49 protein-coding genes, 2 tRNA genes and 1 riboswitch (1 of these 52 running past the window's edge) are annotated in these 57,671 nt (G+C 38.5%); of the genes, 21 read left to right on the top strand and 30 right to left on the bottom strand.

Annotated features, from left to right (window positions below; genetic code table 11):
• Together I6F47_RS18975 and I6F47_RS18970 are read right to left on the bottom strand one after the other, a co-directional pair.
• Window positions 1-92: the start of an ATP-binding protein gene (locus I6F47_RS18975; RefSeq protein WP_197184367.1), read on the bottom strand. It extends 2,629 nt beyond the left edge of the window; only the first 92 of its 2,721 coding nucleotides appear in the window; its start codon is at window positions 90-92; its stop codon lies beyond the left edge, outside the window.
• A 72-nt stretch (window positions 93-164) separates the two neighbouring features.
• Window positions 165-620 carry an Lrp/AsnC family transcriptional regulator gene (locus tag I6F47_RS18970; protein ID WP_039488718.1) on the bottom strand — a complete coding sequence of 152 codons (456 nt, stop codon included), beginning with the start codon at window positions 618-620 and terminating at the stop codon, window positions 165-167.
• A gap of 136 nt (window positions 621-756) precedes the next feature.
• Between I6F47_RS18970 and I6F47_RS18965 the strand changes: the two genes are divergently transcribed.
• Together I6F47_RS18965 and I6F47_RS18960 are read left to right on the top strand one after the other, a co-directional pair.
• Window positions 757-1,926 carry a PrnB family protein gene (locus I6F47_RS18965; RefSeq protein ID WP_197184366.1) on the top strand — a complete coding sequence of 390 codons (1,170 nt, stop codon included), beginning with the start codon at window positions 757-759 and terminating at the stop codon, window positions 1,924-1,926.
• Window position 1,927: 1 nt separating this feature from the next.
• Window positions 1,928-3,052, top strand: a complete 1,125-nt coding sequence (locus I6F47_RS18960; protein ID WP_169061305.1) for an aminotransferase class V-fold PLP-dependent enzyme — start codon at window positions 1,928-1,930, stop codon at window positions 3,050-3,052.
• Here I6F47_RS18960 and I6F47_RS18955 read toward each other — a convergent pair.
• The 4 genes from I6F47_RS18955 to I6F47_RS18940 form a co-directional block, all read right to left on the bottom strand.
• Entirely contained in the window at window positions 3,036-3,524 is a 489-nt protein-coding gene (locus tag I6F47_RS18955) for a DUF4124 domain-containing protein (protein WP_007579794.1), read from the bottom strand. The genes I6F47_RS18960 and I6F47_RS18955 overlap by 17 nt on opposite strands.
• Before the next feature lie 307 nt (window positions 3,525-3,831).
• Window positions 3,832-3,924 (bottom strand) — tRNA-Ser (locus tag I6F47_RS18950).
• 51 nt (window positions 3,925-3,975) lie between these two features.
• Window positions 3,976-4,066, bottom strand: a tRNA-Ser gene (locus I6F47_RS18945).
• Between the two features lie 218 nt (window positions 4,067-4,284).
• The gene (locus I6F47_RS18940; protein WP_010554841.1) at window positions 4,285-4,425 is read right to left on the bottom strand and encodes a hypothetical protein; all 141 of its coding nucleotides are present in this window, start codon (window positions 4,423-4,425) and stop codon (window positions 4,285-4,287) included.
• Between the two features lie 326 nt (window positions 4,426-4,751).
• Here I6F47_RS18940 and I6F47_RS18935 point away from each other — a divergent pair, with 326 nt between their 5' ends.
• Window positions 4,752-5,621, top strand: coding sequence for a diacylglycerol/lipid kinase family protein (locus I6F47_RS18935; protein ID WP_197184365.1), 870 nt, complete (start codon window positions 4,752-4,754; stop codon window positions 5,619-5,621).
• A 37-nt stretch (window positions 5,622-5,658) separates the two neighbouring features.
• Here the strand turns inward: I6F47_RS18935 and I6F47_RS18930 are convergent, their stop codons facing one another.
• Window positions 5,659-6,588: a DMT family transporter gene (locus tag I6F47_RS18930; RefSeq protein ID WP_165722821.1), complete on the bottom strand. Its 930-nt coding sequence runs from the start codon at window positions 6,586-6,588 to the stop codon at window positions 5,659-5,661.
• Window positions 6,589-6,690: 102 nt separating this feature from the next.
• Here I6F47_RS18930 and I6F47_RS18925 point away from each other — a divergent pair, with 102 nt between their 5' ends.
• Window positions 6,691-8,133: an aminotransferase-like domain-containing protein gene (locus I6F47_RS18925; RefSeq protein WP_197184364.1), complete on the top strand. Its 1,443-nt coding sequence runs from the start codon at window positions 6,691-6,693 to the stop codon at window positions 8,131-8,133.
• A gap of 238 nt (window positions 8,134-8,371) precedes the next feature.
• Here I6F47_RS18925 and I6F47_RS18920 read toward each other — a convergent pair whose 3' ends face one another.
• On the bottom strand, window positions 8,372-9,166 hold the full coding sequence (locus I6F47_RS18920; protein ID WP_165736359.1) for a YggN family protein: 795 nt from the start codon (window positions 9,164-9,166) through the stop codon (window positions 8,372-8,374).
• A gap of 388 nt (window positions 9,167-9,554) precedes the next feature.
• Here I6F47_RS18920 and I6F47_RS18915 point away from each other — a divergent pair, with 388 nt between their 5' ends.
• Entirely contained in the window at window positions 9,555-9,740 is a 186-nt protein-coding gene (locus I6F47_RS18915; RefSeq protein WP_007579801.1) for a PA3496 family putative envelope integrity protein, read from the top strand.
• 118 nt (window positions 9,741-9,858) lie between these two features.
• On the opposite strand, the gene I6F47_RS18910 is transcribed toward I6F47_RS18915, so the two are convergent.
• From I6F47_RS18910 to I6F47_RS18900, 3 genes are all read right to left on the bottom strand, one after another.
• Window positions 9,859-10,356: a glutathione peroxidase gene (locus I6F47_RS18910; RefSeq protein ID WP_165722824.1), complete on the bottom strand. Its 498-nt coding sequence runs from the start codon at window positions 10,354-10,356 to the stop codon at window positions 9,859-9,861.
• A 72-nt stretch (window positions 10,357-10,428) separates the two neighbouring features.
• Window positions 10,429-10,728, bottom strand: coding sequence for an AzlD domain-containing protein (locus I6F47_RS18905; protein WP_004335020.1), 300 nt, complete (start codon window positions 10,726-10,728; stop codon window positions 10,429-10,431).
• The gene (locus I6F47_RS18900) at window positions 10,725-11,429 is read right to left on the bottom strand and encodes an AzlC family ABC transporter permease (protein WP_024589490.1); all 705 of its coding nucleotides are present in this window, start codon (window positions 11,427-11,429) and stop codon (window positions 10,725-10,727) included. Before I6F47_RS18900 ends, I6F47_RS18905 begins: the two co-directional genes overlap by 4 nt.
• 107 nt (window positions 11,430-11,536) lie before the next feature.
• Here I6F47_RS18900 and I6F47_RS18895 point away from each other — a divergent pair, with 107 nt between their 5' ends.
• The 4 genes from I6F47_RS18895 (at window position 11,537) to I6F47_RS18880 (ending at window position 15,707) form a co-directional block, all read left to right on the top strand.
• Window positions 11,537-12,193, top strand: coding sequence for a cytochrome b/b6 domain-containing protein (locus I6F47_RS18895; protein WP_007579804.1), 657 nt, complete (start codon window positions 11,537-11,539; stop codon window positions 12,191-12,193).
• Between the two features lie 88 nt (window positions 12,194-12,281).
• Window positions 12,282-12,370: riboswitch (cyclic di-GMP riboswitch) on the top strand.
• 96 nt (window positions 12,371-12,466) lie between these two features.
• Entirely contained in the window at window positions 12,467-13,030 is a 564-nt protein-coding gene (locus I6F47_RS18890) for a hypothetical protein (RefSeq protein WP_010554848.1), read from the top strand.
• A gap of 142 nt (window positions 13,031-13,172) precedes the next feature.
• Window positions 13,173-15,248: a S9 family peptidase gene (locus I6F47_RS18885; protein ID WP_165729131.1), complete on the top strand. Its 2,076-nt coding sequence runs from the start codon at window positions 13,173-13,175 to the stop codon at window positions 15,246-15,248.
• Between the two features lie 60 nt (window positions 15,249-15,308).
• A complete protein-coding gene (locus I6F47_RS18880) occupies window positions 15,309-15,707 on the top strand; it encodes a hypothetical protein (protein WP_007579808.1) in 399 nt (132 codons plus the stop codon).
• Window positions 15,708-15,729: 22 nt separating this feature from the next.
• Here I6F47_RS18880 and I6F47_RS18875 read toward each other — a convergent pair whose 3' ends face one another.
• Entirely contained in the window at window positions 15,730-16,482 is a 753-nt protein-coding gene (locus I6F47_RS18875) for a LytR/AlgR family response regulator transcription factor (protein WP_007579810.1), read from the bottom strand.
• 238 nt (window positions 16,483-16,720) lie between these two features.
• On the opposite strand from I6F47_RS18875, the gene I6F47_RS18870 reads away from it, so the two are divergent.
• Window positions 16,721-19,663 carry a TonB-dependent receptor domain-containing protein gene (locus I6F47_RS18870; protein ID WP_007579812.1) on the top strand — a complete coding sequence of 981 codons (2,943 nt, stop codon included), beginning with the start codon at window positions 16,721-16,723 and terminating at the stop codon, window positions 19,661-19,663.
• A gap of 284 nt (window positions 19,664-19,947) precedes the next feature.
• Here I6F47_RS18870 and I6F47_RS18865 read toward each other — a convergent pair whose 3' ends face one another.
• The gene (locus I6F47_RS18865) at window positions 19,948-20,421 is read right to left on the bottom strand and encodes a Dps family protein (protein WP_004334993.1); all 474 of its coding nucleotides are present in this window, start codon (window positions 20,419-20,421) and stop codon (window positions 19,948-19,950) included.
• Window positions 20,422-20,755: 334 nt separating this feature from the next.
• On the opposite strand from I6F47_RS18865, the gene I6F47_RS18860 reads away from it, so the two are divergent.
• Window positions 20,756-20,965, top strand: coding sequence for a hypothetical protein (locus I6F47_RS18860; protein ID WP_007579816.1), 210 nt, complete (start codon window positions 20,756-20,758; stop codon window positions 20,963-20,965).
• On the opposite strand, the gene I6F47_RS18855 is transcribed toward I6F47_RS18860, so the two are convergent.
• Entirely contained in the window at window positions 20,962-21,567 is a 606-nt protein-coding gene (locus tag I6F47_RS18855; protein WP_197184363.1) for an alpha/beta fold hydrolase, read from the bottom strand. The two genes, I6F47_RS18860 and I6F47_RS18855, sit on opposite strands and share 4 nt — an antisense overlap.
• Window positions 21,568-21,750: 183 nt before the next feature.
• Entirely contained in the window at window positions 21,751-22,287 is a 537-nt protein-coding gene (locus I6F47_RS18850) for a YaeQ family protein (protein WP_024593828.1), read from the bottom strand.
• A gap of 91 nt (window positions 22,288-22,378) precedes the next feature.
• On the opposite strand from I6F47_RS18850, the gene ylqF reads away from it, so the two are divergent.
• A complete protein-coding gene (ylqF, locus tag I6F47_RS18845) occupies window positions 22,379-23,323 on the top strand; it encodes a ribosome biogenesis GTPase YlqF (RefSeq protein WP_024589485.1) in 945 nt (314 codons plus the stop codon).
• Between the two features lie 657 nt (window positions 23,324-23,980).
• On the opposite strand, the gene I6F47_RS18840 is transcribed toward ylqF, so the two are convergent.
• Window positions 23,981-26,959 carry a DUF3857 domain-containing transglutaminase family protein gene (locus I6F47_RS18840; RefSeq protein ID WP_197184362.1) on the bottom strand — a complete coding sequence of 993 codons (2,979 nt, stop codon included), beginning with the start codon at window positions 26,957-26,959 and terminating at the stop codon, window positions 23,981-23,983.
• A 499-nt stretch (window positions 26,960-27,458) separates the two neighbouring features.
• Here I6F47_RS18840 and I6F47_RS18835 point away from each other — a divergent pair, with 499 nt between their 5' ends.
• From I6F47_RS18835 to fusA, 7 genes are all read left to right on the top strand, one after another.
• A complete protein-coding gene (locus I6F47_RS18835; protein WP_197184361.1) occupies window positions 27,459-28,700 on the top strand; it encodes an OprO/OprP family phosphate-selective porin in 1,242 nt (413 codons plus the stop codon).
• A gap of 11 nt (window positions 28,701-28,711) precedes the next feature.
• Window positions 28,712-29,683 (top strand): Bug family tripartite tricarboxylate transporter substrate binding protein, encoded by a 972-nt coding sequence (locus tag I6F47_RS18830; protein ID WP_024589481.1) that lies wholly within the window; start codon window positions 28,712-28,714, stop codon window positions 29,681-29,683.
• Between the two features lie 13 nt (window positions 29,684-29,696).
• Entirely contained in the window at window positions 29,697-30,164 is a 468-nt protein-coding gene (locus I6F47_RS18825; protein ID WP_008136528.1) for a tripartite tricarboxylate transporter TctB family protein, read from the top strand.
• Between the two features lie 3 nt (window positions 30,165-30,167).
• A complete protein-coding gene (locus I6F47_RS18820) occupies window positions 30,168-31,688 on the top strand; it encodes a tripartite tricarboxylate transporter permease (RefSeq protein WP_008136529.1) in 1,521 nt (506 codons plus the stop codon).
• An 11-nt stretch (window positions 31,689-31,699) separates the two neighbouring features.
• Entirely contained in the window at window positions 31,700-33,322 is a 1,623-nt protein-coding gene (locus I6F47_RS18815) for an ATP-binding protein (protein WP_165722831.1), read from the top strand.
• Between the two features lie 14 nt (window positions 33,323-33,336).
• Complete coding sequence (locus I6F47_RS18810; RefSeq protein ID WP_024589479.1) at window positions 33,337-34,062, top strand: response regulator; 726 nt, start codon at window positions 33,337-33,339, stop codon at window positions 34,060-34,062.
• A 206-nt stretch (window positions 34,063-34,268) separates the two neighbouring features.
• Window positions 34,269-36,353: an elongation factor G gene (fusA, locus tag I6F47_RS18805; protein ID WP_010554859.1), complete on the top strand. Its 2,085-nt coding sequence runs from the start codon at window positions 34,269-34,271 to the stop codon at window positions 36,351-36,353.
• A gap of 854 nt (window positions 36,354-37,207) precedes the next feature.
• On the opposite strand, the gene mdoH is transcribed toward fusA, so the two are convergent.
• The 14 genes from mdoH to I6F47_RS18735 form a co-directional block, all read right to left on the bottom strand.
• On the bottom strand, window positions 37,208-39,169 hold the full coding sequence (gene mdoH, locus I6F47_RS18800) for a glucans biosynthesis glucosyltransferase MdoH (protein ID WP_024593824.1): 1,962 nt from the start codon (window positions 39,167-39,169) through the stop codon (window positions 37,208-37,210).
• Window positions 39,141-40,760: a glucan biosynthesis protein gene (locus I6F47_RS18795; RefSeq protein ID WP_165722832.1), complete on the bottom strand. Its 1,620-nt coding sequence runs from the start codon at window positions 40,758-40,760 to the stop codon at window positions 39,141-39,143. Before I6F47_RS18795 ends, mdoH begins: the two co-directional genes overlap by 29 nt.
• A 329-nt stretch (window positions 40,761-41,089) precedes the next feature.
• The gene (locus I6F47_RS18790; protein ID WP_197184360.1) at window positions 41,090-43,822 is read right to left on the bottom strand and encodes an ExeM/NucH family extracellular endonuclease; all 2,733 of its coding nucleotides are present in this window, start codon (window positions 43,820-43,822) and stop codon (window positions 41,090-41,092) included.
• Window positions 43,823-43,950: 128 nt separating this feature from the next.
• Window positions 43,951-44,961, bottom strand: coding sequence for a porphobilinogen synthase (hemB, locus tag I6F47_RS18785; protein ID WP_197184359.1), 1,011 nt, complete (start codon window positions 44,959-44,961; stop codon window positions 43,951-43,953).
• A gap of 12 nt (window positions 44,962-44,973) precedes the next feature.
• The gene (locus tag I6F47_RS18780; protein WP_197184358.1) at window positions 44,974-46,827 is read right to left on the bottom strand and encodes a sensor domain-containing diguanylate cyclase; all 1,854 of its coding nucleotides are present in this window, start codon (window positions 46,825-46,827) and stop codon (window positions 44,974-44,976) included.
• Window positions 46,827-47,612, bottom strand: a complete 786-nt coding sequence (locus tag I6F47_RS18775) for a TatD family hydrolase (protein ID WP_197184357.1) — start codon at window positions 47,610-47,612, stop codon at window positions 46,827-46,829. Before I6F47_RS18775 ends, I6F47_RS18780 begins: the two co-directional genes overlap by 1 nt.
• The gene (locus I6F47_RS18770) at window positions 47,612-48,127 is read right to left on the bottom strand and encodes a hypothetical protein (RefSeq protein ID WP_165722835.1); all 516 of its coding nucleotides are present in this window, start codon (window positions 48,125-48,127) and stop codon (window positions 47,612-47,614) included. The genes I6F47_RS18775 and I6F47_RS18770 overlap by 1 nt, the downstream gene beginning before the upstream one ends.
• Before the next feature lies 1 nt (window position 48,128).
• Window positions 48,129-48,869, bottom strand: a complete 741-nt coding sequence (tatC, locus tag I6F47_RS18765) for a twin-arginine translocase subunit TatC (protein WP_024593819.1) — start codon at window positions 48,867-48,869, stop codon at window positions 48,129-48,131.
• 48 nt (window positions 48,870-48,917) lie between these two features.
• Window positions 48,918-49,250 (bottom strand): Sec-independent protein translocase protein TatB, encoded by a 333-nt coding sequence (gene tatB / locus I6F47_RS18760; protein WP_024609389.1) that lies wholly within the window; start codon window positions 49,248-49,250, stop codon window positions 48,918-48,920.
• A 5-nt stretch (window positions 49,251-49,255) separates the two neighbouring features.
• On the bottom strand, window positions 49,256-49,504 hold the full coding sequence (gene tatA, locus I6F47_RS18755) for a Sec-independent protein translocase subunit TatA (RefSeq protein ID WP_007579853.1): 249 nt from the start codon (window positions 49,502-49,504) through the stop codon (window positions 49,256-49,258).
• Window positions 49,505-49,584: 80 nt separating this feature from the next.
• Complete coding sequence (ubiB, locus tag I6F47_RS18750; RefSeq protein ID WP_197184356.1) at window positions 49,585-51,189, bottom strand: ubiquinone biosynthesis regulatory protein kinase UbiB; 1,605 nt, start codon at window positions 51,187-51,189, stop codon at window positions 49,585-49,587.
• Window positions 51,190-51,198: 9 nt separating this feature from the next.
• Window positions 51,199-51,882, bottom strand: a complete 684-nt coding sequence (locus I6F47_RS18745; RefSeq protein WP_197184355.1) for a ubiquinone biosynthesis accessory factor UbiJ — start codon at window positions 51,880-51,882, stop codon at window positions 51,199-51,201.
• A gap of 11 nt (window positions 51,883-51,893) precedes the next feature.
• A complete protein-coding gene (ubiE, locus tag I6F47_RS18740) occupies window positions 51,894-52,649 on the bottom strand; it encodes a bifunctional demethylmenaquinone methyltransferase/2-methoxy-6-polyprenyl-1,4-benzoquinol methylase UbiE (protein WP_197184354.1) in 756 nt (251 codons plus the stop codon).
• 83 nt (window positions 52,650-52,732) lie between these two features.
• Window positions 52,733-53,719 carry a GGDEF domain-containing protein gene (locus I6F47_RS18735; RefSeq protein WP_024589467.1) on the bottom strand — a complete coding sequence of 329 codons (987 nt, stop codon included), beginning with the start codon at window positions 53,717-53,719 and terminating at the stop codon, window positions 52,733-52,735.
• Window positions 53,720-54,077: 358 nt separating this feature from the next.
• On the opposite strand from I6F47_RS18735, the gene I6F47_RS18730 reads away from it, so the two are divergent.
• Both I6F47_RS18730 and I6F47_RS18725 read left to right on the top strand, forming a co-directional pair.
• Entirely contained in the window at window positions 54,078-55,859 is a 1,782-nt protein-coding gene (locus tag I6F47_RS18730) for a DUF885 domain-containing protein (RefSeq protein ID WP_197184353.1), read from the top strand.
• A 180-nt stretch (window positions 55,860-56,039) separates the two neighbouring features.
• On the top strand, window positions 56,040-57,521 hold the full coding sequence (locus tag I6F47_RS18725; protein ID WP_024589465.1) for an FMN-binding glutamate synthase family protein: 1,482 nt from the start codon (window positions 56,040-56,042) through the stop codon (window positions 57,519-57,521).
• Window positions 57,522-57,671: the final 150 nt, after the last annotated feature.

The following is a 57,671-nucleotide window of genomic DNA, read 5'->3' as shown; positions in this document are numbered from 1 at the left end:
AGTTTAGTGAGTGCTATGCCGACTAAAAAATATGCTAAAGCAAACATGATGTAAAAAATAATGGAATGATTTTTAGAGTTAAAATTTTTCACATAAGGTCCAAGCAATTATTATTGTCGTTTTGAAATATCAGTATAGCTAACAGTAAGTTATTTTGGTTATTTTTATAAAGGTAACTGTTTTTTGCTAAATGATTGTTTAAGCACAACTGTTGATTCTATATTTGCGATACAGCTTAAGCCACCTAGTTGATGTTTCACAAACGTTTCGTAGCTCTCAAGATCATGTGCAATGATTTTTAATAAATAATCATAGCTTCCTGATATTACACAGCACTCTAATACATGTGGTAATTTTTCTACATGTTGCTCAAATTGCTCTGCAGCACTTACCGAGTTTTGGCTTAATCGTACAAACGCATATACCAGCACATTAAGGTTAAGTGCTTTAGGATTTATGGCGGCGTGGTAGCCGGTAATAATGTTTTCTTGCTCTAACTTTTTTATACGCCTTAAACAAGGTGTATCCGATAGGTTAATACTGCTGGCCAAATCTGAAACAGACATACGAGCTTGGCTTTGCAGTGCAATGAGTAATTGCTGGTCTTTTTTATCTAACATAGTTGTCGGCTTTTATTAATTATTTTTATATTTGTAGTGATTATTGCTAAGTATTGCAATTTTTACTAATTTTTTTGGCGTTTTACCCTCATTGAACTCTGTTAGCATTTAACTATAAAAATAATAGAGCACAACAATGAACACACATACCGCTATTTTTGATCACTGGATACGAACAGAGTTTGTCACTTTAAATAGTGAATTAGAGCAGCTTTATTGGCAGCAAACCGATAAAGCAAATGTAGAAGGAATAGGTGAGGCCTTAAAGCAACAATTAGAAAAAAAAGGCAACGCATTAATTAGCAATTTATTAGCCGAGGGAAACACAGATCAAGGCTTTGATAGCGCTTTTGACTTACTCGGTAACGTAGGATTATTTATGGCAGCGTGTAGGCGCCATGAAATTACCGAACCAAGCAGAGAAACCAGCTCCCCACTAATAGATGCTTCAGCGCTTGCTATGCATATTGGCGCATCGATTGGCGTAACTCCTCGTTTTGCTACCGCCCACTTAACTACTCATAACAAAGCACTTAACGGTATTTATAAACGATTTACCAATTTACCTGATGAAAAGCTATTTCTTGATTACAACACCCAAGGTATTTTGGCCTATAAACGTGCAAGTGATGCTTTATTAAAAATATTGCCGTTAGGTATCTCACACCCCCTGTGTGGTGAGTTATTAAAAGTAGCCAAACAAGCGCTTATAGATGTAATTGAGTCAAATAATGCACTTTATTCTGAGCTCGATGCAGATCGCTTTTTTAACTGCGTTCGCCCTTATTATAAACCGTACCGTGTAGGTAAAGAGGTTTACAGAGGTGCAAATGCTGGTGACTTTGCAGGTATTAACGTGATTGATATGTTACTAGGGCTTTGTAGCGCAAATGAGCCTAGTTACTCGCAAATGCTGGTGGATAAGTTTTTATATATGATGCCAGAGGATCAACAAATCCTACGAGAAGCCATGCGTATGCAAAGCTTTATGGATGACTTTTTACAAGCCAAACCATATAAAAATACAGATTGGTTTAAAAGCCACGCAACGTTATTTATTCAAGTGTGTAAATTACATGGCGACACCGCAGTCGGTCATCATAATCAACTGGTTGAAAAGTTTATTGCTCAGCCCTCAAAAAATATGCAACAGCAGCATATGAGCAAGGTAACAGCAAGTGGTCCGCCGCTTAATGTGTTACTTGATTCGCTCGAAAAATTAAGAGATAGGCGAGCCAGTGCCAAACGCGACGATATAAAAACACGTTTTGACGATCTAAATACACTTAAAGAATGGGTTAAATAGCATGCTTAAAAATGATTTTTGTATGGCCGATGGCTGTTATTTATTAAACCACTCGGTAGGGCGTCCTCTTAAAAATACACAGCAATATTTAGCTCAGCATTATTTTTTACCATGGGAGAGCTCAAATAAAGAACCTTGGCAACAATGGCTGCCCGCAGTTGAGCAATTTACCACCGCGCTTGGTAAGTTATTTAATGCGCCTAGTTCGCAGTTTTGTCCTCAGGTTAATTTATCAAGTGGCTTAACAAAGTTGCTTATGTCGCATCCACGGCTACAGCAAAAAAATTGTAAAGTGCTAATGGCGCAAAGTGATTTTCCGAGCATGGGTTTTGCAATGCAAAAAGCATTACCAGAGTGCGCACAAATTATGTTTATACCAGAGCACGAAAACCTAACTGATATTAGTGTTTGGCAGCGTTATATAACCGCCGACATCGATTTAGTTTTTATAAGTCATGTGTATTCAAATACAGGTGTACAGGCGCCTGTATACGATATTGTAGCTATAAGTAAATTAACTAATAGTTTATCAATAGTTGATGTTGCTCAATCAGCGGGTGTTATACCGCTTGATTTAAGCATACTCGATGCTGACTTTATGGTTGGCTCGAGCGTTAAATGGTTATGTGGTGGCCCAGGTGCAGCTTATTTATGGGTTAACAAAAATCAAATAGAGTATTGCGAGCCTAAAGATGTGGGGTGGTTTTCGCATCAAAATCCATTTGAGTTCAATATAAACCACTTTGAATATAACGCCAGTGCGCTCAAGTTTTGGGGTGGTACTCCCTCTGTAGCACCTTATATTATTGCCGCAAATAGCATTGCTTACTTTGCAGAGCTAACTGCTCACAAGGTAAGGGATCATAATTTAGCTATGCTTACGCTTATTCATGAGCAACTAGGCAAATATGTTGCATCACCTATGAGTAGTGATAAATGCAGCGGGACTGTTATTTTGTTTTTTAACAAGCAGCAAGACCATGTACTTACAGCGCTTAATAAAGCGAAAGTCAGTGTAGATGCCCGTAAATTTGGGATACGAGTATCGCCACATATTTATAATACTCAAGAAGACGTTGAGCAGTTTATTTCGATAGTAAAACGAGCGCTTAAGGGTTTTGGCTAAGCTGCTGCTTTCTTTGTTTTAATGACTCTATTTTTTGCTGCGTTTGATTAATTGATGCGTCGTAAGCTTGCTTTAACGAATTTGTTTTAGTTGCGATAGCATCAGCAATAGACGAAGCGCCTAAACGATTGGCTTTATCTTGAGTCATGTAATCTATCTGCTGTTTTTTAGCTGCGTATTCTTTTTGGCTTTGTGCAATAGATAGCTCAAGGCGCTTTATTTCTCGTTCTATTTGTTGAACTTCTAAGTAGTCATCCACAGAGGTGTCGGTAATACCTTTACCGGGCGTAGAGCTTTTGTATGCTTCAATTACGTTTATATCTTTAAGAGTAATAACTTGTGCATCTTTAGCGCAAGGCGTTTGGCTAAAGGTAGGAACGCCCTTAATTACACACTTATACACTGTTGTACTTTGTGCCAAGGTAAAAAATGGTGCTGCCGCGCAAACTGATAGCAATATGAACCGGATCATAGCTAAACCTAAAGTGGCTAAAGTTGTGTTAATAATGCCCTAAGTTATTACTAGGCACAATTTGTTTAGTTTTTATAATTTTTAGGTACAAAAAAACCACAATTAAGTGGTTTAAATTAAGTATGGTCCAGAGGGAGGGATAGATTTGCTTACATCCATATAATCAATCGCTACGCGACGCTTGCAGCGGCCTAAAATGTCCCAGACATTTTGTCGAACCCTGTCGAGGGTTCTCACCCTCCCAATTTAGTATCGGTGTTAAATTTTAGGCACAAAAAAACCACAATCAAGTGGTTTAAATTAAGTATGGTGGAGAGGGAGGGATTCGAACCCTCGATAGAGCTACAAACTCTATACTCCCTTAGCAGGGGAGCTCCTTCGGCCACTCGGACACCTCTCCAACGCATAACCGTTTGTATTGATGGAAGTAAAAAAGCCACCAATTAAAATATGGTGGAGAGATAGGGATTTGAACCCTAGATGGGCTATAAACCCATGCCGGTTTTCAAGACCGGTGCATTCGACCACTCTGCCATCTCTCCGTGACGCAGAATAATACTTAGGTGATACCGCTGTGTAAATAGCAAAATGACTGTTTGCCTAAAAAACGTACGTAAATGAGGTTTTTTTTGTAAATAAGGGGAAATTAAGGCAATTTTTAATAAAATAAATAGGTTGCAGCAAACAAGGGGAGCTAAATAAGTGACTTCATTTAGTGGTTGAGTGTTCGCTGCACCGAAAAATAATCATGGTTGGGTGATTATTTATATTGAGCTGCGCCGCTAAGTGCTAGTCTTTTACCAATAGTGTTAAGTCTAGCTAACATTCTTGCTTTACGGTTAGTTGGTTTAACTGCTACTTGAGCTGCTGCTGTTTGATTTAATGTGTTAATTGGTTTCATTATTTTGCTCCGGGTTGTATATGTTGAAATCGCGTGCATTTTGCACGTTGTTTGATTAAAAAGACAACGATAAAAATTGAGCCTGACGGATTAGTTAAACTAATCCTTATTGATTTTATTAACGTGCGGTTCAGTGTTTTTTATTATGGTTTTTGCATAAATAGTTAAAATAAAATCGGCTTTACTCTCGCCAATACTGGTGTTTCTGTGTTTTTTTATTTATTTATATGCATTTTAAACAAACTTTTTGACTAGTTATTCAGATTAAAAAAACTCAATTAAACTCTTTTTTATTCGTTCTTAAATACATTGTTGGAAACAAAAGCTTGTCACTACTAATAATTATTAAACCAAGTACAAAAAAACAGAGTGAAAAATCACTAATATGGCTTAAAAGCATTTGTAAAAAACGCAGTTTTTCTTATTGTATGTTTACTACAACGGGAAACTTTAACGATGACTGCGCTCAAATAAGGTTGCTACTGAGTAAATTTACCAAAGTAGTTGTACTTGGCGGAGACGGTACATTGAGCTTGGTGGTTAATGCGTTAATAGGGAGTAGCTGTACGTTAGCATTATTGCCTTGCGGTACAGGTAACGATTTCTCGAGAGGGTTTAGTTGCAAAGAAGATGATTGGCGAAAGGCACTATTTAATACACCGACAGCAATTGATGTAGGAAAAATTAATAGCCGCTATTTTATTAATATTGCAGGGGTAGGGTTTGATGCTCATGTAGTTAAAGCGATTAATGCTAAAGCTAGTTTTTCATCTTTTGATTACAGTTGGACGAGCATTAAGGAGCTATTTTATTATCAAGCTCAGCAGTTACAAGGTACGTTTAATAACGATGTTAGGCAGTATAAAAATTTAATTACCGTATTTGCTAATCATAAGTACTTTGGTGGTGGTCTAGAAATAGCGCCAAAAGCAGATTTAACTGATGGGCTGCTTGAGTGTTATCAAATGCGATCGGGTGGGCTTTTTTATAACGTAATAAGCTTTATGAAGTTTTTTTTTAAGCGCCATCAGCATATAAAAAACCTTAACTACAGTCGCTTAAATACAGCTTCCATAAAAACTGAAGGGTTATTGATTGAAGCAGATGGTGAACTGGTAGGTAAAACTCCTGCCGTTATTAGTGTACATGGGCAGGCTTTACTTTTTCATATGCCAATAAAAAAGCGCCTACAGTAGGGTAGGCGCTTTTACGTTAGTTGCGTTAATAACGCGTCTAACTGGGGACGGAGCCACTTTTAGCCATTGCTCTACTAGCTAAAAAGGCGTTAATTCGTTTTGTTGGGGTAAGCACAATGGCGTTACCTAATAGCACTAGGCTAAATCCTGCAAAGGTATTTGCGTGCCATTCAAAGCCTTCAAAAAAGCTACTCAGTGTTACTGCCACTAGTGGGAATAAAACAATAACGTAGCTGGCTTTTTCAGGGCCTATATTTCTAAGTAGAGCAAAGTAGCAACCAAAAGCGATTACAGTGCCAAATATTGATAGATAAAGTAGTGATAGCCAGTAACTTGGTGGAGCGTTTAAACTAAATTGCACATCGTTCATTAATACATATAAAGCCAAGCCTATAGCGCTGTATAACATGCCCCATGCATTGCCTTGCAATACACCAATTTGTTTACGAGAATTACGAACGCTTACCATATTTCCTAATGAAGCCACAAAGGTGCCACCAAGGGCAAGTAGTAACCCGACCAATGCACCATTACTCAAGTCGAACTGCTGTAACTGTGGCCAAAACAGACACGTAATACCTAATACAGCGAGTACAGCACCTGTGTAAATTCGTTTTGAGATTGGCTTACCAAAAAATAACCGAGTATTGACTATGTTCATAACCAGCAGCATTGAAAAGGCAATAGAGGTCATGGCTGAGGTAAGGTGATTTTGTGCCCAGTAAAGCATTAAATAATTTAATCCAAAATTACAAATAGCTAATAAAACAAAAAAGCCATGATCCAGTAACTTAAATCGCATGTCGGGTTTTTTGTACGCTACATATAACCACATTAAAAGCGCTGCAATAGCAAAGCGATAAAATAACGATAACTCTACCGCAATATCACCTAACTGAAACTCTATGGCTAACCAAGTTGAGCCCCAAATTAAAACAGTTGTAATGTATAGCGCTGCACTTTTCATGGTTAGTCTCCAAAGCCCGATTGAATGGCTATTTTAAGACCTATCTGTATACTTACCATATACAGAAAAGTAAAAATGTAACCTATACAGATTTGGTGTGTGATGATAAGACAAAAAAATAGCCAAGGGCATGAGTTTTTATATCAGCAAGTTATTCAGTTGATTAGAGATATGAGCGCTCAACAAGTTTTACTCCCCGGCGAAAAACTTCCATCACTGCGTAAAATGGCAGATAACTTAAGCATAAGTATCCCCACTGTAAAACAGGCTTACCAGTCACTTGAAGATCAAGGGTTGGTAGAGGCGCGTGAAAAATCAGGATATTTTTTAAAAGTCGTTAGCATGGCGCACAATTTACCTAAGCGAGTTAAATTAAGTCGCGAACCTGTTGTGGTAAATAAACAAGCCTTAATAGAGCAGGTGTACAGCGCGATTCATCAAGCGAACGTAGTCCCTTTTGGTATCGCTAACCCAATTGCCGCAGCACCTACCGATAAAGCACTCGCCAGAAACATGCGCCGCGTAATGACTATCGCAGGCAGTAAAGCCATAAACTATGGCCCAACAGATGGGTTTGTACCGCTGAAAAAGCAATTAGTGCATCGCTATTTAGATTTTGGCATTGGCATTGATATGGACGAGCTTGTGATCACCAATGGTGCACAAGAAGCCATGGCTATTGCACTTAAGTGTGTAACAAAGCCAGGCGATGTAGTGGCTATTGAGACACCTTGTTATCACGGGATTATAGAGCTAATAGAAAGCTTAGGGCTTAAAGCGCTCGAAATACCACTGTGCCCAGATAATGGCATTTGGTTAAGCGATTTGGATCGCGCTTTGAATGAACATGACATAAAAGCGTGTTTATTCTCGACAGCAATTAGCAACCCTGTGGGCAGCTTTATGCCAGATACAAATAGGCAGCAGCTGGTGGAGTTACTCGAAAGCCACGACGTAGTGCTTATTGAAGATGACGTATACGGCGATTTATATTTTACGGCAAAACGAGGCACACCTGCTTTAGCGTACTCTAAAAAAGGATTAGTGATCAGTTGCTCATCTTTTTCTAAAACGGCAGCGCCTAGCTATCGTGTGGGTTGGGTCGTTGCCGGTAAATTTGCAACACAAGCACGGCGATATAAACGAGCACTAAGTTGCTCCGCTTCGTTAATAAACCAATGGGCGTTATCAGAATTTATTGCCAGCGGCGAGTACGACCGTAACTTAAAGGTACTCAGGCAGCGCCTGCGCGATAACAAAGAACGTATGCGATGGTGTTTACAACAAGCTATGCCAAAAAATACACGTATAAGCGATCCAAAAGGAGGCTGTGTAATGTGGCTAGATTTAGGAGGCGAATACGATAGTCAAAAATTATTTTTACTTGCTCTTGAGGTTGGTATTAGTATTACCCCTGGGCTTATTTTTTCAGCCTCTAATAAGTATAAAAGCTGCGTAAGGTTAAGTTATGGTGTGCCGTGGAGCGAGCAGATAGAGCAAGCAATTATTACTCTGGGTAAGCTCACTTTATTAGCTAAAAAGTAATACCAATCTGCTTATATATGGGGTCTATTTAACGTTAAGAAAATTACGCTAGAACTAGGCAAAAGTTTTTGTATCTAGTTGTTTTAAATAAAAAATTTTTAACGACGTTATAGTGCAATTTAATTCGTTAAATTGATCAAAGATTTATGCAGGTTGGTATAAGTTTGGGAAACACAAAAAAGCAGCATTTAAGTAAACTTAAGTGCTGCCAAAGGGATGTTAAATAACGTTTGCTGTACTAATTCTGTTTAAAGCTAAATAACTGGTAACCTTTAAGCTCTGGCACTTGCATTACTAATTGCTCTTCTTGTTTTGCAATATCAGCAAAGTTTTCACATAAAGAGTTAGCTCTCTCTTCAAGTGCGCTTGCATGTAGCTCTACTTTTTCTTCTATTTGTGCACCCATATTTTCCATGCGCTGTTCAAAGGCATCCATATCGCCGCCTGAACCAAGTAACTCAGAACCTAAAGCCACTAAAATACTGCCCATTGATTGCATTACTGCTGATTCAACCGCTGTTTCTATCTGCTGCTCAAATTGTTGTTCAAAGTTTTCGCCAAATTGATTAAAACTTTGTTGGCCCATTACAAATGTACCTTGCTGGTAAAATGTGTTTTCTACCTCAATTTTAATGTCGTCCATAAGCTCAGACATATTATCAAGACCGTCAATATTAAATGCACTGCCTACTTCTTCTAATGCCACACCGGCAATTTTAACACCCTCAAGCGCTATGTTAGCTACTTCAGGTAATTGAGTGCGTAAGCTGTCAGAGTACTTATTCAGTGCTTCGCGTTGTGAGCTATTAAGCGCTACAAGCTCGCCATTTACGGTTAAGTCACCATGGGCATTAAATTGCATAGTTTTATTATTGGCAGTAAAAATTTCTAATTCGTTTGGTTTAATACGTACATCGTTTTTAAATTCGACGTTACATTCATCGTTACTAAATGAAATTGCAGAATCGTTGTCGTTATGAGCCATAGCGGCTGGCGTACAAATTAATGCGCTAACTAATAGTAATTTTTTCATGTTTGTTCTCTACTTTTTGTTGATGACGATTAATTAATAACAAGTTTGATGCCAGTTTTATTTTTCCATAAAAAACAATTGATTAAGTGTTTTTCTTTATTTTTTAGCAAGTCAAAATAATTAATAAATAACTATTTTTTAGTCAAATTGGCTAACTAATAAAAATTAATAAATTTTATTTATCGATACGATAAAAAACTCTCACTTTCCTCAATTCAAATTTAGCGCTATTTATTCACATTACTGACATGAAGACTATTTACAGTAGTCGCGTGGCTTTATTTTGATGTTAATTTGCAGTGCACTTTGGCATTAAACATTTTTAATTTTACCGGCTATTGCGATAATAAAATCCTTGGTTGGTCTCAAACACTTTATGGAGTGGGTTGTGGGTAAGACATTTAGTTACGATGCGCTAGATGACGATTTTGTTGAAGACGAGTACGAAATGCTCGGACGTAATCAACACGATAAGAACAAGCAAAAGGTTAAAAAGAAGTTGGAAGACTACCTTGAGCAAAAACGCTTGCGTAAAAATCTAGGCGAAGACGATTTAAGCGATTACACCGATTAAATTTCACTAGTATAAATAAAATACCAATTAATATTGAGAGTTTAAATGTGCAGTTATGCGTATGTTTAAGTTTCAATAGTATTGGCAATAAGGAGGCCTTGCGCCTCTTTATTACTTTTTAAAGCGTACTTTTAGCCTGTGCTAATGCTTTTTGAATTGTAAGTTCTAGCTTTTCGGGTTTAATAAAAGGTGCATAACGTTTAATTGGTGTACCATCTGCGGCAATTAAAAATTTAGTAAAATTCCACTTTATTTTACGTGTTAAAAAACCAGGTAAAGCCGATTTTAAATAACGAAAGATTGGGTGAGCATGCTCACCGTTTACATCTACTTTGGCCGCCATTAAAAAACTCACACCAAAATTAATTAAGCACCCTTGCTCTATTTGTGTTGCGTCGCCGGGTTCTTGCTGACCAAATTGATTGCACGGAAATCCCAGAATAACTAAACCTTGGCTGGCATATTTATTATGCAAAGCTTGAAGCGACTCGTATTGGTAGGTAAATCCACATTTACTTGCGGTATTAACAATAAGCACAACCTTCCCTTCAAAATCATTAAAGTTGATAGGTTGACCCTGCAAGCTTGTTGCGCTTAATTGATGGAATTTGTGCATATTGGCGTCTTTTTATTGTTGTTAGCCGCATTTTAACCTGAGTACAATATTTCATAAAGTATAAAGATCGCACTAATTTAAAATTAGAAATAGCCCCATACCGGCAAGCGTAGTGTAATAAATATTATGTGTTTTGTAGGCAACAATAATGGCGACTATTGCTGCGCTTAAATAAGGGTTTTGCCAGTTTAAGTTAATGCCATCTTCATTCAAAAACACGATAGGCACCCAAATTGCTGTAAGCACTGCTGGTGCGCTAAAGCTTAAAAATTGCTGCATTTTAGGGCCTACTTTAAACGGCAAAGCACGGTGTAAAAATAAATAACGCGTAAAAAATGTAATGCACGCCATGAGTAAAATAGTCGTCATCATGGCGTTACTTCCTTTTTAGTGGTTAGTCTTGCTGTGCTGTAACCTGCGGCCATTGCCAGCAGCGCTGAGCAAACAAGCCATAACTCAAATCCTGTGCTTTTTAAAAGCGTTGCGCTAATGCCTGCTACAATTACCGTAACGAGTGAGGCCAGATTTTTAATGCCCGGAATAACCAAAGCTATAAACGTGGCAGCAATGGCAAAGTCGAGCCCTAAATTAGTTAAGTCGGGCAGCATTGTGCCTGCTACAATGCCAATTAACGTCCAAATATTCCATGCAATATAAAAGCTAAAACCAGCGCTCAATGCGTATATTAAACGTGTTTTTGTTCTGTACGCTTTTCTATGGTGAGAAAATGCAAATAGCTCATCGGTTAATACAAAACTTACTGGTAAGCGCCAACGCATAGGTTGGTCAATTACCTTATGACGCACAGCTAAACCGTATAAAAAGTGCCGAGAGCTAATAATAAATGTTGTGAATAAAATTGTGAGCAATGGTGTGTTGCCCGCCATAAGTTCAATTGCAACAAGCTGTGCAGAGCCTGCAAAGACTAATAACGACATTGCTTGGGTTTCTAGTGCACTAAAGCCATTTTGAATCGCTAAAGAACCACATAAAATACCCCAAGGAACAACGGCTAAACACAGAGGTAGCATATCTAAAAAGCCTTTTAAAATAGCTTTTTTAACTGGTTGCATGATATTTACTCGCACGGCTTGTAGAATGGCTCATAAGGATACCTTAATATTATGATGTTAAAGTAGTTAACGAATTAGATAATACTGTTTTTTTAAGGATAGGCGCAATGACGACGTTAAAAGTGTGGGATGGGTTTATTAGATGCTTTCATTGGTTTTTGGTTGTAAGTATTGCGGTGCTTTATTTTAGTATTGAAGAGGGCATGATTGAGCTTCATTTTGTTGCTGGGTTCTTTACTTTAGCACTCATCGTAACGCGTTTAATATGGGGCATTATCGGAAGTAAAACTGCGAGATTAAGTGGGTTGCTGCACTCTCCTCGTGCTATTTTAAAGGCACTAAAGACACCAAGCGACTCGCTAGGTCATTCAGCACCTGGCAGTTGTATGGTAATGGTGTTTTTTATAATTATAATTACGCAGCTTATTACCGGGTTAATGAGTAGTGATGGCATTTTAACTGACGGCCCGCTTGCTCAATATGTGTCTAGCGATACGATTGATTTTGCAAATTGGCTACATGAGCTGAATTTTGACATTTTACTTTATGCTATTGGTTTACATGTATTAGCTATTATTGTTTATAGAATAAAAGGTAAGCCGCTAGTTAAGGCGATGATCACAGGCTCAAAAGAGTTAAAAGCGGATGACTCTGAGGCTAAAGTAACAAAAGCGTCTTGGCCTGCGTGGCTAATATTTATATCTTTATTGGTGTTGCTGATATTTACGTGGGCAAAAGAACCTTTAACTTATTTATTTAGTTAAAAACACATTAAACCAACCTTAAAGGGTTGGTTTTTATTTTTGGTTACATTCTTTTGTTTGATTGTTATGCGGGGCCGAATTATAATCGCCGCATTGCTGGCAAACTAATCGAAAGATTAGGGCGCAAAGTTTCCGGTCTAAGGCTTTTTATAAAGCTATGGTAGCGGGACTACTGCATAACGTGTTGTTATGTATCACTTGCCCTCAGTGTATTTTTTGTGTATCCATAGTGTATGGATAAGATTTTGTAACTCTTAAGGTGTTGCCGTGTTTATGCATACGTCGTTGGCCTGTGGAAAGTGGTCAACAATAGGTTGCTTAAATCATCATACCCAATTGTTTATTGGCGATGTGGTGAGTGTAACCTTTTATGACATGCAAGGAGAGCTAGTTAGTTTATCATTTGATTACAAAATCACCTCGCTTGAACAAGGTGAACCTCACGCATGGCCACGTTTAGTTGCCGAGCATATTAACGTGCATGTACCCCTTGTTAGCGCAGGTAAAATGACCGAACAAGGTTTAATTGTAGCCTATAGAAACAATGAAATTTTTGCTTTGCAAAGCAGTGGTATATGTAAAGCGCATGTCGATTTTCATTGTATTGCAAAATGCGATGAGCGTGTTGTTAATAACCTTGATACTTATGATTACGTGTACCCTGAAAATTGTGAAAACTATAATGCGGGTACTAAGGTATTGCAGCCAAAAACAGGGCATGTTTATCAATGTAGGCCTTGGCCATTTAATGAGTTTTGCCGCGCGAGTGACGATAAAAAGTTTATGTTCGAGCCCGGTGTTGGACAAAGCTGGGCTATGGCTTGGCAGCAAATATAAGGCTGTTAGTGAATTATCTTCCCAAAGGTATAGCGGTTTTAGTAATGAAGCGTTTACCGTTTTAGCCCATCCAACTATTGGATGGGCTTTTTTATTTTTATGATAAACTGTAAATCACGTTATTTTTTTAATTGGTTTTGTTGTGTCTCGTCCTGACTATTCTTTAAGTTTATTACCTAATTTCCCGATTGCTAAACAGCAAGCCCATACATTAAGTACTCATAATAAAATACGCACTGATAATTACTATTGGATGCGTGATGACGATCGTCAGGATGAGCAAGTACTTGCTCATTTACATGCTGAAAATGCGTATTGCGATGAACAGTTAGCTGCAATGAAGCCACTCCAAAATACACTTTTTGAAGAGTTAAAAGCACGCATTGTAAAAGACGATAACTCGGTACCCGTTAAAGACGGGAAATACTGGTATCACTCAGAAGTTCGTGGTGATGATGAGTACTCTCGCCATTATAGAAGCACGAGCATAAGGGCTGATAATAAAGAGCTTTTACTCGATGTGAATATATTAGCTGAGGGATTTGAGTTTTTTGAGCTAGGAGAAGTCGCACTAAGCCCATGCGAGCAGCTTATGGCTTACTCTGAAGATACTGAAGGTCGTCGTATTTATAATGTTCGCTTTAAAAGCTTAACGACCGGTGAAATGCTACCTGATGTACTTGAAAATACAGAAGGGCAGGTTGTTTGGGCTAACGACAATAAAACTGTTTTTTATGTAAAAAAAGATTTAAAAACGCTACTAGGATACCAAGTATTTAGGCATGAGCTTGGCAGCGAGCAAAGCCAAGATGTAATGGTTTACGAAGAGCAAGACAGCAGCTTTTTTATGGGGCTTGGTAAAAGTCGCGACGAAGGCTTAATTATTATTGATTTAGCATCGACAGAGACCAACGATACATGGGTGCTTGATGCTAATAAGCCCACTGACGAATTTAAAGCATTAATGCCGCGTGAAGATGGCCACGAGTTTGACGTAGATAAGCTAGGTGACACATTTTATATTGTGACTAACTGGCAAGCTAAAAACTTTAGATTAATGACAGCAACAAACGAAACGATTGCTGATAAAACACAATGGTTTGAGCATACAGCTCACAGAGAAAATGTACTGCTTGAAGGTGTAGAGTTATTTAATGACTTTTTGGTATTGAGTGAACGCGAGCAAGGGCAAGCTCGATTCGTAGTTGTTAATAGGTTAGGGGATCGTATGGCACTTGAGTTTGCCGATCCTTGTTATTATGCTGCAATAGCAATGAACCCAGAGCCAGACACTCGCACTGCGCGTATTTATTACTCAAGCTTAACAACACCAGGTTCTTTATATGATGTTGATTTAGCAACTGGCGAAAAAACACTACTTAAACAGCAAAAAGTACTCGGTAGTTTTAATGCCGATGACTATCAGTCGGAGCGATTAATGGTAACTGCTCGCGACGGAGTTAAAGTACCTGTGTCTGTTGTTTATCGAAAAGACAGCTTTAAAAAAGATGGCACAAATCCGTTATTTCAATACGGCTATGGCGCCTATGGCTATACGATTGATCCTAGTTTTTCTAGTTCGTCACTGAGCTTGCTCGATCGTGGCTTTGTTTATGTTATTGCGCATGTTCGAGGCTCTGAAATGCTAGGTCGCGAATGGTATGAGCAAGGTAAAAAAGAGCATAAACAAAATAGCTTTAGTGACTTTATTGATGTGACAAAAGCGCTTGTTGATCAAGGTTATTGTGATAGCAATAAGGTGTTTGCCTCAGGCGGCAGTGCCGGTGGCCTATTAATGGGGGCGGTTGTAAACCAGGCACCAGAGTTATATTGCGGTGTTGGCTGTCATGTACCATTTTTAGACGTATTAACCACAATGCTTGATGAAAGTATTCCACTCACAACAAATGAATACGATGAATGGGGTAATCCAAATGAGCCTCAATTTTATGATGTGATAGAAGCTTACTCGCCTTATGACAATATTAGCGCACAAAACTACCCGAACATACTCGTTACTACCGGTCTTCATGACTCACAAGTACAGTATTGGGAGCCTATGAAGTGGGTTGCAAAAATGCGTGAACTTAAAACAGACAGTAATATTTTAGTATTTAAAACCGATATGGATGCAGGTCATGGCGGTGCATCAGGTCGTTTTAAAAGCTTAGAAGAAAAAGCCCTCGAAATGGCCTTTTTTATTGCGCTGTTAAATTAACTGCAAAATCGGAAAATTGTATTACTCTATATATAGAAGTTGATATATATAAGGTAATTTATGTTTGGAGCACATGGCGAATTTCAGATTTGTTCACAGCCCCCTCATATGTATTTAAAATTGAAGGGGAGCTTTAACAATGAAGGTATAACATCATTAACTAATGGTGTTATTCAAGAATTGAGCACTCACCCTGAAAATACGATTAAGTTTGTGATTGTTAACTTAAAAGAGTTTGAACTGTTAACTTTAGATAGTCTTGATTCGTTAGAGGCCTATTTTGCGGGTGTAAAAGAACGTGGCTATCAACGAGTTGACTATATAAACATTAATATCATAGCTAAAAACATGTTTGAAAAAGTATGGAAAAATAGCGATGTAGAAGTTAATTTTTATAAAGATACTGAAAGCTATTTATTAGTGCATCCAAGTGATAGTTATATAAAACAGAACTGGTAATTAATATGAGTATTATAAACCGCTACTGAAGAGGGCTTATAATACTCTCTAAACACCCTTTATAGCGCCTTGAAAGGTTTAAGCACATATCGTTTTTAAGTCTGACTTTATAATCGCCACTGTCAGTAGGCATCAGTTCGCAGATAGCTTGTTTTCTTACCAGCGTTGAGCGATGAATACGAATAAACCCTTCTGGCTCTAGCTGCTGTTCAATATTTTTCATGGTTTCGCGGTGTAATACCGGTGTACTACCTTGGGTAAAATGCAGCTCTACATAATTGCCCGCACCATTAATCCAAATAATATCTTTTATATCAATTAGCCTTACCTTACCTACATCTTTAACTACGATATGTGATGATGGTTTTTCGGTTTGTGTGCTTTGTTGATATTGACGTTCGGCCGCGCTTGCAATCGGGCAAAGGTGAATCAGTTTATCAAAGCATTTATCGATACGTGGTGCAGTTGAATCTACTATTAAAAAATCAACAGCGCCAACTTCAAAAGCAAAACTCGCAAAATGACCCGACTGGGCAATAATGACTAACTTAAGCTTTTTAGCTAGCTCTGTTAAATGCACTATTTGCATAGGGTCTGCCAGATTAGTTAGTTCGTAAAACAGTACGTTGTATTGATCTGTATCTATCTGATCTAATCTGTTTGCCTGAATAAAAGATTGAGATTCAAAGTGTCGGTGCTCTTGCACGCGCTTTGTTAAAAATGTTGCAAACTTAGTGTTACTAACAAAAGTTAATGCATGAAAAGAAGCGACCATTATTTTATATCTCTTGCTGTATATAATAATAAAGACCGTGCTTAGCGGAAAAACTGTTATGAAAAGTACAATATATTTATAAAATAATTGTGACGTACTAATTCGTCCCATCAAACTAGCTATTCATACCAAAGATTACGCCTAATAAATAACGTACGTAGAGTGTTTAAATAAATCCCCTTACTGTAATCCGCGAAGTAACTATTTAGTTACAAAAATAACAATTCAGGGGAATTATATGACATTAACTAACAAAGGTAGCGCGCGATTATTTAAAAAATCGTCGTTAACAGTTGCGCTAAGCAGCGCGATACTTGCAAGCATTTCATTTCAAGGTGTGGCTGCAGAAGATGACGAAATTACTAAAATAGAACGTGTACAAGTTACAGGCTCTCGCATTCGTTCAGCTGAGGCGATGTCATCAGCGCCTATTCAAGTTGTAGATAGCACAGCAATCGACGCATCTGGTTCATTAAATATTCAAGATTTACTACTAGATAATCCAGCATTTGGTTCACCGGCAATCAGTCGTACTAACTCAAACTTTAGTACAGCGAGTGCAGGTGTTGCGACTGTAGATTTACGTAATTTAGGTTCTAACCGTACATTGGTATTAGTTAACGGTCGTCGTTATGTATCAGGTGTACCAGGTAGCTCTGCTGTCGATTTAAACACTATTCCGAGCCAATTTATTGAACGTGTTGAAATTATGACAGGTGGTGCTTCATCTGTTTATGGCTCTGACGCTGTTGCTGGTGTAGTTAACTTTGTTTTAAAAGATGACTTTGAAGGCGTTGAGTTTGATGGTCAGTACGGTGAATCGAGTGAAGGTGATGATGAGTCACGCCAATTTAACTTTACCTCAGGCTTATCAAGCTCAGATGGTAAAGGACACGCAATGTTTCACCTTGGTTACTCTGATCAAGGCGCTGTTTTCTCACGTGACCGTGATCGCTCAGCGGTAGACCAATTTTCAGGTATTTTCTTCGAAGATGATCCAGTAGCAAATCCAGGTTCTGTATTTGATGCAGTAAGCCCGTTTTTATCTTCATTTCCACCACAAGGTCGTTTTAGCGCTGGAGATGAAACATTTACGTTTAATGATGCAAACAACCTACAAAACTCATTTAGTACTAATGGCGGCGATGGCGTAGCTGCAAATGGTTTTAACCGAAGCGGTGTACGTACAATAGCAATACCTACAGAACGTTACTTATTTGCCTCAAATGGTAGCTACGAGTTAAGCGACAAGCATAGCTTTTTTTATGAAGGCACTTACGCTGCAACAACAACCGTTTCTGAATTAGAGCCATTTCCTTTTGCCTCTGACGACATTTATGCAAATGGCCAGGTACCAATTGAATTTAATGTAAACGGTGAGCTTTTACGTAACGCGTTTGTTCCAGACGATATATATAACGCAGCAACCGATACCGACGGTGATGGCGCACGAGATATCTTCTTTGCAAAACGTTTAAGTGATATCGGTAATCGTGGAGCACGAGCAGAGCGTGATACATTCCGTTTAGCACTTGGTTTTCAAGGTGAAATAGCCGATGGTTGGTTTTACGATACTTACTATGTATACGGTAAAACAAAAGAGCAACAAGTTTCAGGCGGTCTAGTTAATGTACAAAGCTTCCGTCAAGGTTTAGAAGCTGTGATCGATAGCCAAGATTTAGATGGTGATGGTATTACTGATGAGGCTATCTGTATCGATGCGACAGCACGTGGCTTTAATTGTGCACCAGTAGACATTTATGGTTTTAATTCGTTATCGCAAGGTGCTATTGATTTTGTAAGTGCACCTAGTTCGCTTTCAACGTCGGTTGAGCAAGAAATCATTGGTGGTAATATTTCAGGTGATTTATTTGATTTACCAGCAGGTACGGTAGGTATTGCAGCTGGTTTTGAATACCGCGAAGAATTTTCACGCAGTGAATTTGATGCACTACAGCAAGCAGGTCTTAATGCGGGTAATGCAATCCCAGCAACAGAAGGCTCGTTTGATGTAACTGAGTATTATGTAGAAGCAAATATCCCAGTGCTTGATTCTGTAACGATGAATGCAGCAGTTCGTTTATCTGATTATTCAACTGTAGGTAGCACTGAAAGTTGGAATGTGGGTGTTGATTGGGAAGTAATGGATAGCTTACGTTTACGTGCTACTCGTGCTCGTTCAACACGGGCTCCAAATATCGATGAACTATTTTCTCCGCCTTCACAAACTTTCCCAAGTGGCTTAAACGATCCATGTTTAGGTGTTACTAATAGTGGCGGTGGTGCTGCTGGTGATGCTTGTCGAACAGATGGTGGTGTTACAACTAATATCGCTTCAAATGGTGAGTTCACGCTTAACCAGTCTGACTTACAAGGCATTAGTGGCTTTAACCGTGGTAACCAAGATTTAAAAGAAGAAGTTGGTGACTCTGTAACAGTAGGTTTAGTATTTACACCAGAAAACCTAATATCAGGACTAGATATTACGCTTGATTACTTTGATATCGAAATTACAGATGCAATCGTATCAACACCTCGTCAGTTTATTCTTGACCAATGTTATGGCGGCGGCGATACAAGCTTTTGTGACTTTGTAACTCGTCGTAGTGCGCCATCAGGTAATAATAGTGCTGGTTCACTAGAATTTATCGACAGTGGTGTATCTAACAGTGGTGGTTTAGGTACAGAAGGTGTTGATTTAACACTAACGTACTCTGCTGATATTGGTCCTGGTGCGTTTAGAACTCGCCTTGCTTATACTTACCTAATCGATGGTTATAGCATCCCACTTCCAGGCGCTGATAAAGATGAGTTTGCTGGAGAAATTGGTGCATCAGAGCATAAAGCTAACTGGAACTTTGGTTATAAACTTAACGACTTTGATTTTAACTGGAGCTTAACTTACATTGGCGCTGCAGACTTTGATGATCAATTCTTAAGTGGTTTTGGTATTGCTCCAGGTGGAGTAGGGATTGGTTCAGTAACGTATCATGATGTTCAAGCAAGTTACCATATCAGCGATTCAACAGAGCTTTACGCTGGTGCAAGTAACTTATTTGATAAAGAGCCACCACGCATTTTATCGGGTGTGAGCGGTTCAAGTACTGGTACTGAAACTGATGCTGGTACGTACGACCCAATTGGTCAATCATTCTACATAGGTTTTAGAAGTAAATTCTAACCAACAATAACGACACTAATATAGTTACTTAATTAGTTACGTTCACAAAGCCTCAGTATCGCTGGGGCTTTTTTATTGGAAAAAATAATAAGAGCAGTAATGCTTATACATTGTTTATCCCAATATATGAGCATTGTGCCCACTTAAACCAAAAACAACGCCACTGGTAACAGGGGCGTTGTTTAGTATCGAGGGGAGACTAATATAGTAACCGAATCGCTTGATTATTTAACGATTTATCCCTATTTGTGGCCCTCTTCATTGAGGGCTTTTTTTTTGCTGGTTTAGTCTAAGTAAGCCTTTAGCATCCAAACCAATTTTTCTTGCTCTGAGATGTAATCGCTCATTAGTGAGGCTGTACCTTCATCGTCTGCATCACCAGCTTGGCTTAAAATATCACGCTGCATGTGAATTAATGTGCTGTAACCAGCAAGTAGGTTTTCTACGGCTGTAACGCCATCACTAATACCTTTAGCTTCTTTGATTTTACTTACTTCAAGGTAATCAGAAAATGCATGTAGAGGTGCGCCATCTAACGTTAAAATACGTTCTGCAACTTCATCTACTTTTAGAAGTAGTAAGTTATAAATTTCTTCAAACTTAACGTGTAGTTCAAAAAAGTTACGGCCTTTAATATTCCAGTGAAAGCCACGCGCGTTCATGTATTGAATCTGGTAGCTACTCAATAATGTATTGAGTGACTTTATGATGTCTTCGCTTTTTGCGCTGTTTAGACCAATTGCGTTTACATGTGACATAACTTGCTCCTGAATAACCGTTTGTTTGTGAACTTGTGATAAGTATTACTAATTTCGATAAATTAGTAAAATCGTTTAAATGTATCTAATTAATAGTTTTAACCTATTAGCTGTTTTTGATACCTATATTCACTTTAGACTATTAATAGAAGTGGGTCTGATTAATAAAAATACTACCCCTCAAAAGTAAATAAACCTCAAAAGTATATAAATCATGATCTAAAACAAACTTTATTCAAGGTAATAACTTAGCTATTTTTTTATTGATGCAGGTCAAAAATCATCCACCCTAACGGCGCATAATAATGTTGTCGAAATAATTAGGAGAGATAACATGCATGCAAAAACAGCGAAACAAAATAAAGCAGAGTTAATAGTGGTAGGAATTGCAGTCATCGCATTTGTACTTGGGTTAGTAGCGCACTTAGCGGGTGCAAGCTTTGCGAACTCAGATTTTTTTGGCTACATTGCAGCGCCGATTCCGCTTATATTGGCAGTGGTATTTTTAATTAGTTATAAAATAGCAGCCAATGCTGAGGATTAATCTTTCTCGTTTAAGCACTTTAAAATGTAATCGAGTACTTGGCGCGAGTAAATCATACTGGTATGGCTTAAATGAAACACTTTATGTTCGGCCATACCTTTAAGCTTGGTTTCATCAAGCAATACAGTGCCATCTGATTTACTACCTTTAACTATAAGGGGCATTAAACCAATGGGTAAGTCACCTGCAATGCTGTAGAGCTTAGCTTTAAATGGCCAATTACCGTTCTGTGTAAGCAAAAATTCAACACTATTTTTTAAAAAAGATTCAAAGCCTTTTTGTTTCATTTTTTGCGCTATATGGCTGCCTTTATGTGGAGTACCCAGTGTAATTACCTTAGTTACATGCTGGCTAGCAGGAGAGTTTGCCTCTAGGTAAGCACGTGCAATAAGCCCTCCCATTGAGTGGCATACAAGCGCTGCAGGTTCGTTAGAAATACACTCATCAATTTGTGCAAATATGGTGTCGCGGTGAGGGTCGAGCGTATTATAGGTAATGTTTAATACCGTCATACCCGATTCTTCAAGTCGTGAACAAAGTGGGCGCATAACAAAGCCAGACATATACAAGCCATGTAAAACAATAACGTGTTTAACTTTCATATGCTCCCTAATACCAATTTTATTAAAAACATGATCATTCTAGCGTATTAAATAATCCGCTACCTGCGTTAAAAATTATTTATATAGAACAACTATATGTCATAATTTTTGCCTTGTTATCGACTTATTTATTTGTCGCTATAATAGATAATTAATTTAATGCAATTGGTATAACTACCGTAATTACATTAATTGCAGCGGTTTTATTTCAATATTGGTTGTATCGGTATTTACCCATACTTCACCATCTTGAATGGTAATGGCGAGCTTAATTCCACGATCAACCAAAGCAGCAAGTGCTTGTGTTGCTGCATAATCAAGGCTAAAAATACTTAGATTTTTAAATTCATACAATTTAGGTTGGTGTTTTTGCCACCAAATTGCTTGATTGTTTTCACCATAAGTATATAGCACCACTTTTTTAGATTTATTACAGGCTTTTTTAAGGCGTTTTTCATCTGGTAAGCCAAGCTCAACCCACAGCTCTATCTCTTCACTATAGCTTACATGCCACAGTTCAGGCTCATCATCAGCGCTTAATCCTTTAGTAAATTCTAAACCATCACAGCTATTTAGCGCAAAAGCGAGTAAGCGAATCATCAACCGCTGATCGGTCTCTGATGGGTGTTGAGCCAAGGTTAAATTAAAATCTTGATAAACGTGGCGGTCCATATCGCTAAGCGATAACTGCACTTTCATAATGGTGGATTTAAGAGCCATAACAACTAATCTGAAAAAATTTGCGTCAGTATAGCGCAATTAAATGAATTGCCAGTTAAAATAGCGGTTAATTATACGTTAGGAGTTAAAAATGGCTATCCAGTGGTTCCCTGGGCATATGAATAAAGCCCGCAATGAAATTAAAGAAATAATGCCACAAATGGATGTGATCATTGAAGTGCTTGATGCGCGCATTCCCTACAGTAGTGAAAACCCGATGGTGGCAACCTTGCGTGAAGGTAAGCCGGTCATCAAAATTTTGAACAAAGCTGATTTAGCTGATCCTAAAATGACTCAAATCTGGAAAGATTATTTTGAGCAAGAAAACGGTGTTAAAGCGATTTCTTTTGGACATGATAAAGCAGCTGAAGTAAGTCGTATAAATGAGCTTTGTAAAAAGTTAGTGCCGCATAAAGTGGGTGCAGATAAGCAAATTAAAGCCATGATAATGGGTATTCCTAACGTGGGTAAATCTACGTTAATTAATGTACTGGCTGGACGCATAGTTGCAAAAACAGGTAATGAACCTGCGGTAACCAAAGCACAACAACGCATTAAGCTTGAAGACGGTATTATGCTTTACGATACGCCAGGTATGTTGTGGCCAAAAGTAGAGAATGAAAACTCAGGTTATCGCTTAGGCGCTACCGGTGCCATTCGTGATACGGCGCTTGAGTATGAAGAAGTAGCAAGTTATACAGCTGAGTACTTATTGCGTGCATACCCTGAGCTTTTAAAAGCGCGTTATAAAATAGACGAATTACCAGAAAGTGATTGGGAATTTGTTGAAATGGCAGGTAAAAAACGCGGCTGTATTCGTGGTGGTAATCAAATAGACACATATAAAATGTCTGAAATACTAATCAACGAATTACGCGACGGTATTATTGGCCGTATTACTATGGAAACTCCGCAAATGCGTGAGGAAGAAGAAGTAATGGTTGCTGGTTTACGTGCCGCTGCAGAAGCTAAAAAAGCAGCTAAAGAAGAAGAAAAGCTTCAACGCCGGGCAAGAGCTCGTAAAAACCGTCGTTAATATTTAACCAGAGTTCAGGTTATTTAATTAAAGTGATTTAGTTTTACTAAATTACAGACATAAAAAAAGCCCGTAAGGGCTTTTTTAGTTTCATATCTACCGTCACCGATATGAGCAATGTAGCAAGTAAAATAGTAGGGCGGTTACTCATCATCAACATCAAGGGGCGTTGCGGTTCATAACAAGTAACCATAGCTGTTTACGTGCGCCACACGTTGTTTCAGGGTCGAGAAACAAATCAATTCATTCCTTAACAAGTGGTATGCAATCCGTCTTGTTGATATTGATTATCAGTTAGATCTAACTATCTGTCAACACCTAAATGCAAATAATTCTTATTATTGTGGCGCTTGTTTTTTATTCATATATAAATCGGCTAGTTAGCACTGCCATTTCATAAAAATGCTTATCTTGGTTAAACAATTAAGAATAGATGTTTAATGCTTATTGAATAATTTGATATGAATTTTTATTATAAAAGTATTAATCTTTCGAAGTTAAAATAAATTCAAGCTAGGAATGATTTTATCGCCTTCCAAGACAGCGACTGCTTTGATATCAAATAAAATAGTCTCTTATAAAATCTTAACCCCCAAAGATCAATAGCCTTTAATTAGTGGCTAAAAATATTCGTACTTAATTGGATATTTTAAGCCACTAACGCACTTTATTTGCTGTTATACGTAAATTAATCTGCTCCACTAGTACTTTATCCTGCTTGTTTAGACGCCCTACAATAAGCAAGAAATCACTACCGTCAGTTTTTATTACTTTAATGCTTGTGTTATCAAGTTTGGTTTTACCGTAGGTGGTTTCTATTTTTTCTATGTCTTTAAAGTGACTAAGATCCGATTCAAGCCTGCCGTCATCGTTTTTGTAGTAACTAAAAATATAGTTCTCGGTTATTCCGTTACCGTCTTCTCGGTAATCAAATACTGCATCGCTATAAAAATAAAGTATTTCTTCGTTTTCAGGTGTTAGGCGATTACGTTTTAAAAAGTGTACTTGGTAAGACCATAAACTATCGCCTTTTATAATTGCGGCATTGGGTAAAATATTTACTTCTTGAAGTACGCCTAAAAATAATAGAGGTGCAAACGCAAGCGAGATTAAATACTGTCTAATTCGCCAGTACGAGTTGTAATGTAGGGCTTCTTTACTTGTATCGGTTTGTTCAATGTAACTAACTAGAGGCAACCATAAAAATGGCATTATACAAATCACTATGGTTGCGTATTCGTCCATACGATAAGCAAAGACGCTGGCAAGTACCATTAGCCAGAGTGTTAAGGCAGTCCAGTTAGGCATTACTCTATTTTTGTTTAACTGTTGTTGGCTGTGCTCTGCAAGTGCGAGATACAAAGGGTAATACCATAAAAACGCAAATATACCTCGAGCAATAGGCATAATACTTGAGTTATCGCGCTCTTTAATGGCTTTAAAGTTACGATAACTCCAATAATTAACAAATATGCCTAAACTTAAAATACTGTAAATAATAAACTTACTTACAGATACTGCATAAAATGGACTATCTTCAAATTTCACTTTTTTTGCTGACTCTAATCGCCAATCGGCAAAAAAGAATATGAGTACTAAAATATAGCCAGCCAACACATATTTAAGCCAGCTATAACCAAAGCTATCTAGCACATCAGCTGTTGTTTGAGGTGTTTCGGTCGTTTCCGCGTATTTTAGAATAGGGTAATGGGTTGCTGATATTAACTTTTTACGCTGCGCTAAATAATCATCTATTTGAGCGGCTTTAATATGATCTTGTTTTGCGTAATAGTCATAACTCAGTGTTAAAACGTTATCATTAAATTCAGTAGTTGTTTTTAGATTGAAGTAGTCGTTATCAATTTCTTGTTGATCGCTATCAAATCCCCAACCTTTTTCTGCAAAATGTAGTTTTATTGTGGTGTTAATTATATTGGGGTAGCCAAAGTAGAGTGGGTCGGTGCGATTTACCTGCTTTGGTTCGTAAACGCTATTTTGTATTTCATTCGCGTAAAAACTAGCTTCGTAGCCTTCGTCTGTTTTTTCCCAAAATTCACTAATTAAATACGATTCTTTGGTTATTAGTTTACCCTTTTGTTCTTGTTCACTAATAGTCATTGCTTCATTGATTGATAGACCATTTAAAAAGCCTTGGTAATACTCGAAGTAAGATTTAGCAACGCTATTTAGACCACTGCTGGCTATATTGCTTCTTCGGTTAATAGCTTCAAATTCAGCATAAGTGTACTGGGTTTCAAAACGTGATGGCTCAGATACTTTTTCAGCAATAAAAAAGTTATCTTCTACAGATACATTTGTATGTACAGGTTTTTTCGCCATTGAAGTTAAAGTGGTTTCACCTTTATCAATAATTAGGGCATAGCCATAATCAGGCTGTGCTAAATATTCGAGAGTACCTCGTTGGTAGCTAACCGTAGGATCGAGCCAGTAGCGTTTTCCGTTTTGTTTAAGCGTAACAATTACGTGATTAAATACACTTGCAGAAGGTGGAAGTTCTTTTAAACGTTTGGTTTCCTCTGTATCAACTAGCGCAGGGAAGGCCTCTATATCCATCGCTTTTAATAACGAGATAAGCAGTACTGTTTTATCTTTGCAATCGCCATATCGTAGCGAAAGCGTTTCTGAAGCTGACGTTGGTTGATGCGAGTTAGTGCCCATTTCAAGCCCTAAATATCGAACTTCGTCTTGGCTAAAGCGCAGTGCTGCTGCAATTTTGTCTGATGTTTTTGTGTGTTTTGCTTTTATTTCTTCAGCTACATCCAAAATGCTGTTTGGGGTTTCTATGGCTGATTGATAAAGTGGATATGCCCAGTTAACTACCTGACCCCAATCGTCAAACTCAGAAAAGTAAACTTGTGTATATGGGTCGTACCACGTTGGGGTTTGAGAATTTTGCTCGAGTAAGGGTTCTTCAAAAAGAGTTATAGAATAATCTTTGCCATATTTGTTAAGCGTTTCTTGAATATCTGCTGTGCCGTTTATTGTATTAATATGTAAAGGCGTTTGTTTACCCCAAAGTACACGCATATTTTGTTGCACTACGGGTACCGACCAGTTTAGCGTGCGTCTTGTACTAAATTTATTAGCATATATAGGGTTGCTACCTGCCACTGTGTAGCTGTAATCAAGTATGTCGCCACTGCGCATATCATCAATAATAATGTTGAGTGATAAGCTACCATTATAAATACGATCAGCTAACTCAGATTCACCTTGTATAACCGTCATTCTCGCGCTGCCAAGCTTATCAATACGCTCATTATTTCTAATAATCGTTAAGCTGTTTAGTGTTAGCGACTCATAACTTGGATCAAAATCAAGATTAAGCTGGCTTATATAATCAACACCACTTTGATTTAAAGCTTTCATAACCAAACGCGTATAGCGTTGCTGTTTTTGTCTGCTCGGTATATAGGATTGGTTATCGAGTAACAAATAAAGTGTGCCGTCACGTACCTTGGTTATGTCGGAATGCTTGGGTTGCTCAATAATATGTGTATTAACCCAATTAGCTGGTTTATCTATTTTATATTGCTGCGCAAAAATATTATGAGAGAAAATTAATAAGGTAAGTGCAATTAGCCAAGAGCTGAGTCGAAGGAAGTTCCATTTCATTGTAGGGTCTTATAGTTGTTTTTATAAATACTATTGAAGGAATAATGTACCAAATTCAGGCTTTTTTGACAATGTGATGTTAACAAATTCATTGTTGAGCAGTTAATTAATAGTATATAAATAAACTGCTATGGTAAGTGCGAAACGCTTAACCCCCCTCAAATGTTCCTAAAATGATTTTTTAGTTGTATTGCTAAATCATAATTAGCTAAGCCTACTTTATTGTGGGCTTTATTAGAGCTGCAAAAATCCTATCTATTTATTCGTACGGTAATCATTCAAACCTTTAAAAGTGTTTATAAATCAAAATATAACAGTAACTGTTTTTGCTCTTTTTGTTCATGAACTTTATGAGCAAAAAGCATATAACGATCATCAATGCACCTTACCTTCTAAATATTTAGTTAATTTCACGTTAACAATAAGCTGCGAGTTAGATAGCAGTTTGTCGTCGCTTATCTACCTGACAATAAATACATACACAAGCGTGGAGAAAATAATGAAAGCAAGTAACACACAACTCGCTTTGGCAGTTGCTGCAGCATTAGCAAGTACATCCGTTTTAGCCGATAACGATACGCAAAAACTACAAGAGCAATTAGATGCGTTACAAAAAGAAGTAAGTGCATTAAAAACAACCAGTGGTTTTAATTTAGAGTTTGGTGGACGGGTTCAGCTCGACTACAACTATTTTGATGGTGCTTACAATGCTGATAACGAGGGCTCTGGCGGGAGCAATTTTTTCCCTCGTCGTATTCGTACTTACGTTGAAAGTGAGCACGGAAATTGGGATCACAAGTTGTTACTCGAGTTTGCCGAAGGCACTGCTGAAATAGTGATGGCGCGTGTTCGTTATGCGTTTGATAACGGACTTAAAGTTAAAGCAGGTAAAATTCGCGAAGATATATCGCTAAATGCATTAACCAGTTCAAAGCACATTAATACAATTGAGCGTAGTTCGCTTGCCAATACTTTCTCCCCATTTTTTCGTTGGGGCGCTTCTGCCTATCAATATTTTAAAGACTCTGGCTTTCGTTACGCGATAGGCGTTTATAAAAATGATGCATTTGGTGCAACAGGTAGCGATGAAAACGATAAGCTTACTCTTGCTATTACTGGGCGTGCTACATGGTCGAGTACATCACCTGGCGATGTAATTCATTTAGGCGTGTGGCATTCATATCGCGATATGGGTGGCAATGAATTAGGCGCACGTTTTGCGCGTGGTGAAGTGCGCGAGACTAATACTCGCCTTGTTGATTATGCTGCTGGTGGTGTAACAAGCCCACTTGATAGTTTATCGCAAACCGGTCTTGAGTTTGCTTATCAGGCGGATTCTTTAACACTTGAGGCTGAATATGCAAGCCGCTCACTTGATGCCGCTAATAGTGCTGATTTTTTAGATGGCGAGCGCTTTGATGGTTTTCATGTATCGGCAAGTTACTTTTTAGGTAGAGAACAGCGCCAATACAAAGCGAGCTCTGCATTATTTGTACAACCTAAAAATATTAAAGATGCATGGGAGTTGGTGGCACGTGTTTCAGAAGTAGATGCTACAAGTAGCTTACAAGGCACAAAAGCGACAACTTATACATTAGGTACATCTTATTACGTAAGTAGTGATATTAAGTTTATGGGTAATCTAATTTACAGCGATGTAGAAGGTGCCGGTACTACTGCGCTGGTTGGCGACGAAGACTCTGGTATGGGCTTTAGTGCACGTATGCAGTATTTATTTTAAAGGGACACACAATGAAATTATTTAAATCATTACAAACGACCATATTTGCAGCATCGTTAGTACTTAGTAGCCCAATGGCAATGGCCGACACTCACTTTTTAATCCCTGGCGGACCTGGTGGTGGTTGGGATACAACAGCCCGTGGTATAGGCGAAGGGTTAGTTAAGTCGGGCATTGAAAATAATGCATCTTTTCAAAATATGTCTGGTGGTGGAGGCGGTCGTGCTATTGCGTATTTAATTGAGTCGGGCACTAAAAAGGGCGATATTTTAATGGTTAACTCAACGCCTATCGTATTGCGCGCGTTAAGTGGCCGAATTCCTTATAGCTATCGCGATTTAACACCTGTAGCCAGTATGATTGCAGATTATGGCGCGTTTGTAGTGCGTAACGATTCTCCATTTAAAACTTGGGAGGATGTTATTAAATCAATAAAAGAAGATCCAAGTTCGGTAAAAGTAGCGGGCGGTTCTGCTCGCGGCAGTATGGATCACTTAGTGGCGGCTCAAGCAGTTAAAGCTGCGGGTATAGATGGTCGACGCCTACGTTATATTCCTTACGATGCAGGCGGTAAAGCTAAGGCTGGGTTGCTTTCAGGCGAAGTGAATTTACTTTCTACTGGCTTAAGTGAAGCGCTTGAAGTAGCTAACGGTGGTCAAGCACGTATTTTAGCGGTTACATCGGGTGAGCCCTTACCTGATTACCCAAAAATACCAACACTTAAGTCACTAGGTTACGATATGGAATTTGTTAATTGGCGTGGTCTTTTTGCTGCGCCTAATTTACCCGCTGAAAAGTTAGCACAGTACACAAAAAAACTACGTGAGTTGCAAAGTACACCTGAGTGGGAAGCTGTACGAGCTCGTAACGGTTGGCTAAATCTTTTTCAAGAAAAAGATGAGTTTATTAAGTCACTAGAAGCACAAGAAGTGCAGCTTAGAGCTGTAATGGAAGAGCTTGGCTTTATCCGCACATTGCCGTAATCGAGGTTTTAAAATGACGAATCGAGAATTAATAGGGCCAAGTTTATTCTTGGCGCTATTTACTTTATACGCTGTGGTTGCATGGCAAATTCCGCTACTACCGTTTGAAGAATACGAAACGGTTACCTCAGCGACACTTCCTAAAGTATATGCCGGGTTTGGTATTGTGGTGTGCTTACTTTCTATTGGTTCAACATTGCTTAAACCAAGAGAGAAAACTAATACTGATGATGTTCTTGAAAAGTCACACGTACTGCGCACCTTTGGTTTATTAATATTAATGGTAATTTATAGCGCGGCACTGGAGCCAATTGGTTTTTTAATTTCTACTAGTGCGTTTTTGCTTGCGGGCTTTTTTGTGATGGGCGAAAGACGTAAGGGAATTTTGCTATTTGCATCGATACCGGTTGCGGTGGTTTTTTGGTTTTTGATGACTCAAGTATTAGGTATTTACTTGGTTCCGGGCGATTTGTGGAGTTAAGTTATGTTTGATGGAATTATGCTTGGTTTGTCGACCGTGCTCGACTTTAATAATTTAATGTACGTTATAGCTGGCTGCTTGGTAGGTACTTTTATAGGTATGTTACCAGGATTGGGGCCAATTACCGCAATTGCCTTGATGATCCCAATTACTTACAGCATTGGCGCCGATTCGGGCATGATTTTAATGGCGGGTGTTTATTACGGCGCTATTTTTGGTGGCTCTACGTCATCTATTTTAATTAATGCGCCTGGCGTGGCGGGTACGGTAGCTTCCTCCTTTGATGGCTACCCGCTTGCTAAACAAGGGCACGCAGGTAAAGCATTGGCAATTGCTGCTTATTCCTCCTTTATAGGCGGAACGATTGGCGCCATATTATTAATGGTAGCTGCACCTTTATTAGCAAAAGTGTCATTGAGTTTTCAATCCCCTGATTATGTTGTGTTGATGTTTTTAGGCTTAACAGCTATTGCAGCATTTTCAAATAAAGGGCAATTTTTAAAAGCAATGATGATGACTGTGTTTGGCTTGATGCTAGCAACGGTTGGTATTGATCCATCATCAGGGACTGACCGATTTACCTTTGGGCAACCTGATTTACTCGACGGAATAAGCTTTTTACTGGTTGCTATGGCAACGTTTGCATTAGCCGAGGCGCTTGTAAATGTTGTAAAACCAGAGAAAAAAGATGCTAAAAACATTAATGACTCAGACACACCGCAAATAGGTTCAACCAAGTTAAGTAAAGCCGAGATTAAAGAGATAGCACCAGTGATTGGTCGCTCGTCTATTTTAGGTTTTATAGTGGGGGTGTTACCGGGTGCTGGTGCAACTATTGCAAGCTTTATGGCTTATGCAACAGAGCGAAATTTAGCGCCAAAAGGTTTGAAAGAAAAGTTTGGTAAAGGCTCATTACGTGGTTTAGCTGCGCCAGAGTCGGCAAATAATGCGGCGTGTACAGGATCGTTTGTTCCACTGTTAACGCTTGGTATTCCGGGCTCAGGTACTACGGCAATTATGCTAGGTGCTTTGATTGCTTACGGCATTCAACCAGGTCCAATGCTTATGCAAGAAAACCCAAGTGTATTTTGGGCGGTTATTGTAAGTATGTACTTTGGTAATATTGTACTGCTTATTTTAAATTTGCCGCTTATTCCTTACTTTGCAAAAGTATTAGCAATGCCTAAGTCGGTACTCACCGTGATGATATTGTTCTTTAGCTTAATTGGTGTTTACTTAGTGTCCTTCAATACCTTCGACTTATTTATGATGGTAGGATTTGCGGTGGTTGCGCTAGTATTGCGATTACTGTCATTTCCTATGGCACCATTATTATTAGGTTTTATATTAGGAGATATGATTGAGCGAAACTTCCGTCGTTCAATGATGATTTCTGATGGCTCATTAAGCTTTTTATGGGATCGTCCGCTAACATTGAGCATATTTGTAATTTCAATTTTAGTGCTGTTGTTTCCGTTAAAAGATTATTTAATGCAACGCCGTGCAGACAAAGTAAATGCATAATTGAGAATGAAATGAAAAACACCAACAAGCTAAATCCATTGCAAAACATGGCCATAAAACCTAAGCGATTAGAAACACGATTAATTATTTGGGTAACAGGATTGTGTGTATTGCAGGCTTTATTATTTGGCGCGTTGGTGTATCAACTTACAGCGCAAAGCTTACATAACCATATTGGTGATAAAGCATTAGCTGTAGCAAGCAGTATTGCCACACGTGCTGATGTAATTAATGCACTGAAAATACCTAGTGACTTAACCGCTATTAACATGCAAATTGAAGATTTACGACAGCTTGTAGGTGCTGATTTTATTGTTGTTGGCGATGAAAATGCGCTTCGTATTGTGCATCCAGATGAAGATAAAATTGGCAAAAAAATGGTCGGAGGCGATAGCCAAGCTGCATTAAAAGGTGAACGCTATATTTCGGTGGCCCATGGTAGCTTAGGTGAATCAATTCGTGGCAAAGTGCCGGTGTACGCAGGTAATAATGAAATAGTAGGCGTTGTATCGGTTGGTTTTTTAGTACAATCAATCGATCCGCTTATTCTCTCTCGCAGTAGTGAAATTTTAATATGGGGCTTAATACTTGTAGGTTTAAGTATACTGGCGGCTATTTATATTGGACAGCGTGTCAGAAATGCTATTTTTGGCCTGCAGCCAGATGAAATTGCACGTTTGTTTTCAGAACAAGATGCAATTTTAAATACGGTACGCAGCGGTATTATTGCACTCGACCCGGACGGAAAAGTACGAAAACTCAATCAACGCGCCTGCGAAATATTAGATAAACCAACTTCAATTATTAATCAGAACCTCAGCTTAAACGATTTATTACCTGAACATGCAGAATTTTTATTGCGTAATCAGCGACGTAAAATAGTGGGTTTTGAATTATTTGCCGCCGATAAACGCCTTATATTATCGAGATTTTCTTTGCAAGTGCAAGGGCAGGCGGATGGTATTTTACTGAGTATGCGCCCCTCTGATGAACTTGAGTATTTAAGCCAACAACTTACTAAAGTTCAGGCTTTTGCAGAGCTTTTAAGGGTACAAACTCATGACTATTCTAATAAGCTCAACTTAATTGGTGCGTTAGTGCAAATGGGCAAAAACGAACAAGCTATAGAAATAATAGGGCAAGAAAGCCAGGGCTCTCAGGCACAAATTCATAACTTGTTAGAGCGCATACAAGACCCTGTGCTTGCTGGTTTGTTGGTGGGTAAATATCATAAAGCAAGAGAATTAAATGTTGCGCTTGAGCTTAACCCCGACAGCCTACTTGGTGTTATTGCACGTAAAGATATGCTCGAGCGAGTTGTATCTATTTTAGGTAACCTTATAGATAATGCGATTGAGGCTGCTATTAGGTCATCGAACTCTCGCTCTGCAAAAGTACGGGTAACCGTTGATGAAACCAGCCAAACTCTCTTATTTGATGTAGAAGATACAGGCTTTGGGTTAGGTTCTGACCATGATGTTATTTTTACCCCTCAGTACAGCTCTAAATCAGGAGCAGAGCATGGTATTGGTTTATATTTAGTAAAAACAAATTTAGACTCATGCGGTGGCACGTTAGAAATTGGTGAGTCAGACCTACTTGGTGCAAGACTAAGTGTTTACATTCCAAAATAATAAGAGCATTAAACATGACGTATTCAGTAGTAATAATTGAAGACGAAGTAGAGGTAGCACAGCTATTAGCGCAGTACTTGTTATTACCAAATGGTGTCGCAGGTAGTCAAACGCCAAAGCAAAGTTTAAGGCAAGCACAGTATCAGGTAGTGGGCATTGCAGGTAATTTAAGCACGGCAACAGCCTTACTGCATGCAATTGAACCCGATTTGATTTTACTCGATATACATTTACCTGATGGTAACGGACTTGATTTATTGACCGACTTACGACGTCGAACGATTAAAAGTGAGGTTATGCTGCTCACTGCTGCAAAAGAGGTCGAAACCCTTGAAAAAGCAATGCAGTTAGGTGCATGCGACTTTTTAGTAAAACCATTAATGTTAAACCGACTTGATCAAGCACTCGCACGTTTTGAATCACGTCAGCAATGTTTTTCTGATGCAAGTGAAGTAACGCAGTCAATGGTTGATACGTTATTTGGTTCAAAGCAGCAAACCAACACGTCTGTTCGTTTACCAAAAGGGGTCGATCAACTTACCCTGCAAAAAATACATGATGCTTTTGTAGAGCACGCAACCACTGCATTTACCGCTCAGCAAATGGGCGATTTGGTTGGTGTTAGTCGCTCTACAGCACGCCGTTACTTGGAGTATTTGCTTGAATCAGGTAAGTTAACAGCGGATCAAAGTTATGGCAGTATTGGCCGCCCTGAACGTTGCTATAAAATAGCGAAGTAACTTTTTGTACCTAAGGCTTAAATATTAAATTTCATTTATTTCAATGCCTTACGTTTTTTTTGTTATGTTTGATATTTAATAGATTCTGACGATAAAAAAAATATGTTGAATTGATTGCATTTTAAGCGGCTTGTATGGTGATGTTCGCTTTAAGTGATGTTATACTCCTGCGGAATAATTTATCGACTTTATTAAGAGCAAAATTAATGGCAGATTTATCGAAGTACAGAAACATTGGTATTTTCGCGCACGTTGATGCGGGTAAGACCACGACTACTGAGCGTATCCTAAAGCTTACTGGTCAAATCCATAAAACTGGTGAGGTTCATGATGGTGAATCTACTACTGACTTCATGGAACAAGAAGCTGAGCGCGGTATTACTATTCAGTCTGCGGCTGTAAGCTGTTTCTGGAAAGATCACCGTTTTAACGTTATCGATACTCCTGGACACGTTGACTTCACAGTTGAAGTTTACCGTTCACTTAAAGTACTAGATGGCGGCATCGGTGTGTTCTGTGGTTCTGGTGGTGTTGAACCACAATCAGAAACTAACTGGCGTTATGCTAATGATTCAGAAGTTGCACGTATTATCTTCGTAAATAAATTAGACCGTATGGGTGCTGATTTTTACCGTGTAACTGAGCAAGTACGTAAAGTACTTGGCGCAACTCCACTAATCATGACTTTACCAATTGGTATTGAAGATGAGTTTGTTGGTGTTGTAGATGTTTTAACTAAAAAAGCATACGTTTGGGATGACACTGGTCTTCCTGAAAACTACGAAATCACAGACATTCCTGCAGACATGGTAGATAAAACTGACGAGTATTATGAAATGCTTGTTGAAACTGCCCTTGAGCAAGACGATGCACTACTTGAAGCTTACATGGAAGGTGAAGCACCTTCTTTAGAAGACATCAAACGTTGTATCCGTAAAGGTACTCGTGACCTTGCTTTCTTCCCAACATACTGTGGTTCTGCGTTTAAGAACAAAGGTATGCAGCTTATTCTTGACGCTGTTGTTGATTACTTACCATGTCCTACAGAAGTTGATCCTCAACCTCTTATGGATGAAGAAGGTAACGAAAATGGCGAGTTCGCAGTAGTATCTACTGACGAACCTTTCAAAGCGTTAGCATTCAAAATAATGGATGACCGTTTTGGTGCATTAACATTCGTACGTATTTACTCAGGTAAACTAAACAAGGGTGACACTATCCTTAACTCGTTTACTGGTAAAACTGAGCGTGTTGGCCGTATGGTTGAGATGCAAGCAGATGATCGTAACGAATTAACTAGCGCACAAGCTGGTGACATCATTGCTATCGTAGGTATGAAAAACGTGCAAACTGGTCACACTCTATGTGATCCTAAGCACCCAGTAACACTTGAGCCAATGGTATTCCCAACTCCAGTAATCTCGATTGCTGTACAGCCTAAAGATAAAGGCGGTAATGAGAAAATGGGTGTTGCTATCGGTAAAATGGTTGCAGAAGATCCATCTTTCCAAGTTGAGACTGATGAAGATTCAGGCGAGACTATCCTTAAAGGTATGGGTGAGCTTCACTTAGATATCAAAGTAGATATTCTTAAGCGTACTTACGGCGTAGACCTTATTGTTGGTCAACCACAAGTTGCTTACCGTGAAACTATCACTAAAGAAATTGAAGATAGCTACACGCATAAGAAACAATCTGGTGGTTCTGGTCAGTTCGGTAAAATCGACTACCGCATCAAGCCAGGCGAAGTTGCTTCAGGTTTCACGTTTAAATCATCAGTTGTTGGTGGTAACGTACCTAAAGAATTCTGGCCTGCAGTTGAGAAAGGCTTCAAGTCAATGATGGGTACTGGTGTTCTAGCTGGCTTCCCTGTACTTGACGTTGAAATTGAACTTTTCGACGGTGGTTTCCATGCCGTGGATTCATCTGCAATCGCGTTCGAAATCGCTGCTAAAGGCGCTTTCCGTCAATCGATCCCTAAAGCGGGCGCACAACTTCTTGAGCCAATCATGAATGTTGACGTGTTCACTCCAGAAGATCACGTTGGTGACGTAATCGGTGACCTTAACCGTCGTCGTGGCATGATGAAAGACCAAGAAGCTGGTTTAACAGGCAGCCGTATTAAAGCTGACGTACCGTTATCAGAAATGTTCGGTTACATCGGTACACTACGTACAATGACATCTGGTCGTGGTCAGTTCTCTATGGAGTTCTCACACTACGCTGCATGTCCGCAAAACGTTGCTGATACAGTAATCGCTGCAGAAAAAGAGAAAAAAGCTGCTAAGTAATTAGCTCTTTAACTCTTTAAAAAAACCCGCACATGTTGCGGGTTTTTTATTGCCTATAATTTGGTTTTATTTTTTTAGTTGTTTATAACTACTTTTTATTATTAATTAGTCCTATGTTACTAATTAATAAAAAGGTACTAGAGAGCAATTTATTTACCTCAATCACTTAATTGGTTGGTTTATAAGAGGTTAATTGTAAAGTAAATGTAACTGTATGAATTTTAAGAACTTCTATTGATGCATCTATATACGTAATGTAGAATACTAGCACTTTTAGACTAGAGCTCTAAAGTCAGATAAGGAAGTCTCCGCAGCAGAGACGTTTGCTATTAATTCTATATAAGACGTAACAATCATGAAATCTATTAAATTAGCACCAAACTGGTGGCTACAATTTACAAAATGCGTTTTAGCATTCAGCTTAATATTTTTAATTCATATTATATTTTCTGTGAACCTAAAAATTGTTTTTCTCACTGTAATGCCAGCTCTACTGATTATTACTACTTTTAATATTCTTCATCTTCGTTTTTTACATTGTTATAAAGCAGGCATTTGTTATACGCGTTTATGCACAAAGCGTTATATCAATAGCGAGGAAATTAGTTGCGTATCATTTAGTTCGTTTTTTCTTTTCACCATTTTTAAGGTGGAGTTAGATAATGGTAAAACGTTCCATTTTTATAACTGGCAACTTGATGATGAAACGCAATCAGCTATTTCTAAAATGTACTGCAATAAGTTAGCTAACAAAATTGAAAATATTAGCGATAAATGCAATGCTTGATCTTTAATTTAGATAGCAAAAAGGAGCGATTAATCGCTCCTTTTTTGTTTTTGTATTTTATAACGCGCTAATTAAACTTTTTTATAGCCTTAGCTTTTAGCGCTTTCATCTTTAGCCTGCGTGGCTTCTTAAAAGACTGGATAGGCATTGTTACCAACTGCTCTTGTGGTAGTGCCGGTATTGTTTGTGGATAAGCACCTTCCTTTGGTACCGAAATTTCTTTTAGATGTATTTTAAGTGCTTCTAGAGTTGAGTCGTTATCAACTTCACTAGGGCAAATAAATATACCTAACTTTCTTAGTTGTACACCGAGTTTAATGCTACTGGTATAACGGATAATCGGAGCGCCTAATACTAAGCCCAGCAATATAGGTGATAACCACCAAAAGAATACTGGCGTGAAGTAGTAAGCCGTACAACCCCATGCAATAGCCACAATAGTTGAGAATAACGTATAACCAAACGCCTCTTTCCACGGAACCATACGACCTTCGCGCGGTTGTGCATCCCACTTCACTTTTTTACCTAAAAACACACAAAGTACAAAGTAAGCATGAAATACCATCATTAATGGGGCAACAATAATAGCGAATACGGTTTCAATGATTGAACCTAGTATGAGCTTAATTGAACCACCAAAGCGTTTGTTTCTATGTATTAAGGTTACTATTATGCCCATTAGTTTAGGCATTAATAAAATAACAATAGTTAAATACAAGAGTGAATCAATCAGATCGGTTTTAGCTATTTGCCATGTAGGGAATAATTGATAAACACGGTTAAAGTACACATCACTATTTAATGCGCGCGTTACTGCATCAATAGTACTTAGCGCTAGCATTGAGAGCCAAATTAGTGATGAAATATAGGCTGTGGCACCGAGTAAAAAGTGTAGCTTACTCATTAATTTTAATTTGGATGACGATAGTAAACCTAAGTGCTGAATATTACCTTGCACCCAGCGTCTATCGCGTACAGCGTAGTCTAGAATGTTACTTGGTACTTCTTCATAGCTACCTTCAATATCTGATAGCAACAATACATCCCAACCAGCACTGTGAAGTAGTGAAGCTTCTACAAAGTCATGACTTAAAATTTCGCCGCCAAAAGGTGCATTACCTTTTAGTGTTGGCAAGCCACAGCACGTTATAAATGCTTCAACTCTAATGATTGCATTATGACCCCAGTAGTTGGCTTTATCAGTTTGCCAAAAAGCTGAGCCAGTAGCGAGCATTGGGCTATATAGCACTGACGCAAACTGTAAAAAGCGGCCAAAAAAGGTATCTTGACGAACAGGGATCGGAATAGTTTGGATCAGGCCTGCTTGTGGGTTGTTGAGCATACTTGTAGTAAGCTCTAACATACATTTCCCGGTCATTACGCTATCTGCATCAAGCACAATCATATGGTCGTACTGGCTGCCCCAGCGCTCACAAAAGTCGGTTAGGTTACCTACTTTACGGTGTTTGTTATCTTCGCGACGACGATAAAAAACGTTTTTAGCCGTATCACCTAAACGTTCACACAATGCATGCCATGCACTTAGCTCGTTTTTAGCTATTTCTGGGTCTTGCGTGTCGCTTAATAGATAAAAATCGAAGTTTGCAAGTTGACCTGTTTCTTTTAACGATTGCAGACTAACTTCAAAGCCCGCGATAACACGGTGGGTATCTTCGTTGTAAATAGGCATTACAACGGCGGTTTTTTGGGCGTTAATTGCCTCACTATTGAACTCAATTGGTTTAATACGCTTTAGCGTAAGTGGGTCAATTCGTAATAGCTGTAATACAAAGCCGATTGTTCCACTACAAAATGCCGTTACAATCCAGGCAAAAGTGATTGAGAATAATACTAAAAGAGCATACTCAAGTAATGTCATACCGTTTGAGCTTAAAATCTCAAACATAATAGATATGCCGTAGCCAGATGTGCCAAGCGCTGCAATAGCAAATAGCCAAACTCTTAATGTTTTGAATGGCATTGGAGTGCCCTTACCTTTATTACTTGATGTCATTTGGGTACCAAACATAACTCCATACCTCGCTAATTTCTTTATCACGTAGTTTTAACGATAAACGCATATCAACGGGTTGATCGTCCTGTGGTGCAATTTTAAAGGCTACACGCCATCCGCGTGAATCAGGCAGTTTTTGTACATTCACGTCGGTTACTTCGCCTGTTGTAAGTTGAATGTCGGCATCTAGCTTTAACTGTTCAGAGAGTTGATTTATTTCTGACCCAGTAAAATCAACAGTAAATTGGCGATGGCTTTTTGGTGGAGGGTTGTCTTCACCTGGTAAAGCGGCGCTACCGATCCTTGTGCGCAGTACTCTCGCTTTTTCGTGCTGAGTTAAAGCTGCATTAAAGGTCGTCATTTTGTAGCTTAGCTTTAACGAATCACCGGCTTTCATTGGCTTTTCTGGTACCCAGTAACTGACGATATTGTCGTTAGTTTCTGTGTCAGTAGGTATCTCTACAAGCTCTACACGGCCATTTCCCCATTCACCTTGTGGTTCAATCCATAGACTAGGGCGGTTGTGGTAATGTGCTTCTGTGTCCAGATAGTTATTAAAATCTCGATCTCGTTGAGCTAACCCAAAACCTTTTGGATTATTGTATGAAAACGAAGTTACACTTAGCTGTGAAGGGTTGTTAAGAGGGCGCCATACCCATTTATCATCAGCAGATTGAGTTAATAGGCCATCCGAGTCATGAACTTCAGGGCGATAGTCATCAAAAAATTTGGTACTGTTTTCACCGTGGTAAAACATACTCGTTAATGGAGCTACGCCGAGCTTTTTAATGTCTTTACGTGCAAATATCTGCATATCAACATCAACTAGCATATTAGTTGTAGGGTCAACATTAAACTTGTATGCACCCGATATAGATGGGCTATCTAATAATGCAAAAATGGTAATTTGTGTTTGGTCGGCCTTTGGTTTAACTAACCAAAACTCTTTGAACATTGGAAATTCTTCACCTGAATTTTCTGCAGTATCAATGGCAAGGCCTCTAGCTGATAATCCATAAACTTGCTGAGGGCCAACAACTCTAAAATACGATGCTCCCTGAAATACCATTACTTCGTCTTTATACTCGTTAGTATTTAACGGGTAATGCACACGAAATCCAGCATGGCCTAGTTGAGTATCCGCAACACTTTTAGCTATTTCTTCTTGTAGTGGTGCAGCAGTGCCATCGTATTGGTAAAAGTCAGTACTGAAAGGTAAGCGACTGCGTTTAGAGTCGCTATCAACGGTATTTATTGTCACAGGTGTTTTATATAAAAAACCAGGATGGAATAATTGCAGCTCGTACAGGCCTTCATCTTTCCATACTGCTTTGTCTTTTTTAAATCGAATTGAACGGTAATCTTGATAATCAATATTGTTAAGTGCTTCAAGCTCAATGTTTTTAGGCGCCACGTATTCTTCGCTTGCTAACTTTTTAGCGCGGGCGCTAATTACGTCAAATAAGCTACTTTGTGGGATTGCTACATCAACGGTTGCAGCAATCGCTTGGTTGCTATTGCCCCAAGTCGAAAAAATAATAAGTAGACCCAGTAGTGGTGCTGACTTCTTTTGCCATTTAGGCAGATTTTGGGTTAGTTGTTTCATTCTCATTCCTTTATAAAAACACGACTTATTTTTACGTTTAGGGTAAATATTGATTTTATTTTGTAAGTATCTTCTAAATAACTTAGAGCAAAATTTAAACCTTAATAAAAGTTCATATTTTTCAATAGGTAATGTTTATATACATAATTCACTGAGGTTTTGTTGTGTAAAATTCACTCAAATGTATGTAGTTGTTACTGATTAATTACTAGAAGATTCACAGATCGTCTGAACATATTACGGGGGGTTTAATGAAGCTTGTCTGAATTACATTTGTATAAAATAAAAAAGCCGCAAGAGCGGCTTTTAAATGTTTAGATTTAACTTAGTTATTTCTTTTTAAATCGACGCACTATTGATAGTGGTGCTAAAAGAAGTGATAACCATAATAATGAACCTGCATCATTATCATCATCTGAGCGTAAGTTATTTACTTTCACGGCTACTTTTTCAACGTTAGATAAGTTACCCACGCTATCCTGAGCTTGCACTGTTAAAGTAATACGATTTTCAAATTCGTAATCAATCTCTCCAGCAACAATTAGCTGCCCCTGATTGTTAATAGAAACGCTGTCATTATCAGATGTAATAAATTTAACAACTGGTGATTCATCGGCATTTGGATCACTAAAATCGAGTGTGCCGATAATTGTTCCAATTGCGCTGTTTTCATCGACTGCAAAAACTTGATCAGCTTTAATAACTGGCGTTTGCTCTTCAGGTGTTAAAGTGATTTCAGATTTAATATCAATAATTACAGGGTCGTGATCTGATGCGCGGTATGCACTTTCAGAGTACAAACTAGATTGTTGACCTTCGCTTTTAAACTCTACATTGTAATCAAGAGAAATAGGTTCATCTGCGTTGATGTGCCAATCTGTTGCTGCGACAATTTTGCTAAGTAGTGATTGGGTAGCTACTGCATGATCTAAACTACCAGCGCGACCAGAAAAGCTGTAAGAATAACCAAGCGTATCACCATCAATTTCTGCAACTACATTTTTGTAGCCTTTATCAGCAAATGCACGTATAGGATCTTCCATTGCGTAAGCATTCATATCGCCGACTAAAATAGTATCTTCGTCGTCAACACCGGTTGGTTTGCTATCAAGCCAATTTGCGAATGCATTAGCACCTTCTGTGCGTATTTCATTCCAACAGCCTTGTCCATCACCTGAATCTGCATTGTTTCCAGAAGCACTACCACAGCTTTTAGATTTAAGGTGTGACACAGCAACAGTAAATACTTCATCAGTTTCTAATGATTTAAAGCTTTGTGCAATTGGAGCACGGTTACTAAAATCAAATGGAGCCTCAGTCGTAATAGCAGCAGTACCTACTTCTTCTACTTTGTTAGCACGATAGATAAGTGCGGTAGTAATTGCATCGGTACCAATTTGATCTACGTTAAAATCAACAAATGCATAGTTGTTAGCACTATCAGCGTCATTTAATGCATCTACTAAGCTTGCAATTGCACTAAATTCGCCAAAACCATCATTTTCAATTTCCATTAAACCAACAACATCGGCCTGGATAGCGCTAATGGCACTTACAATTTTAGCTTCTTGGCGAGTAAATTCAGCTTCAGTATCTGCACCTCGGGCTGTAGGGAACCCTCCGCCTTGGCCATCACCATTAAAGTAATTAAGTACGTTAAAGCTAGCTACACGTAAATCTGCTTCAGCATTAAGTTCAGGCGCATTTTCACGTGCATTTGTTGCAATAAACGAAGGTGCTACAGTTGGGTGGATTCTGTAAAGGCTAAAGCTATAAGCAAGTGCCCCCGTAACCGTATTAACTGTATCGCCAGTACGTAATGTATTTTCTGCTGATAAGCCTGGAGTTGGGTAGGCTGTAGGGTCTAAGTTTTGTACTGTAGAGCCATCATCTAGTAAAATCTTTTTAAGTAGATTTTCAGTTTCAACTGCATTAGCTGCATCTCCAGGTAATGCAACTTGGGTACCTTGATACAAGCGTTCTGTTGCTAATTCAACTTCACCATATCGACCAAGGCCAAAGTTATTAGTTACTACTAATGGTTGTTCTAATGTAACTAACATACCTTCAAAAGCTTCTAAATCAGTTGTATCAGCTAAAGGTAAAGTGATTTTTGTAGCTGCTGCAGCTAAACCAGTGCCACATATGGCAACTTGGCTAACACTGCCGATTTGTGTTGCATCAAAATATTCTTCTACAGTACCTTGTACACGTACATGGTCGCCTACGTTTACGTCAATATCTGCAAAATAAACAAATACACCTTCAGAGGTGAGAGGATTTGCATCTATGTCAGCAGCAAGTGAGCTAACAAAAAAGCCTTTTAATTGATCGTCATCTTGGAAGTCTGCGGTTACAATACCCTCAAATTCTACTAAAGTATCAACAAGCGGGCTTGCAGAGCTATCGCCTTGTATAGCGTTAATTAGTACTTTTTCTGCGCCACAAACAAGTGGTTCAAGTGGTTCTGGTTCTGGAATTGGTTCAGGTGTTGTTCCACCATTACCTGCATGTGAACCTAAGCCATCAAAGTCATCTTGGTCAAACTGTACCCATTCTTCACTTGGGTTAAACTCTGCGTCAGGTGTTGTTCTACCTGTGGTAATACTATCTTTTCTACGAAGTGTTTTATTTTGTGTTTGTACTGCGCCCTCAGACCAAAACGAACCGGGATCTACACCGCGCTGGCCAAAGCTATCGACTACAGTGCTACCTTGCATTAGGACTAATGCATCATCACCATTAAAGTTAGCAACACCATGTTCTAAATCGGCTTTTTCTTTTAGTGCATCATTTGAACTTGAATTAACAACAACAAAGGTACTGTTAGCTGCCAAAGTACCAGACAAATCAAGAGTTGATTGAATTGTAGTTTTGCCATTTACATACAAACTTAGTGAGTACTGATCAAGAGTTAGTGGAGATGACGAGTTATTATAAAGCTCAATTGCTTTATTATTACTGCTTCCCTCTATGTATTCTGAAATGATTAGATCTGCGGAGGCTGGCGCACTGAGACTTGCTATAACAAGTGCGAGTGGTGTTATTTTTGTTTTAAACATTTTTTTATTATTCCCGTGTATTAATCCCAAAATGGGACACCAGTTTAGAGAATAAATATGACGAAAATAATACAAAAATGTAAACGAATGTAAATAAAAGGCGGTTTAACCGCCTTTTTATAAAAACCTTACTTTTTAGCTAGGTATTGTGCGGCTTGCTTAGCAAAATAGGTCAATATTCCATCAGCGCCTGCACGCTTAAATGCAAGTAAAGACTCCATTATAGTAGCTTCCTCACTTAACCAACCGTTATCAATAGCTGCTTTGTGCATTGCATACTCGCCACTTACCTGATATGCGAAAGTAGGTACACCAAACTCGTCTTTAACACGACGTACAATATCTAAATAAGGCATGCCAGGCTTAACCATGACCATATCAGCGCCTTCTTGTAAGTCTAATGCGACTTCACGTATTGCTTCATCAGAGTTTGCTGGGTCCATTTGGTAGGTTTTTTTATCGGCACCTTTTAAGTTCCCAGCAGAACCTATTGCGTCTCTAAATGGGCCATAGTAGCTAGATGCATATTTAGCTGAGTAGGCCATAATACGGGTATGCACAAACCCATCAGCTTCAAGTGCTTCACGAATTGCAGCAATACGGCCATCCATCATGTCTGAAGGGGCAATTACATCAGCGCCCGCTTCTGCATGCGAGAGTGCTTGTTTAACTAAAATTTCGGTGGTTACGTCGTTTATTACATAGCCTGTGTCATCAATAATGCCGTCTTGACCGTGCGTCGTGAATGGATCAAGTGCACCATCAGTAATTACACCCAACTCAGGAAAGGCTTCTTTTAAAGCGCGAACAGTGCGTTGCACTAAGCCATCGTCACTATATGCTTCTTCGGCAAATAGTGATTTTTTGTCCGCAGGGGTTACCGGAAAAATAGCAACGGCAGGTACGCCAAGATCAACAAGTTCTTTTGCCTCAAGTAATAGTAAATCTATCGATAGACGTTCAATACCAGGCATTGATTCAATTGCTTCGCGACGATTTTTACCTTCTAGTACAAATACAGGGTAAATTAAATCGTTTACGCTAAGTTGGTTTTCGGCCATTAAGCGGCGAGAAAAGTCGCTGCGGCGCATTCTGCGCATGCGAGTATACGGGAAAAGGTCTAATCCTGATTGGGCCATATTAATATGCTCCTACTGTGGTAATGGAAAAGTGATTACTTGATTACGGCCATGTTGCTTTGCGTAATAAAGTGCTTTGTCGGCGCACTCAGTAAAAATTTGAGGGTTGCTAACATCATCAGCAATGCTGGTGTATACACCAGCGCTAATTGTAAATTGAATATCATTATTGGCAACCGTTACTGTACTGGCTGAGATAGCTGCTCGTATTTTTTCAGCTATGTCTTGTGCACCTTCGCTGGGGGTATTAGGTAATAGCACCACAAACTCTTCACCGCCATAACGAGCAACTTCATCGAGTGGTCGCTTTAAATGATCTTTTATAAGGTCAGATACTGCTTTAATAACTTGATCGCCAATTATGTGTCCGTATGTATCGTTAATGCTTTTGAATCGGTCTATATCAAGCATAACAATACTAAGCGGCGTTTGTTCTCGGCGAGACCGACGAATCTCCATTATTAGCTTTTTATCAAAAAAGCGTCTGTTTTTTATTCCGGTTAAAGCGTCTTCGGTATTGAGTAACTCAAGTGAGCGGTTTTTTTCTTCAAGTTCTCTGAGTGTAACTTGTAATTCAAAGGTGCGTTCGTCGACTTGTGATTCGAGTTCTTGGCGTGTTTTTTCTTGTAACTTTAAGCGCTCTTTAAGTAGCGTATCTTGAGCTGCATTTTCAGCAATCAAGGTTTGCTGAGCAATTACTTCTTCATCACGTTGCAAAATAAATAACTTCATTACACTGTAGCATAGACAAAATGTGCAGCTAAAAAAGCATGTAAATACAAATGCTAATGTACTTCTGTCAAAGGCGTATAGCCCTATTACTGCAACAATAAAATAAAGCATCACCACCAAGAAAAAAACTAATACGAGCAGTAGCGCTTTATTAGGTTTAGAAGGTGATAAACGTATGCACATAAGTGTAGTTGCAATATAAAATCCTAAAACGATTGGGATAGTAGTTAAGCAAAATAGTGTCACTATATGGGTTGGAAATAGCCAAATAAACAATAACGAGACACCTAATGCGTTAACTATCACTTTTTGAACCGTTAGTAAAAAAGAGGGCTTTGGATGGCAAATTTGCTTTTGTAAAGGCAAAAACATTAAAGCAATAAGCATAAGTAATATAGGGATCATAACTTGCTGTAATGCTGGCAAATTAGGGTGAATATATTTTAGGCCAAAGCCACAAATGTAGGCTAATAAACTACCTAATGTGAGGGTAATTAAACCAGCATAAACAAAATAACGTTTACGTGAAAAACTATATAAAACTAAGCAACTCACACCTAAAGAAAATATAAAACCAATCAATAAGCCATAGAGTAAATTAAGTTTACCTTTATGTGCCAAATAAACTTCTGGTTGCCACAGCGTTAAAGGGACTCGCAAGCCGGAGCTATTCGTCACTCTCATAATAATAATGGTTTCGCTATTTGCAGGGCTAATTAGTTTAACTAATAAAGATTCACTCTTAATCGCACGTTTATTAAGGGGGTATGCATCGCCAATTTGGGCGTGAGAAATTAATTGCGAGTTATGTAACTGATATACTTGAACGTCGTTTAGCAGAGGGTTGTTTAGTGACAACAGTTGTTCGGTATTATAACTAAGCGTGTTTTTTATTTTAAATTTCATCCATACAGAACGCTGCTCAAGACCTAGGTTAAGAGGTTTACCTGTGTTTTTTTGCCACTGTATATGGCTACTTTGTTGTGCATCTAATAGCGAAGTTGGTTCAAAAGAGTAATGCAGGTTATTAATGTTTTGGGAGTTAAAATCATGTTTTATTATTACAGGGCTTGCGAAAGAGCAAAAAGTGCAAAGAAGCATCAATAGACTTAGTAATGCTTTTGCGCACGCCATTAGCAGCTCTTTAAACCAAAAACATTGTAAAAGTTTTCTGTAGTTCTGCGGGCCACAACTTCTTCATCTATTTGATAAAGTTGCGCAACTGTTTGGCAAATATAAGGAAGCAGAGCAGGTTCATTTTTACGCGATTTAGGTTTTGGCTTAACTGTTCGTGGAATTAAAAATGGTGCATCAGTTTCTATTAATAATCGATCTAGAGGAATGCTAGGCACTAGTTGTTGTAAATCTTTACCACGCCTTTCATCACATACCCAACCCGTTATACCAATATACAGACCTAAATCTAAATATTGCTTTAGAGCTGCTGAGTTACCCGTAAAGCAGTGGAGTACACCGCGAATATTAAACTCTTTTAAAATACTTAGCATGTCGTCACTTGCATCACGTTCATGTAAGTAAACAGGTAAATCTAATTTTTCGGCAAGTGCTAGGTGGCGTCTAAAAACACTACGCTGTACATCGCGAGGCGAAAAGTCACGGTTATAATCAAGGCCGCATTCACCAATCGCTATGACTTGCTTATTGTTTGCAAGTGCAGTTAATTGTGCTTCTAATTCATTCGTCGCCGATTTAGCATCATGTGGGTGGACACCCGCCGTAGAATATTGGAGATGTTTTATCGCAAGTTCAAGTGATTGCTGACTACTCGCAATATCACAACCTATAATAAGCATATTTGTAACACCGGCTTCGCTTGCACGGGTAATTACATCATAATGCTGGTCATCAAATTGATGATTAGTTAAGTTAACTCCAGCATCAATTAACGTATATGACATTACTTAGTACGTTTAACGCGAATAGAGCGGTTTTTACCGTCTTGTTTCAGTAAAAAGGAGTTGAATGCACCACGGCTGATTACAATTGTATCGTTTTCTTTTAAACGCATGCTGTCAGAGCCAATTTGACGCCATTGTTGGCCGTTATCTAGCGAAATAATTAACTCGCCATAAGCTGCTTCTTTCACTGAAGTAACCATAGCTTTAATTTCAGTCTCTTTTTCTACCTGTGATTCTTTGTGCTCTAAGCCAAAATCGTCAGCTTTTGCCTTTGCTTGAATTGGTGCAGCAACTACGACTTGAGGTACATTGTTAGCCGTTGGTGGAGTGAGTGTTTTTGTTATTGTTGGCTTTGTTAGTGATTTACCAGCAATTGTATTGTCATAGCAAAGTAATCGGTTAAAGTCATTTTCAATAAAGCTACATGCTTGCAGGGCCTGAGTATTAAATTCAGTTTGCGCAGCAAAAGTTGGCGCACTTAATAAAACCAATAGTGAGAGTAGTTGTTTTTTCATTTTATTCCTCAGATTCTTTTTGTGGTTTGGCGGTATAAAATTTTGCTAAAATTAAACCTAGTTCAAACAAAAGAAGCATCGGAAATGCTAATAATGTTTGTGATAAAACATCAGGCGGTGTTAAAAACATTGCCACTACAAATACACCCACCACGATATAAGGGCGCTTTTCTTTTAAGCTTTTTGTTGTTGTTGCGCCACTCCAGCATAGCAGCATAATAGCTACTGGAATTTCGAAAGCGACACCGAATGCAAAAAATAGTTTTAATACGAATCCTAAATAGCTAGCGATATCGGGTGCTAGAGTCATCATTTCGGGACCTGTACTTGTAAAAAAACCTAATATAATTGGTAGTACTGCAAAGTAGCAAAAAGCGATACCCCCATAAAACAAGACAACGCTTGAGATTAGTATAGGTATTAGCATTTTTTTTTCATTTTGGTACAAGCCAGGAGCTATAAACCCCCAAATTTGATGAAGTATCCATGGAGTAGATAATAAAGCCGCAACAAAAAAAGTAAGCATCATAGGGACTATAAAAGGGTCACTCACATTTATAGCTATCATGGTCGCGCCATTAGGTAAATGAACCACTAATGGTGCAGCTATAAGTTCGTAAATATTATCTTTAAAATAAAACAGCGCGATAAAAAATAATAAAATGCTCAATAGCGCTTTTATCAGTCGATCACGTAACTCAATTAAATGAGATACAAACCCCGATTTTACTTCCTCAACCATTATTTTTTATACCATGTAGTAAGTTGACCACAAAGTGAGAGATAAATTTCACTTTTTTTCATCAAGTTGTTGGCTATTTGATGTATCAGGTTGTGTTTTTTTGTAGCTGTGAGTAACTGACTCAGCCGCTTTTTGTAGCTCCGTTAATGAACTTTGTAGCTCAGGGCTTAAGTCTTTTAGTTCTTGTTGTTCTGCTTTTTTAAGGTTTTCGTGAAGTTCATGAATACGCAGTTCTTCACTTACTTCGGCTTTTACCGAGTTGGCAAGTGATTTAGCGGTTTTAACCCATTTACTCACTGTTCTAATAGCAACAGGTAAGCGCTCAGGGCCGAGCACCACTAGGCCAACAATAAAAACAACAACAAGTTCCCACATCCCCATACTAATTAAACCTTATTGCTATCTTTGTTTTTTTCAGTATTGGTTGAGTCGTCAACGGTGCTTTTTTCTGATTGTTGAATTTGCTCTGATTTTTCTTGCTCACTCGCTGTGTCGTCCGACATTGCTTTTTTGAAGCCTTTAACAGCGCCTCCAATATCACCACCCATACCGCGTAGTTTTTTTGTGCCGAAAAGTAAAACTATGATCGCTAAAACAATTAATAATTGCCAAATACTAATACCACCAAAACCCATGGTTTTCTCCAATATATAAAACGGTTAAATGTATATTTTAAATACTAATTATACGCCCAATAGCGCAAATAGCACTCAGTTTATGCGTTGCGCCATGCTGCAATAAAGCTAATAGCGGATAAGGCTATTGCAATGCTTGCAGCTACTAAATCGTGCTGTAAATAACAAAGTGTTGCCATAATCATTGTAGCACTACCAAATAAACTCAATATTAAAGGTTTATGAGATACCTTTTGTTCTTGAGGTTGATGAGCGTGTGGTGCACGCTTTAAATTTTGGTAAATTAGATCAGGTAGTTCAGGCATTTTTTCAGCCCAAAATGGCAAGTTAGCATACATTTGCTTCAGTACTGATAGCGGTCCAACTTGCTGCTTCACCCAATCTTCTAAAAAGGGTTTGGCTGTTTTCCATAAGTCGAGTTGCGGGTAAAGCTGACGCCCTAATCCTTCAACGTATAATAAGGTCTTTTGTAGCAATACTAATTGCGGTTGTACCTGCATGTTAAAACGACGTGCAGTATTAAATAGATTTACGAGCACGTGACCAAATGAAATTTCAGCCAAAGGTTTATTAAATATAGGCTCGCAAACTGTGCGAATCGCAAATTCAAATTCTTCAATGCTTGTATCTGGTGGTACCCAACCTGAATCTACGTGTAGCTGTGCAACTTGGCGATAGTCACGATTAAAAAAGGCGATAAAGTTTTCAGCTAAATAGCGTTTATCTTCTTTGCTTAAGGTACCCACTATACCGCAATCAATACCGATATACATTGGATTTTCAGGATGCTCGCGAGAGACGAATATATTACCTGGATGCATGTCGGCATGAAAAAAGCTGTCTCTAAACACCTGCGTAAAAAACACTTCTACGCCGCGCTCAGCAAGTAATTTCATATTAGTGTTTTGCGCCAGCAATGCATCCGTATCAGAGACAGGTATACCGTAAATACGCTCCATTACCAGCACATTGCTACGGCTGTAATCACTGTAAACTGCAGGTATATATAATGAATCAGAGCCTTCAAAATTGCGTTTTAGTTGAATGCCATTGGCACCTTCTCGCATTAAATCGAGCTCGTCTAGGAGTGTTTTTTTGTATTCTTTAACCACTTCAACAGGGCGTAGACGTTTTGATTCGTTATGGACTTTTGCAAGTACCTTAGCGAGCTTTTCCATTAACGCTAAGTCGGCATTAATTTGCTCGTAAATATTGGGTCTAATAACCTTAATTACTACATCTTGCTCAATGCTTTGCTCATCAATAAGCTTTGCTGTATGTACTTGCGCTATAGATGCTGAGGCCAGTGGAATTTGTGAAAACTCACTAAACAATTCACTTATATCGTTAATTTCTAGCGCTTTTTCTATGATTTTTTGTGCAAGTTCGCCTTCAAATGGCTGAACTTGATCTTGTAAAAATGCAAGCTCTAAAGCGATATCATGAGGGAGTAAGTCACGACGAGTTGAGAGCATTTGGCCAAACTTAATCCAAACAGGACCAAGCTCTTGTAGTGCCAAACGTAAGCGTAGCCCTGCAGGTTTTTCTTTGTGCTGATTACGCAGCCAAAACAAACTGCCACGAGCTACTCTACCAAACCAAGGGATCTTATGTTTTGGAATTAGCTCGTCTAGCCCATAGCTAAGTAAAGTTTTGGTGATGTTATATAAACGTGCAGTCGACACAAAAAATCCTTAGCGGGTGTTTGAAGGTGAAAAAGAGTTTAACAAGGTATTTATACGCAGCTCAACAGCAGCGACTTGGCCTTTGAGTTCTCTATTTTTTTGTTTAAATTGCTCAAGCTCTAATGGGTGAATAGTAATTGCGAGCTCATCTTGGCATAAACTTGTAAGCATTGTACTTATTTTAGTGTTGGTTTTGCTGCTCTTTTGTTTTAGTTTTTTTAAGTGCAGATATAACTGCTGAGCGGGGGTATCGCCAATGTATCTAGAGAGCTGTTCAGGCCAATCAATATCAATGCCTGAAAACGCATTGCTATAAGTTTGCGCAATATTTAAATCGCCTTGTAAGTCGAGCTTATCTTGGCGAATTAACTGGGTAAGCATAGCTGGGTTTTTAAGCGCTAAAAGCGTGTCTATGTCTGCGCTGATCATACAATCTGCGTTTTCATTATTTTGAGCACTGTATAAGTGTAATTGCTCAGCGCTATAAACAAGTTGGATGCTTTGTTGCCAATCTCTTACTTCAACCACTAAGCGCTGATGTTTAACGGCGCTTAGCTTTTGAGATAATTGTGGGTCAAGGCTAAGTGCTTGATTTAGTACACGCTCAATAAGCGAAAGTACAAAATTAGGTAACATAAAAAATTCAGATGGCATTGCATCATTATTATTTTTTGTTATTTTCTCAAGCGCCATAACTGCTAGCCTTAATATTTAAAACCACGGTGCAGCGCAACAATTCCGCCTGTGAGGTTTTGGTATGTTGTTTGCTCAAAGCCTGCATCTTCCATCATCGCTTTTAGCGTGTCTTGATCTGGATGCATTCGAATAGATTCAGCTAAATACTTATACGATTCACTGTCGTTAGCAACTAGCTTACCCATTGTAGGCAATAAATTAAATGAGTAAAAATCGTAAGCTTTACTAAGTACGTCATGCTCTGGTTTTGAAAACTCTAAAACAAGTAAACGACCACCTGGCTTTAAAATGCGGTACATAGAGCGTAATGCTTTGTCTTTATCGGTAACGTTACGTAAGCCAAAGGCAATAGTGATCACATCAAAGCTATTATCTGGGAACGGTAGCATTTCTGCATTCATTTGTACGTAGTCGATATTGCACACTAATCCAAGATTATGCAGTTTTTCACGACCAACTTTAAGCATAGATGAGTTTATATCACCCAAAACAACTTGACCCGTTTCGCCCACTAATTGGCTAAACTTTGCCGTTAAGTCGCCAGTGCCGCCGGCTAAATCGAGTACATGATGGCCTTTACGAACACCTGAGCTTGCAATAGTTTGACGTTTCCATAAACGATGCACCCCAAAAGACATTAAATCATTCATTACATCGTATTTTGCAGCTACTGAGTGAAATACATCAGCAACCATAGAAGCTTTATCGTTCTCGGCTACTGTTTTATAACCAAAATGCGTGGTCTTTTGTTCGGTTTCGTTCATGATTAATCTCTATCGTGACAATAGAGGTTAGTGTACTTTATTGTACACAGTAGGTGCAATTTGAATATGATTTATCAGGTAATTTATTGCCCTGCAGTGTAACTACTTTGACCTAATGAACGTGCTTTAAAAGCCGCATGAGATGCTTTTTTTGCTAACTGATTAAAATCATCTTCTTGTTGATGCTGAGCAATTCCTAGTGATAAGCCAATACTTGGTAGCTTGATACCTGTTTTTGAACTAACAAAGCGTAGCTTTTCGACCCCATTTCGTACTTTTTCGGCAATAACATTAGCTGTATCTGGGTCTATGTCGGCGAGGAGAACAGTAAATTGATCTTTTGCTGTGCGACCAGGTAAGCCACTTTGAAAAACATATTTTTGCACTTGCTTAGCAACTTTACTCAAAATGACTTCACCAATAATATCACCATAATTTTTAGTAAAGTGATCAAGGTTGTCTATTTGAATCGCTATTGCGCAAATAGATTTTTGTTGATTAGTCCACACTTGGGTTTGTTGCGTTAAATAATGGCGCTTATAAAGCCCTGTTTGGCTATCAATAATATGCTGTTTACGAAGTTGAGTTAGGTGCTTTTGTGTTTTTTCGTGTAGTTGTTTGGCTTTGCTTAGTTCTTGCTTAAATTGCTTATGTTGGTTGAGTAATTCGGCGGTTTGATTATGAAGTACTTCAAGCGCTTGACGGCTTTGTTCTATGTTGTTCTCATCTAGCGAATGTACGCATTCGCTTACTTGACCCGCAAAGCGAATTATTTGCTTTTCAGTAGCTTGAGAATTTTGAGAAAGTGAGTTTATAACACCATCAACATTTTGAATCATGTTAACTTGCGCTTTGTGCCCAGTATTTAAAAACTCAGAATGTAGCTGTTCAATTAAAACGCTATCTATATTGTCTTCAACAGCAATAGCACGGTCTAAAGCTTTATTTAGCTTGAGATTAGTTTGACTGGTATAAGCATAAATAACTTGATAATTCAGCGGCGTAGGTGGGAGCGCATAACGCTCTAAAAAAACACACACTTTGGTCATTTTTTCTTGTGCAATAGCCATGGAATCATGGAACATCATTTTTTAAATACCAACTAAGTACGCATAAGTGCAAATTCGAATATCTCATTCCATGAGGCGGTTATGCGTCCGAGCTTTTTATTATTTTTTACTACAGTAATCGTTATGTGCGTTATTTAAAAGTAAAAACAGATGTTAGGGAACTTAAATTTTACTTTAGCAGCTTGATAGCTGTTTTTCTCATCAATTAAGCTTATTATTAACTCTGTTAGTGTCGCTTTTCACTTTAATACACTTGTTTTTAGTAAGGTTTATTAATTAAAGTTGGTCTCATTTACTTGCTATTTATTTAGCCTGCGATAGCTTTGTGAAATTAATAACACTGCTAAGTTACATTATAATGAATCATTTTTTAATTAAGCCACTTCGCCAATATTTATTTGGCATCACGGTTTTGTGCTCATTGAGTGCATGCCAAATAACAACACCAAATGCCAATAAACAATTCACCCAAGTAGCGAAAAGCATTGTCGATTATAGGCAAAGTACTAATCCTTATAGAAACTTAGAGGGAGTTGAAGGTTACTTATTACCAAATTTATCGCCCGAATTTTTAGCACAAGAATATAAAAATAAAACGCGATTACTTGCTGAATTAGACACTATTAATATTGAAAAGCTAAGCGATGAAAATCAAATTAACTTCGATATTATTCGAGCTCAAGTACAAAACAGTGTCGATGAATATGTATTTAATGCGCACTATATGCCGCTCACCTCTGAATATGGGTTTCATTCTGGTTTGTCGTACATAATAAATAGCTCTCAATATAAAAACCCGGAAGATTACCAAGTGTATCTTGCACGATTGGCGCAAGTTCCGCGCTTTTTTGAGCAAAACATGTATTGGATGAAAAAAGGGCTTGAGACTGGGCTTACTCAACCTAAAGCTGTATTGGAAGGTTATGAAGATTCAATTAATGCTTACATTGTTGACGATGTAACTACATCTGAGTTTTATAAACCTTTTTTAACTAATACAGCGGGTTTGAGCGACAGTGAATTTAAAGCACTACAACAAAAAGCCAAAATCATTATAAAAAAAGAGGTTATAAAATCTTATAAAGGTTACTTAGTGTTTTTTACGCAGCAGTATCGACCTTTTGCACGTACAAGTATTGGCATATCAGAAACACCTAATGGCGAAGCGTTTTATAAAAATAGAGCTAAGTACTACACCACCACCGACATGACACCTAAAGAGATTCAGGAACTTGGCTTAAAAGAAGTTGAGCGAATTCGTAGTGAAATGGAAAACGTAATAGCAGAGGTAGGTTTTAAAGGCACGTTTGCTGAATTTATCCACTTTTTACGCACTGATCCACAATTTTACGCTACAACACCAGAGCAGCTTTTAAAAGAAGCATCTTATATTGCTAAAAAAATGGATGCACAACTGCCTAAGTTATTTCATACCTTACCGCGCAAACCTTATGGTGTAGCACCTGTACCGGCCAGTATTGCACCTAAATACACAACCGGTCGATATTCAGGCTCTAATCGAGATGATGAAGCAGGGTATTATTGGGTAAATACTTACGCTTTAGATAAGCGTCCTTTGTATGTTTTGGAAGCATTAACGCTGCACGAAGCAGTGCCAGGTCATCATTTACAGATATCACTTAATGCAGAGCTTGAAAATCTGCCGAGCTATCGTCGTGATGCTTACCTTTCGGCATTTGGCGAAGGTTGGGGGCTTTACTCTGAATATTTAGGTTTAGAAGCAGGCTTTTACCAAGACCCATATAGCCGTTTTGGTCGTTTGACGTATGAAATGTGGCGAGCAGCGCGTTTAGTTGTTGATACAGGTATGCATACGTATGGCTGGAGTCGCGAGCGTGCCATGAACTTTATGAGCGAAAATACAGCGCTTTCGTTGCATAACGTTAAAACCGAAACCGATCGTTATATTACATGGCCTGCACAGGCGCTTTCGTACAAAATAGGTGAGCTAACTATTAAGCGTTTACGCGCTGAGGCAGAGCAAGCGCTAGGAAAAAACTTTGATATTCGTGAATTTCATCATCAAATATTACGTCATGGTTCAGTGCCTTTATCAGTGCTAGAAACACAAGTACGCATGTATATAAAAAATGAATCAGTTAAGCTGGAAAGTAAATAAGTATAATTTTAAAAAATGGGTACTGAGTTGTTTTTATAGCTATTTAAGTTACTAGTTTGTTGGTAAGTGTTTGTATTTGTTATTTTAAGCAAGCAAGTTAGTAAATATAATGAGCCATTTAGTTCATTAAAACGGTCAGTATTTATTAGGTATTATTTTAAAAATCACCAAGGGTCATAAATGAGCAATTTTATAATGTTTAGTATCGATATATTTGCAAGTATGTTTATAGTTGTACTCGGGTTCGTTGTGCTTACTGTTATTATTTTTTATATTCGAGATGTAACGCAAACAAAGCATGCTATTAGACGTAATTACCCTGTTATTGGTCGCTTTCGATATTTTTTTGAACGCCAAGGGGAGTTTTTTAGACAGTACTTTTTTGCTCAAGATAGAGAAGAAATGCCGTTTAACCGCGCAGAGCGAAGCTGGGTTTATCGTGCAGCAAAAGATGTTGACCGTACAGCTGCGTTTGGTTCTACGCAAAGCTTAGAAGTAACAGGTACGGTTATGTTTATGAACTGTGCTTTTCCTACTTTAGATGAAGAAGCACTCGACCCGAGCAATGTTACTTTGGGTCCATACTGTAAAACACCTTACACAACCAACTCGTTATTCAATGTATCTGGTATGAGTTTTGGTGCGCTTTCAAAGCCAGCTGTACGAGCCTTATCAAAAGGGGCAAAACTAGCAGGTTGTTGGATGAACACCGGTGAAGGGGGGTTAAGCCCTTATCACTTAGAAGGGGGGGCTGATATTGTTTTCCAAATTGGTACCGCTAAATATGGTGCACGAGACGAGCACGGTAATTTAAGTACTGAAAAACTTAAAGAAATAGCGGCTCACGAACAAGTAAAAATGTTTGAACTTAAAATGAGCCAAGGCGCAAAACCAGGTAAAGGTGGTATGTTACCAGGGCGCAAAGTCAACGCCGAAATAGCTAAAATTAGGGGTATACCAGAAGGGCAAGATTCTATTAGCCCCAATGGTCATCCTGAAATTAAAAACCCAGCCGATATTCTCGATATGATTGCCACTGTACGTAACGCGACAGGAAAGCCTACAGGCTTTAAAGCGGTAATTGGTGCTTACGGATGGTTAGAAACGTTGTTCGCTGAAATAAACCACCGTGGTATAGAGTCTGCACCTGACTTTATTACCATAGATAGTGCTGATGGTGGTACGGGCGCAGCACCACAACCGCTTATGGATTCGGTGGGTTTACCACTGCGCGAAAGTTTACCGCTTGTAGTTAACATGCTTGAAAAACATGGGCTGCGAGATCGTATTAAAATAATCGCCTCAGGTAAATTAATTGTTCCTTCAAAGGTTGCTTGGGCGTTAGCGCTCGGTGCTGATTTTGTTGTATCGGCTCGGGGGCATATGTTTGCACTGGGCTGTATTCAGGCAATGCAATGTAATAAAGATACCTGTCCGACGGGTATCACTACGCATAACGAGCGTTTGCAACGTGGTTTAAATGTAGCTGATAAAGCGCAGCGAGTAGCTAACTATAATAAATACATTCATTACGGAGCTGGGCTAATAGCTCATTCTTGTGGTGTGACTAGTGCACGCGAATTAAAACGTGAACATGTACGTATAGTGCAAGAAAGTGGTTTATCAGAACCGCTCGATAAAATTTACGAAAACTATAAGTAAGTTTTTAACTAACTAAAAAAGGCGCTAATAGCTGTCTCTTATACACAAATCCCTGCTAAGAAATTAGCGGGGATTTTTTTGAACTAAATCTCAATGTCATGATCAGATCTTCAAATCTTGTTTGAGGGCACATTATGATTAACGAACATA

This window comes from Pseudoalteromonas sp. NZS37 (assembly GCF_015864265.1).
In the GTDB taxonomy this organism is placed as follows: Bacteria; Pseudomonadota; Gammaproteobacteria; order Enterobacterales; family Alteromonadaceae; genus Pseudoalteromonas; species Pseudoalteromonas arctica.
The sequence above is the reverse complement of the archived record's forward strand: the minus strand, read 5'-3'. Positions and strand labels throughout refer to the sequence as shown.

Bases quoted from the DNA above. Each gene is read 5' to 3' on its own strand.
- hemB (WP_197184359.1), bottom strand. From the start codon at position 44,961: ATGGCCCAATCAGGATTAGACCTTTTCCCGTATACTCGCATGCGCAGA.
- tatB (WP_024609389.1), bottom strand. From the start codon at position 49,250: ATGGGGATGTGGGAACTTGTTGTTGTTTTTATTGTTGGCCTAGTGGTG.
- I6F47_RS18770 (WP_165722835.1), bottom strand. From the start codon at position 48,127: ATGAAAAAACAACTACTCTCACTATTGGTTTTATTAAGTGCGCCAACT.
- I6F47_RS18970 (WP_039488718.1), bottom strand. From the start codon at position 620: ATGTTAGATAAAAAAGACCAGCAATTACTCATTGCACTGCAAAGCCAA.
- I6F47_RS18925 (WP_197184364.1), top strand. From the start codon at position 6,691: ATGATAAGACAAAAAAATAGCCAAGGGCATGAGTTTTTATATCAGCAA.
- I6F47_RS18730 (WP_197184353.1), top strand. From the start codon at position 54,078: ATGAATCATTTTTTAATTAAGCCACTTCGCCAATATTTATTTGGCATC.
- I6F47_RS18880 (WP_007579808.1), top strand. From the start codon at position 15,309: ATGTTTGGAGCACATGGCGAATTTCAGATTTGTTCACAGCCCCCTCAT.
- I6F47_RS18725 (WP_024589465.1), top strand. From the start codon at position 56,040: ATGAGCAATTTTATAATGTTTAGTATCGATATATTTGCAAGTATGTTT.
- I6F47_RS18780 (WP_197184358.1), bottom strand. From the start codon at position 46,827: ATGGCGTGCGCAAAAGCATTACTAAGTCTATTGATGCTTCTTTGCACT.
- I6F47_RS18940 (WP_010554841.1), bottom strand. From the start codon at position 4,425: ATGAAACCAATTAACACATTAAATCAAACAGCAGCAGCTCAAGTAGCA.
- I6F47_RS18965 (WP_197184366.1), top strand. From the start codon at position 757: ATGAACACACATACCGCTATTTTTGATCACTGGATACGAACAGAGTTT.
- I6F47_RS18830 (WP_024589481.1), top strand. From the start codon at position 28,712: ATGAAATTATTTAAATCATTACAAACGACCATATTTGCAGCATCGTTA.
- fusA (WP_010554859.1), top strand. From the start codon at position 34,269: ATGGCAGATTTATCGAAGTACAGAAACATTGGTATTTTCGCGCACGTT.
- I6F47_RS18870 (WP_007579812.1), top strand. From the start codon at position 16,721: ATGACATTAACTAACAAAGGTAGCGCGCGATTATTTAAAAAATCGTCG.
- I6F47_RS18910 (WP_165722824.1), bottom strand. From the start codon at position 10,356: ATGCACAAATTCCATCAATTAAGCGCAACAAGCTTGCAGGGTCAACCT.
- I6F47_RS18735 (WP_024589467.1), bottom strand. From the start codon at position 53,719: ATGGCTATTGCACAAGAAAAAATGACCAAAGTGTGTGTTTTTTTAGAG.
- tatA (WP_007579853.1), bottom strand. From the start codon at position 49,504: ATGGGTTTTGGTGGTATTAGTATTTGGCAATTATTAATTGTTTTAGCG.
- I6F47_RS18850 (WP_024593828.1), bottom strand. From the start codon at position 22,287: ATGGCTCTTAAATCCACCATTATGAAAGTGCAGTTATCGCTTAGCGAT.
- I6F47_RS18795 (WP_165722832.1), bottom strand. From the start codon at position 40,760: ATGAAACAACTAACCCAAAATCTGCCTAAATGGCAAAAGAAGTCAGCA.
- I6F47_RS18955 (WP_007579794.1), bottom strand. From the start codon at position 3,524: ATGATCCGGTTCATATTGCTATCAGTTTGCGCGGCAGCACCATTTTTT.
- I6F47_RS18775 (WP_197184357.1), bottom strand. From the start codon at position 47,612: ATGTCATATACGTTAATTGATGCTGGAGTTAACTTAACTAATCATCAA.
- I6F47_RS18860 (WP_007579816.1), top strand. From the start codon at position 20,756: ATGCATGCAAAAACAGCGAAACAAAATAAAGCAGAGTTAATAGTGGTA.
- ylqF (WP_024589485.1), top strand. From the start codon at position 22,379: ATGGCTATCCAGTGGTTCCCTGGGCATATGAATAAAGCCCGCAATGAA.
- I6F47_RS18825 (WP_008136528.1), top strand. From the start codon at position 29,697: ATGACGAATCGAGAATTAATAGGGCCAAGTTTATTCTTGGCGCTATTT.
- I6F47_RS18790 (WP_197184360.1), bottom strand. From the start codon at position 43,822: ATGTTTAAAACAAAAATAACACCACTCGCACTTGTTATAGCAAGTCTC.
- I6F47_RS18875 (WP_007579810.1), bottom strand. From the start codon at position 16,482: ATGGTCGCTTCTTTTCATGCATTAACTTTTGTTAGTAACACTAAGTTT.
- I6F47_RS18905 (WP_004335020.1), bottom strand. From the start codon at position 10,728: ATGATGACGACTATTTTACTCATGGCGTGCATTACATTTTTTACGCGT.
- I6F47_RS18820 (WP_008136529.1), top strand. From the start codon at position 30,168: ATGTTTGATGGAATTATGCTTGGTTTGTCGACCGTGCTCGACTTTAAT.
- I6F47_RS18895 (WP_007579804.1), top strand. From the start codon at position 11,537: ATGACGACGTTAAAAGTGTGGGATGGGTTTATTAGATGCTTTCATTGG.
- I6F47_RS18745 (WP_197184355.1), bottom strand. From the start codon at position 51,882: ATGGCGCTTGAGAAAATAACAAAAAATAATAATGATGCAATGCCATCT.
- ubiE (WP_197184354.1), bottom strand. From the start codon at position 52,649: ATGAACGAAACCGAACAAAAGACCACGCATTTTGGTTATAAAACAGTA.
- I6F47_RS18865 (WP_004334993.1), bottom strand. From the start codon at position 20,421: ATGTCACATGTAAACGCAATTGGTCTAAACAGCGCAAAAAGCGAAGAC.
- I6F47_RS18840 (WP_197184362.1), bottom strand. From the start codon at position 26,959: ATGAAATGGAACTTCCTTCGACTCAGCTCTTGGCTAATTGCACTTACC.
- I6F47_RS18810 (WP_024589479.1), top strand. From the start codon at position 33,337: ATGACGTATTCAGTAGTAATAATTGAAGACGAAGTAGAGGTAGCACAG.
- I6F47_RS18815 (WP_165722831.1), top strand. From the start codon at position 31,700: ATGAAAAACACCAACAAGCTAAATCCATTGCAAAACATGGCCATAAAA.
- I6F47_RS18920 (WP_165736359.1), bottom strand. From the start codon at position 9,166: ATGAAAAAATTACTATTAGTTAGCGCATTAATTTGTACGCCAGCCGCT.
- I6F47_RS18900 (WP_024589490.1), bottom strand. From the start codon at position 11,429: ATGCAACCAGTTAAAAAAGCTATTTTAAAAGGCTTTTTAGATATGCTA.
- tatC (WP_024593819.1), bottom strand. From the start codon at position 48,869: ATGGTTGAGGAAGTAAAATCGGGGTTTGTATCTCATTTAATTGAGTTA.
- I6F47_RS18930 (WP_165722821.1), bottom strand. From the start codon at position 6,588: ATGAAAAGTGCAGCGCTATACATTACAACTGTTTTAATTTGGGGCTCA.
- I6F47_RS18855 (WP_197184363.1), bottom strand. From the start codon at position 21,567: ATGAAAGTTAAACACGTTATTGTTTTACATGGCTTGTATATGTCTGGC.
- I6F47_RS18835 (WP_197184361.1), top strand. From the start codon at position 27,459: ATGAAAGCAAGTAACACACAACTCGCTTTGGCAGTTGCTGCAGCATTA.
- I6F47_RS18960 (WP_169061305.1), top strand. From the start codon at position 1,928: ATGCTTAAAAATGATTTTTGTATGGCCGATGGCTGTTATTTATTAAAC.
- mdoH (WP_024593824.1), bottom strand. From the start codon at position 39,169: ATGTTTGGTACCCAAATGACATCAAGTAATAAAGGTAAGGGCACTCCA.
- I6F47_RS18890 (WP_010554848.1), top strand. From the start codon at position 12,467: ATGCATACGTCGTTGGCCTGTGGAAAGTGGTCAACAATAGGTTGCTTA.